29 protein-coding genes are annotated in these 40,464 nt (G+C 65.0%); 15 read left to right on the plus strand and 14 right to left on the minus strand.

Annotated elements, in window-relative coordinates; all coding sequences use genetic code 11:
* Window positions 1-157: 157 nt before the first annotated feature.
* Window positions 158-1,717 (minus strand): threonine ammonia-lyase, biosynthetic, encoded by a 1,560-nt coding sequence (gene ilvA / locus ACGLHT_RS25820; RefSeq protein ID WP_274119901.1) that lies wholly within the window; start codon window positions 1,715-1,717, stop codon window positions 158-160.
* A 181-nt stretch (window positions 1,718-1,898) separates the two neighbouring features.
* Window positions 1,899-2,330 (minus strand): PACE efflux transporter, encoded by a 432-nt coding sequence (locus ACGLHT_RS25825; protein WP_003259966.1) that lies wholly within the window; start codon window positions 2,328-2,330, stop codon window positions 1,899-1,901.
* Between the two features lie 193 nt (window positions 2,331-2,523).
* Between ACGLHT_RS25825 and nrfB the strand changes: the two genes are divergently transcribed.
* The 4 genes from nrfB (at window position 2,524) to ACGLHT_RS25845 (ending at window position 9,748) form a co-directional block, all read left to right on the plus strand.
* Window positions 2,524-4,698: a cyclic di-3',5'-guanylate-activated glycosyltransferase NrfB gene (gene nrfB, locus ACGLHT_RS25830; protein WP_274119902.1), complete on the plus strand. Its 2,175-nt coding sequence runs from the start codon at window positions 2,524-2,526 to the stop codon at window positions 4,696-4,698.
* A complete protein-coding gene (locus ACGLHT_RS25835) occupies window positions 4,695-7,700 on the plus strand; it encodes a phage receptor (RefSeq protein ID WP_274119903.1) in 3,006 nt (1,001 codons plus the stop codon). The genes nrfB and ACGLHT_RS25835 overlap by 4 nt, the downstream gene beginning before the upstream one ends.
* Window positions 7,700-8,539 carry a DUF4434 family protein gene (locus tag ACGLHT_RS25840; protein WP_137164123.1) on the plus strand — a complete coding sequence of 280 codons (840 nt, stop codon included), beginning with the start codon at window positions 7,700-7,702 and terminating at the stop codon, window positions 8,537-8,539. The genes ACGLHT_RS25835 and ACGLHT_RS25840 overlap by 1 nt, the downstream gene beginning before the upstream one ends.
* A gap of 117 nt (window positions 8,540-8,656) precedes the next feature.
* On the plus strand, window positions 8,657-9,748 hold the full coding sequence (locus ACGLHT_RS25845; protein ID WP_274119904.1) for a diguanylate cyclase: 1,092 nt from the start codon (window positions 8,657-8,659) through the stop codon (window positions 9,746-9,748).
* 116 nt (window positions 9,749-9,864) lie between these two features.
* On the opposite strand, the gene ACGLHT_RS25850 is transcribed toward ACGLHT_RS25845, so the two are convergent.
* Together ACGLHT_RS25850 and ACGLHT_RS25855 are read right to left on the minus strand one after the other, a co-directional pair.
* A complete protein-coding gene (locus ACGLHT_RS25850) occupies window positions 9,865-11,163 on the minus strand; it encodes an ATP-binding protein (protein ID WP_274119905.1) in 1,299 nt (432 codons plus the stop codon).
* Between the two features lie 6 nt (window positions 11,164-11,169).
* Window positions 11,170-11,871, minus strand: coding sequence for a response regulator transcription factor (locus tag ACGLHT_RS25855; RefSeq protein WP_003259958.1), 702 nt, complete (start codon window positions 11,869-11,871; stop codon window positions 11,170-11,172).
* Between the two features lie 273 nt (window positions 11,872-12,144).
* Between ACGLHT_RS25855 and ACGLHT_RS25860 the strand changes: the two genes are divergently transcribed.
* The 3 genes from ACGLHT_RS25860 (at window position 12,145) to mobA (ending at window position 17,097) form a co-directional block, all read left to right on the plus strand.
* A complete protein-coding gene (locus tag ACGLHT_RS25860; protein WP_024087211.1) occupies window positions 12,145-13,320 on the plus strand; it encodes an efflux RND transporter periplasmic adaptor subunit in 1,176 nt (391 codons plus the stop codon).
* Between the two features lie 11 nt (window positions 13,321-13,331).
* Window positions 13,332-16,460 carry an efflux RND transporter permease subunit gene (locus tag ACGLHT_RS25865; protein WP_274119906.1) on the plus strand — a complete coding sequence of 1,043 codons (3,129 nt, stop codon included), beginning with the start codon at window positions 13,332-13,334 and terminating at the stop codon, window positions 16,458-16,460.
* Window positions 16,461-16,521: 61 nt separating this feature from the next.
* Window positions 16,522-17,097, plus strand: a complete 576-nt coding sequence (mobA, locus tag ACGLHT_RS25870) for a molybdenum cofactor guanylyltransferase MobA (RefSeq protein WP_085665539.1) — start codon at window positions 16,522-16,524, stop codon at window positions 17,095-17,097.
* A gap of 229 nt (window positions 17,098-17,326) precedes the next feature.
* Here the strand turns inward: mobA and ACGLHT_RS25875 are convergent, their stop codons facing one another.
* From ACGLHT_RS25875 to peaA, 5 genes are all read right to left on the minus strand, one after another.
* Window positions 17,327-19,000: a fatty acid CoA ligase family protein gene (locus ACGLHT_RS25875; RefSeq protein WP_137164127.1), complete on the minus strand. Its 1,674-nt coding sequence runs from the start codon at window positions 18,998-19,000 to the stop codon at window positions 17,327-17,329.
* Between the two features lie 131 nt (window positions 19,001-19,131).
* Window positions 19,132-20,253 carry a quinohemoprotein amine dehydrogenase subunit beta gene (gene peaD / locus ACGLHT_RS25880; protein WP_274079207.1) on the minus strand — a complete coding sequence of 374 codons (1,122 nt, stop codon included), beginning with the start codon at window positions 20,251-20,253 and terminating at the stop codon, window positions 19,132-19,134.
* 32 nt (window positions 20,254-20,285) lie between these two features.
* Window positions 20,286-20,609: a quinohemoprotein amine dehydrogenase subunit gamma gene (qhpC, locus tag ACGLHT_RS25885; protein WP_004375838.1), complete on the minus strand. Its 324-nt coding sequence runs from the start codon at window positions 20,607-20,609 to the stop codon at window positions 20,286-20,288.
* A 1-nt stretch (window position 20,610) separates the two neighbouring features.
* Window positions 20,611-22,041 (minus strand): quinohemoprotein amine dehydrogenase maturation protein, encoded by a 1,431-nt coding sequence (gene peaB / locus ACGLHT_RS25890; protein WP_013972844.1) that lies wholly within the window; start codon window positions 22,039-22,041, stop codon window positions 20,611-20,613.
* A gap of 49 nt (window positions 22,042-22,090) precedes the next feature.
* Window positions 22,091-23,656: a quinohemoprotein amine dehydrogenase subunit alpha gene (gene peaA / locus ACGLHT_RS25895; RefSeq protein WP_047934355.1), complete on the minus strand. Its 1,566-nt coding sequence runs from the start codon at window positions 23,654-23,656 to the stop codon at window positions 22,091-22,093.
* A 492-nt stretch (window positions 23,657-24,148) separates the two neighbouring features.
* On the opposite strand from peaA, the gene ACGLHT_RS25900 reads away from it, so the two are divergent.
* Complete coding sequence (locus ACGLHT_RS25900; RefSeq protein ID WP_046614337.1) at window positions 24,149-25,642, plus strand: aldehyde dehydrogenase; 1,494 nt, start codon at window positions 24,149-24,151, stop codon at window positions 25,640-25,642.
* 151 nt (window positions 25,643-25,793) lie between these two features.
* On the plus strand, window positions 25,794-27,107 hold the full coding sequence (locus ACGLHT_RS25905; protein WP_274119907.1) for a hypothetical protein: 1,314 nt from the start codon (window positions 25,794-25,796) through the stop codon (window positions 27,105-27,107).
* 372 nt (window positions 27,108-27,479) lie between these two features.
* On the opposite strand, the gene ACGLHT_RS25910 is transcribed toward ACGLHT_RS25905, so the two are convergent.
* Genes ACGLHT_RS25910 through ACGLHT_RS25925 form a run of 4 tightly spaced genes read right to left on the minus strand, consistent with a single transcriptional unit; the run spans window position 27,480 to window position 33,077 of the window.
* The gene (locus ACGLHT_RS25910) at window positions 27,480-28,772 is read right to left on the minus strand and encodes an NAD(P)/FAD-dependent oxidoreductase (RefSeq protein WP_274119908.1); all 1,293 of its coding nucleotides are present in this window, start codon (window positions 28,770-28,772) and stop codon (window positions 27,480-27,482) included.
* Complete coding sequence (locus ACGLHT_RS25915) at window positions 28,765-29,442, minus strand: peptidase S8 and S53 subtilisin kexin sedolisin (RefSeq protein WP_137164132.1); 678 nt, start codon at window positions 29,440-29,442, stop codon at window positions 28,765-28,767. Before ACGLHT_RS25915 ends, ACGLHT_RS25910 begins: the two co-directional genes overlap by 8 nt.
* Window positions 29,432-31,165, minus strand: a complete 1,734-nt coding sequence (locus ACGLHT_RS25920) for an ABC transporter ATP-binding protein (RefSeq protein ID WP_274119909.1) — start codon at window positions 31,163-31,165, stop codon at window positions 29,432-29,434. Before ACGLHT_RS25920 ends, ACGLHT_RS25915 begins: the two co-directional genes overlap by 11 nt.
* A 1-nt stretch (window position 31,166) precedes the next feature.
* Window positions 31,167-33,077, minus strand: coding sequence for a sigma-54-dependent Fis family transcriptional regulator (locus ACGLHT_RS25925; protein ID WP_274119910.1), 1,911 nt, complete (start codon window positions 33,075-33,077; stop codon window positions 31,167-31,169).
* Between the two features lie 566 nt (window positions 33,078-33,643).
* Between ACGLHT_RS25925 and ACGLHT_RS25930 the strand changes: the two genes are divergently transcribed.
* Genes ACGLHT_RS25930 through ACGLHT_RS25955 form a run of 6 tightly spaced genes read left to right on the plus strand, consistent with a single transcriptional unit; the run spans window position 33,644 to window position 40,231 of the window.
* Window positions 33,644-35,746: a type VI secretion system Vgr family protein gene (locus tag ACGLHT_RS25930; RefSeq protein ID WP_274119911.1), complete on the plus strand. Its 2,103-nt coding sequence runs from the start codon at window positions 33,644-33,646 to the stop codon at window positions 35,744-35,746.
* Entirely contained in the window at window positions 35,743-36,318 is a 576-nt protein-coding gene (locus tag ACGLHT_RS25935; RefSeq protein WP_274119912.1) for a DUF4123 domain-containing protein, read from the plus strand. Before ACGLHT_RS25930 ends, ACGLHT_RS25935 begins: the two co-directional genes overlap by 4 nt.
* Entirely contained in the window at window positions 36,315-37,157 is an 843-nt protein-coding gene (locus tag ACGLHT_RS25940) for a hypothetical protein (protein WP_274119913.1), read from the plus strand. Before ACGLHT_RS25935 ends, ACGLHT_RS25940 begins: the two co-directional genes overlap by 4 nt.
* Window positions 37,150-39,024: a hypothetical protein gene (locus ACGLHT_RS25945; protein WP_274119914.1), complete on the plus strand. Its 1,875-nt coding sequence runs from the start codon at window positions 37,150-37,152 to the stop codon at window positions 39,022-39,024. Before ACGLHT_RS25940 ends, ACGLHT_RS25945 begins: the two co-directional genes overlap by 8 nt.
* A gap of 1 nt (window position 39,025) precedes the next feature.
* A complete protein-coding gene (locus tag ACGLHT_RS25950) occupies window positions 39,026-39,955 on the plus strand; it encodes a hypothetical protein (protein ID WP_249352842.1) in 930 nt (309 codons plus the stop codon).
* Between the two features lie 3 nt (window positions 39,956-39,958).
* Window positions 39,959-40,231 (plus strand): PAAR domain-containing protein, encoded by a 273-nt coding sequence (locus ACGLHT_RS25955; protein WP_137164138.1) that lies wholly within the window; start codon window positions 39,959-39,961, stop codon window positions 40,229-40,231.
* A gap of 21 nt (window positions 40,232-40,252) precedes the next feature.
* Here the strand turns inward: ACGLHT_RS25955 and ACGLHT_RS25960 are convergent.
* Window positions 40,253-40,464 (minus strand): hypothetical protein (locus ACGLHT_RS25960; RefSeq protein ID WP_394520638.1); only part of this gene is annotated, 212 nt, incomplete at its 5' end.

Here is a 40,464-nt window from a genome sequence, read left to right on the forward strand (position 1 = left end):
TTCAACTATTGCGCATCAATCCTGGGGCCGCGTTGCGGCCCTTTCGCGACACAAGGCCGCTCCCACAGGTACAGCGACAACCTCGAGATCAACGCTACACCCGTGGGAGCTGGCTTGCCGGCGAAGAAGCCCGTACAGGCTGCATGAGGTTTGCGTATCAACCCAGGAACAGCTTGTACGCCGGGTTGTCGGTCTCATCCCAGTATCGGTACCCCATCTCATCCAGCGCCAACGGCAACCCCGCCAACTCATCCCTCGGTACTTCCAGCGCCGCAAATACACGTGCCTCAGCCGCACCATGGTTGCGGTAATGGAACAGGCTGATGTTCCAGCGCTTGCCAAGCCGCTCCAGAAAGCCCAGCAAGGCCCCCGGGCGCTCGGGGAATTCGAAGCGCAGCACCCGCTCGTCAGCGCCGGGCGCGGCATGGCCGCCAACGGTATGGCGCACGTGCAGCTTGGCCAGTTCGTTGTCGGTCAGGTCCAGTACGCTGTAGCCCTGCTCGCGCAGGCTGGCCAGCAACTGATCGCGCGGGTCGTGCAGCGGGTGTGTCTGCACACCCACGAACAGCCGCGCCTCCTTGCCGGGGTAATAGCGGTAGTTGAACTCGGTGATCTGCCGCTTGCCCAGTGCCTGGCAAAAGGCGCGGAAGCTGCCCGGCTGTTCCGGAATGGTGACAGCGATGATCGCCTCGCGCTGCTCGCCCAGTTCGGCACGCTCGGCCACATGGCGCAGGCGGTCGAAATTGACGTTGGCCCCGGAATCGATGGCCACCAGGGTCTGCCCCTGCACGCCGTCGCGCGCCACGTACTTCTTGATCCCGGCCACGGCCAGGGCCCCGGACGGTTCGGTGATCGAGCGGGTATCGTCATAGATGTCCTTGATCGCCGCGCACAGCTCGTCGCTGCTCACGGTCACCACTTCGTCAACGAAGTGCCGGCACAGCTCGAAGCAATGGGCGCCGATCTGTGCCACCGCCACACCATCGGCGAAGGTGCCGACCTGCGGCAGGATCACCCGCTCACCAGCGGCCATGGCAGCCTGCAGGCAGTTGGAGTCCTCCGGCTCGACGCCGATCACCTTCACCTCGGGGCGCAGGTACTTCACATAGGCGGCAATGCCAGCGATCAGCCCACCGCCACCCACCGGCACGAAGATGGCGTCCAGCGCACCCGGGCGCTGGCGCAGGATTTCCATGGCCACGGTGCCCTGCCCGGCGATCACATCCGGGTCGTCGAACGGTGGCACGAAGGTGGCGCCTTCGCTGTCGGCCAGTTTCAGCGCATGGGCCAAGGCATGGGGGAAGCTCTCGCCGTGCAGTACTACATGACCACCGCGCGAGCGTACACCCTCCACCTTCAGCGACGGCGTGGTGGTAGGCATGACGATGGTGGCCTTCATGCCCAGGTGCGATGCCGCCAGGGCCACGCCCTGGGCATGGTTGCCCGCAGAGGCGGTGATCACCCCGCGCTCGCGCTGCACGGTACTCAGCCGTGACAGGCGGGTATACGCACCGCGGATCTTGAACGAAAAGGTAGGCTGCAGGTCTTCCCGCTTCAGCAATACCTGGTTGCCCAGGCTGGCAGATAACGCAGGCGCAGCTTGCAAAGGCGTTTCGATGGCCAGGTCGTACACCGGGGCGGCAAGAATGCGCCGCACCTGCTCCGACAGCAGTTGCTGGGGGGTGACGGTAGAACGAGGGCTGACGAAGCTGGTCATCGATGACTCCTTGGCTGTGTTCACGTTGCCCAGGAGTCAGAGAGAAGAAACCCGCCTCCAGGGCGGGTTCGGTGCACGTACGCGCTAGCCCGCCAAACTGATAATGGCGGTAATAATAATGGCGTTGACGTGCTGGAAAGTTTTCATGGGGTAGGAACTTAGCCGGTAGCGCAGCACAAAGTCAACACTTGGCCTGCTGCGCCGAAAGCGGCACATCGAATACCTTGTCGAAGCCCCACTGGAAGACAAACGCATAAACGAAGAAAAACACGAACAACGCCAGGTTGGTCAGCAACGCCGCCCACAGGCTGACATCCAGCCAGTACGCCACCAGCGGCAGCAGGATCAGCACCAGCCCGCCCTCGAAGCCCAGCGCATGCAGCAGGCGCCGCAGGAACGTGCGCTCACGCCGGTGCTGGCGCGCTTCCCAGCGTTCGAACACCCAGTTGTAGGCCATGTTCCAGCTCATCGCGATGCCCGACATCAGCACCGACAGCACGGTCGACTGCGCCATGCCGGCACCAAACGCCAGCTCCAGCGCGGGCGCCACGCAGGCGACGGCGATGGCCTCATAAAGGATGGCCTGGACGATCTTGCGTGCCTTGCCTTGCATGTTCAGCTCCCTGGGTAAACGACCTGTAAAACTACAAGAAGTGGCCCACAAGAAAAAGCCTGAAATTTGGACAACCCCGCGTTCGGCTGCTTGTATCTATCCAGTACAAACGGCAGCAAGTCGTACAACTTCGTCCAGGGAATCGAACGAGGATAAAGACGATGGCCCACCCCTTCCTGTCGGTGACCGGCAAATGAGCCTGGTATTCATCGACTTCCTCACCTACGTGCTGTTCGGCCTGAAGATCCTCGCGATCATCCTGGCCTCGCTGATGTTCCTGCTGGGTCTGGATGATCTGTTCATCGACCTGTGCTACTGGGGCCGCAAGCTGATCCGGCGCTTTCGCATCTACGACAAGTACGAGAAAGCCGACGAAAAACGCCTGTTCGAGGTACCGGAGAAACCGCTGGCCATCATGGTCCCGGCCTGGAACGAAGTGGGCGTGGTGGGCGAGATGGCGCGCCTGGCTGCCTCGACCATCGACTACGAGAACTACCAGATCTTCGTCGGCACCTACCCCAACGACCCGCAAACCCAGGCCGATGTCGACGCCGTGTGCCTGCACTACCCCAACGTGCACAAGGTGGTCTGCGCTCGCCCCGGCCCCACCAGCAAGGCCGACTGCCTGAACAACATCATCGACGCGCTGCTGCGCTTCCAGCAGGACGCCGGCATCGAGTTTGCCGGTTTCATCCTGCACGACGCCGAAGACGTGATCTCGCCCATGGAGCTGCGCCTGTTCAACTACCTGCTGCCGAACAAGGACATGATCCAGATCCCGGTGTACCCCTACGCACCGGAATGGAAAGGCTTCACCGCCGGCCACTATGTCGATGAGTTTGCCGAAAACCACGGCAAGGACGTGATCGTGCGCGAGGCCCTGACCGGCCAGGTGCCCAGCGCCGGGGTCGGCACCTGCTTCAGCCGCCGCGCCATCAGCGCGCTGCTCGAGGACGGTGACGGCATCGCTTTCGACGTGCAGAGCCTCACCGAAGACTACGACATCGGCTTCCGCCTGAAGCAGAAGGGCATGAAGTGCATTTTCGCCCGCTACTCCATCACCGACCCGGCGCTGACCCTGAAGCAGGAATGGCGCCCGGGCATGAGCCGCGAATTTTCCCAGGTGATCTGCGTGCGCGAGCACTTCCCGCGCGACTGGCAGCATGCCATCCGGCAAAAGTCGCGGTGGATCGTCGGCATCGTGTTCCAGGGCACCAGCAACCTCGGCTGGAGTCGCAAGGGCGCGCTCAACTACTTCCTCTGGCGCGACCGCCGCGGCCTGTTCGCCTACCTGCTGAGTTTCCTGGTCAACCTGTTGCTGCTGGTGTTGCTGGCCATGTGGCTGGTCACGGTGATTGCGCCAGAGTCGTGGCGCTTCATGTCGATCCTCAGCGACAGCTGGCTGCTGACCACCTTGCTGTGGCTGAACGGGCTGATGCTGTTCAACCGCCTGTTCCAGCGCGCCTGGTTCGTCACCAGCTTCTATGGCATTGGCGAAGGGCTGCTGTCGGCACCGCGGATGATGTGGAGCAACTTTGTCAACTTCTTCGCCAACCTGCGCGCCCTGCGCCAGGTGATGGAAATGGGTGACTCGCGGCGCGTGGCCTGGGACAAGACCACTCACGAATTCCCCGCCATCGCCGCCCCCGCCCGCACGCCGCTGGGCCAGCGCCTGGTAGCCAAGGGCCTGATCAGCGACGAACAGCTGCAACAGGCGATCACCAGCCCGGTACGCCGGCGCCTGGGCCGCGAACTGCTGCTGCGCGGCTGGCTGAACAGCGAACAGCTGGTCGCCACCCTGGCCGAGCAGATGGACCTGCCCTGGGCACCGCTCAACCCGTTCAAGCTCGACCCGCAGCTGATCGCCAAACTGCCGCGCAAGCTGGCGACGCACTATGGCGTGCTGCCGGTGGCCGAAGACGGCGACACGCTGGTGCTGGCCAGCGAAAGCCCGGTCAGCCAGGTGTCGCTGGGGGTAATCAGCCGCCACCTGAAGCGCCCGGTCAGCGCCCGCCTGGCGCCCCAGGGCCGGGTGACCCTGGGCCTGCGCTACCACTACCCAAGCCCCTGGCAGAAGCCGGAAACCCGCGACATGCTGGCCATCCTCGAGCGCCACCAGGACGACGAAGTGCTGCTGGAACAGGTCAGCCACCACCAGGTGATGCTCGGCGCCCTGCTGCAGGTGCGCGGCATGGTCCCGGTCACTTTGTTCAACCAGGCGCTGATCGACTTCGACCCGGAACACCAGAGCCTCGGCGAGCACCTGATTGCCCGCGGCATCATCACCGAGCAGGTGCTGCAGCAGGCCCTGATCGAACAGGCCAGCGAACAGCAGGCCGCCTTTGACCTGACCCGGGAGGTGGCATGAAGCCGCGCTTTTCCCTCACTTTCACTGGCTTGTTGCTGTGCTCCGCCGCCCTGCCCTGCGCCGCTTCGGCGCCGATGACCGACTTTCAGCGGTTCACCAGCTACCCGTTCATGGAGCGCAGCTACCGCGAAGCGAAGAAGGACAACTGGGCCGAGGTCGAACGCCTGACCCGCCACGTGCTGGGCCGGGTGCCGAACAACGACGAAGCCCGCGCGCTGCTGGTGGAGGCCCTGGCTCACCAGCGCCGCTACAAGGAGGCCGAGGCCCTTGCCGAACAGTTGGGCGACAGCCCCGAATACGCCAACGCCCTGCTTGAACTGCGCCTGGCCTGGATCGAACAAGACCCGCCGCCGGCCAGCCAGGTGGAACAGTGGCTGGCCAGCAGCGACGGCACCCACCGGGTACGCCTGTGGCAGGCCTATAGCCTGAGCCTGGCCAAATACGGTGGTGCCGCCAAGGCGCTGGACTGGCTCAACCATCTGCCGCCTCAGGGGGACGGCCAAGTGCTGCGTCTGGCCCGGGCCAACTTCGCCGAGCAACTGCGCAACTGGAAGGAAACCATCGAACAGCTGCAGCCGCTGGCCGACCAAGGCCAGTTGCCTGCGCAAGACTGGCAGCGCCTGGCCAATGCCTATATCCAGCAGGTAGATGAAAAAGGGCTGAACGCGCTGCTGCCCAGCGCCCCTTCCCCCGAAGCAGCCAACCAGGCCCGCCTGGCCATGGCCAACCGCGCCATCGCCGTCGGCCAGAACCAGCAGGCCCGGCATTGGCTGCAGGCACTGCCCGCCGCGCAGCTGAACCAGCCCGAGCAGCGCCAGCAACTGTGGGAGCTGGCCCGCGAAGGCGATGACGCGCCGCTGGTACAGCGCCTGAGCAACGAACTGCAACGCCCCTGCCTGGAAACCGTCGACTGGCTGTCGCGCCGCGACCCGGAGCTGGCGCGCGAGCAGTTCAAGGGCTGCACCGCCAGCACCGACCCAAGGGCCTACGCCGTGCTCAAGCAACGCCTGTACGGCGACCCGCCCCAGCCGCCGCAACCACGCACCGCCGCCGAATGGGAGCAGCGCTATCGGCAGAGCGGCGATATGGCCGCACTGGAGCAAGCCACCTTCCTGCTGATACAACAGGGCCATGGCGAACACGCCCGGCAACTGCTGGAGCAGGCCTACGACCGCCACCAGGGCCGCCTTGCACCGTCGCTGCTGCAGCGCCTGGGCAACCTGTATGCGCGCAACGACGGGCCGCTGGACAGCCGCCGCATGCTCGGCCTGATCCCTCGGGTCGACGCCAGTACCCGGGCCCAGCTGCTCGGCCGCCTGGCCGAGGCTGGCCAGTGCGATGCCGTGCGCCAGGCCGTACCGGCCACCCCGAGCGAGCCCGGCCAGTACCGCGCCTTGGGCCGCTGCGCCATGCCCGACCAGCCCGGCGAAGCGGTGGTCTACTACCAGGCCGCCGAGCGCCTGGGCGACAGCGAGAGCCGCTTGCCCCTGGCCTATGCCCTGGAAGCCGCTGGCGACTCCGAAGCGGCCCTGCCCATCTGGCGCACCCAGCCGGACAGCGCCTGGACCGACAACGCCCGCCTCACCGCCGCCCGTGGCGCGCTGAACGCCGGCGACGCACAAGCGGCCCGGCGCTATTGGGACGCCGCCGCGCACGATAGCGCCGACGACTGGGCCCTGGGTGCCGCCATCGCCCAGCGCCAAGGCGATTACCAGGCCGCGCTGGGCTTCCAGCGCCAGGCCCTGGCACACAACCCGCGGGCCGACCACTACTACGCTGCCTCCAGCACCGCGCAACTGGCTGGCGACAGTGCCCAGAGCAGCGCCTGGCTGGCCGAAGCCGTGCGCCTGGCCCCCGACCAGCCACGCTACCGCGCCGACTACGGCATGCGCCTGGCCAGCTCGACGGACAAGGCCCAGCGCCGCCAGTCGATCCCCTACCTGGAGCGCGCCACCCACGACTTCCCCGAGGACTACCGCCTTGGCGAGACGCTGGCCTTGCGCTACGACGAAGCCGAAGACAGCGCTTCGGCGCGCCGCGAACTGCGCCGCATCCTCGATGTGGAGCAGGACCTGGTCGACGGCGACGACGAATACGGCAGCCTGGAAGCCCGCAAGTACCGCCAGCGCCGCGCCCACGAAAGCCTGTCGCGGCGCGACACCATCACCCTGGCCAGCACCTGGTCGCCGGCCGGCACCTCGACCAACGACAAGTTCCTCGACAATGGCCAGCGCAGCGGCACTTCGCGCCGCGCGCAATCGCAGAACGTGCAGCTGGCCATGTGGGACCACGCACTGGGCGAAGAGCCCAGCCGCAACGGCAGCACTCTGTCGGTGTATGGCCGGGTACTGTTCGGTGGGCAAAGCCGCACCGACTACGCGCAAAGCATGGGCACCGGTGTCGGCCTGCGCTACAAGCCATTCGGCCAGGCCAACCTCAACCTGTATGCCGAGCTGTACCACCAGCGTCAGATCGACGAAGAGCACTATCGCGGGCTGAGCCTGGGCCAGCTGCTGAGCCCGGCCAAGGTCGGCGGCAACTGGGGCGACCTGCGTCACCACGCCGAATCGAGCAACGACCTGCTGTTGCGTGCCACCGCCTCGTTCCTCGACCAGGGCGACTGGCGCAACGACTGGCGGGTCGATGAAGACGACTGGAACGAGCGCTTCCTCTACCTCGACGCCGCCTGGTGGACCCGTGCCGGCGACCACGCCTGGCTGTCGCGCTACCAGCAGGGCCACGCCTGGAAGCTGCCGGGCAGCTCGCCGCAAACCATCATGCCCTATGGCTTTGTCGAGTTTTCCAGCCAGGACCCGAGCAACGACTGGCGCCAGGACGCCCGGGCCGGGGTTGGTGTGCGCTGGCAATGGTGGTTCGATGACGACCGCTACAACGCCTACCGCGGTTCGCTGAAAGTGCGTGCCGAATACCAGCAATCGCTGGGCGGCAATCTATACGAGCGCGCCAACGGCGTGCTGGTCGGTGCGGAGATGACCTTCTGATGCGTACGTTCCTGGCCCTCTGCCTGCTTGCCCTGTGCCTGCCAGCCAGCGCCGACCAGCGCCTGTTCTACCAACCCCTCAACCGCGACGCCAATGTCACCCCCGCCCAGTGGCAGCAACTGTGGCACGCCACCGTGGCCCAGGGCGGCAAGACCCTGATCGTGCAGTGGAGCGCCTATGGCGACAGCGATTTCGGCGGTGCCCGGGGCTGGCTGGCCGACAGCCTGCGCAGCGCGCGAGCCCAGGGCCTGCAACTGGTGCTGGGGCTGTACATGGACCCGGCCTACTACCAGCGCATCGACGAGCTGGACGGTGAAGGCCTGAACAGTTACTGGAAGGCGCAGCTGGGGCGCTCGCTCAGCCAGTACCAGCAACTGCGCCAGGCGTGGCAGTTGCCGGTGGACGGCTGGTACCTGCCCATGGAGCTGGACGACCATCATTTTCGCGAGGCCGAGCGCCGGGATGCCCTCTACAAACAGTTGCAGGCCTTCAACCGGCAGTTGGACAAGCCTTTGCATATCAGCGCTTTCAGCGCTGGCAAACTCTCACCGCGGGTCAATGCCGCATGGCTGGATCAACTGGCCGGGTTGGGCTTGACTGTGTGGTGGCAGGATGGCGCCGGGACCGGGCGCTTGCCCGCGTTGGTGCGCCAGGGCTACGAGCAGGCCTTGCCGTGCGGGGTAGGCGTGGTGCGCGAGGCGTTCCGCCAGGTGAGCGCGCCAGGCCAGGCGTTTCGGGCTGAGCCTGCCCAGCCGAAGCTGGGCGCCGGGTGCCATGCCGAGGCGGTGTTCGACCTGCGTTACCGGCCATGGGCCCGGGGTGTTCTGCCCACCAATTGAGTCTCCAGGACCGGCCTCTTCGCGGGCAAGCCCGCTCCCACAGGTTCCTATCCCTGTGGGAGCGGGCGTGCCCGCGAAAGGGCCGGGCCAGGCATAGCAGTACTCACAGGAGCCCGAATGTTCAAGACCATCGAAGCCCACGTTCGCAAACAGGTCGCCCCAGCCGCCCTGCGCGCCGAATTCCGCCAGCACGAATTCGAGGCCATGCGCCCATTCTGCCTGTTGGTATTCTGCGTCAGCATCCTGATCTGGCTGGTCTTCGACCTGATCGTCAGCTTCCTCGGCGGCCAGGGTTTCACCTGGCTGTCCTATCTGTTCATCACCCTGCTCGGCGCCCTCACCGTGGTACTGCGGTTCGCCCGTCGCAGCCATCATTTCGATGTGCTCAACCTGCTGTTCATCGCCTCCATCACCCTGGGCATGCGCCTGGTGATCGAAGGCATACCGGTGGCCCTGCGCCCGGTGTGGCTGGTGCTCGGGGTCTCCACCGTGCTGTATGCCGTGTCGGTGCTACCGGTGCGGCGCTGGTCGTTCTTCTGCGCCATGGCCATCACCTGGGTGGTGCTCAACCCGTTCTACCACACCCGTATCGGGCCGGACGAACTCGAAGGCGCCATGCTGATCAGCTACGCGGTGTTCCTCAGCGGCCTGGTCATCTACAGCTACCTGCAGATGCGCAAGGCCAAGCTGCACAACTTCTACCTGTCCAAGGTGCTGCTGGACCAGGCCTATGTCGATGCCCTGACCGAAATCCCCAACCGCCGTTCGTTCATGGCCCAGGCCGACCGCCAGCTGCGCCTGGCCACGGCCGAGCAGTACCTGGCGATGATCGACATCGACAACTTCAAACGGGTGAATGACCGTTTCGGCCATGACGTGGGCGATGAAGTGCTCAAGCGCGTGGCCCTGCATATCAAGGCGAGCATGGCCGGTTACGAGTTTGCCCGATTGGGCGGCGAGGAATTCGCGATCTTTTTCCAGGGGCTGGATCAGCAAGGCGCCGAGCAACGGGTGGCGGCGCTGTGCCAACGGGTGCGCGAAGACGTTGGCGAGCACCCGGTGACTGTCAGCATCGGCCTGGCCCGGGTGGACCAGGGCGACAGCCTGACCACGGCGCTGGTGCGCGCCGACCAGGCGCTGTACGAGGCCAAGCACAGTGGCAAGGACCGGTTTGTGCTGTGGTCTGCCCGGCTGGCAGAAAGTGATTAGCAGGCCCGGCCTCTTCGCGGGCTCGCCCGCTCCCACAGGGACCGCACCGGCTTCGAACCCTGTGAATGCCCTGTGGGAGCGGGCAAGCCCGCGAAAGGGCCGGTACAGGCAGCCCTTCACCCGGCAGGCAAGCGAATCCGGAACTGCGCGCCACCCAACGCCGACTGCGCCACGGTCAAGGTGCCACCTTGCCCCTCGATCGCCCGCCGGCTGATCGCCAACCCCAGGCCAAACCCGCCGGTATTGCGGTCACGGCTACGGTCCAGGCGGTAGAACGGCTGGAAAATCCGCTCGCGCTCCTCCACCGGAATACCAATCCCGTCATCCTCCACCGTCACCAGGCAGGCGCCATCGTCTTCCAGGCGCAAGCGCAGCAACAGGCTCTCGTCGCAGTAACGCATGGCGTTGCGCACCAGGTTCTGCACCGCCCGTGCCGTCAGCCGTGGGTCCAGCACAAAACGCGGCAGATCCCCCTCGGCCCGCACCTCCCACAGGATACCCCGGCCATCGAGCTCCTCGGCAAAGCCGCCGAGCACGCTGTCGACCAGCTCCAGCAACGACACCTCGACCCGCTCGCGGGCCTGGTCGGCGTTGTACAGCCGGCTGTAGGACAACAGCTCCAGCACCAGCTCATCCAGCTCACGCACATGCCCCACCAGCTCCAGCAGGCGCTTGCGGCTGGCCGGCGGCACTTCGTCGAACAGCAGCACCAGGCCGAAATCCAGCCGGGTCAGCGGCGTGCGCAACTCGTGCGACACCGCATTGAGCAGCTCGCGCTGCTGGTTGACGTGGCGCTCCAGGTCACTGGCCATGGTGTCGAACACCCCGGCCAGCTCACCGATGTTGGAGTGCGGCGAGATGTGCGTACGCTCGGCCATCTGCCCCTGGCCCAGGCGCCGGGCGGTTTCCTTGAGGCGCTCCAGGTCGCGCCAGTGCGGCCATACCCACAGCAGCAGGCAACCGAGCATGGCTGCACCGATCAGTACGGTCACGCCCCACGACAGCACGTTGATATCCAGCGGGTCTGGCGGTGAGTGCAGGCGCACCAGCCATTCCTTGTCCAGCGGCGCCAGCACCGTCTCGTAGTAGCCCCATTCGGCGATGCGCACGGCGTACAGGCCGTGCTCCAGGCGCGCCTGCTCGTCCTCGCTCAGGTCAGCCTGGTCCATGCGCAGCAGCTGCAGTTCCAACGGCGCGAAATCACTGGCCAGCTCTTGCTCCACCGCCGGCCACTGCTCGCGCGGGGCCTGGCGGAACTGGCGCACGATCAGCGACTGCACGCCCTTGGCCTGGTCCAGGTTGTAGGCCATGAAGCGGTCCTGGAACAGGCCGACGATGGTGTCGGGGATGAACAACAGCGCACCGGCATAGGCAACGATGATCACCAGGTACAGCCGCACCAGAATCTTCAGCATGGGCGGTCAGCACTCCCACTCGACACGGCTGAACAGGTAGCCCTTGCCCCACACGGTCTTGATCTTGCGCGCTTCGCCGGCGTTGTCGTCGAACTTGCGCCGCAGCTTGGAGATGGCCACATCCACCGAGCGGTCGGTGCCGTTGAACTCGATACCCCGCAGTTGCTGCAGGATGCGGTCGCGGTTCAGCACTTCGCCGGCATTGCGCGCCAGTACCACCAGCAGGTTGTACTCGCCACTGGACAGCTCCACCTCTTCGCCGCGCCAGCTCACGGTGCGCTCGGCCAGGTCGATGCGCAGGCCACCGATCAGGATCAGGTCGTTGTCCAGGCGCGGCTCGTTGACGCTGCTGCGGCGCAGCAAAGTGCGCACGCGGGCCAGCAGCACTCGCGGCTCGCAGGGTTTGGTCACGTAGTCGTCGGCGCCCATTTCCAGGCCCAGGACCTGGTCGTGGCTGTCGTCGCGGGCGGTCAGCATCAGGATCGGCAGGCCCTGCGACTCCTGGCGCAGCAGGCGGCACAGCTGCAGGCCATCGATGCCCGGCAGCATCAGGTCGAGGATGACCAGGTCGGGCTTTTGCCGGCGGTACTCGTCCAGCACATGATCGCCGCGGGCGATCACCTGGACATGGAAGTCGTTGCGTTGCAGGTAGCTGGCGATCAGCTCGGACAGGGCGCTGTCGTCTTCGACCAGGAAAATATTCGGCATAGGCGCTTGGGAATCTGGCTTGGGGTAAGACCTCACCGGCCTCTTCGCGGGCTTGCCCGCTCCCACAGGGACCCAACAGCACTTGAAAGCTGTGCAGTCCCTGTGGGAGCGGGCAAGCCCGCGAAGAGGCCGACACAGGAATACTCAGGATATAGAACACTACAGGCAGACAGGATTGTTCTTCACACTTTTTCACACTCGTCCTACAGGTATTAACAGCCACCCAAGGAACGCCTGCCGTAGCATACCGGTGGTCATCATCGGAAGATCCGTATGTCTACTACCCTCCCCCCACGCTTGCGCCCGTTGGCGCTTCTGGCGTTCCTGAGCCTGTCCCTGGCCGGCTGCGACGACAGCGCCGAACAGGAAGAACAGGCCCCCACCCCGCAAGTGCGGGTGGAAACCCTGCAACTGCAGCCACTGGCCATCAGCAGTGAGCTCAGCGGCCGTATCCTCGCACCGCGCACCGCAGAAGTGCGTGCGCGCGTCGCGGGCGTGGTGCTCAAGCGGGTTTATCGCGAAGGCAGCGACGTCAAGCAGGGCGATGTGCTGTTCCTGATCGACCCGGCACCGTTCAAGGCCGACCACGACAGCGCCCGCGCCACCCTGGCCAAGGCCGAGGCCACCCTGTACCAGGCGCGCCTGCAGGAGCAGCGCTACCGCGAGCTGGTCGACGACAAGGCGGTCAGCCGCCAGGAATACGACAACGCCAAGGCCAGCTACCTGCAGGCCGATGCCGCAGTGGCCGAGGCCAGGGCCGCCCTGGAACGCGCCCGCCTCAACCTCGGCTACGCCACCGTGACCGCGCCGATTTCCGGCCGTATCGGCCGCGCCCAGGTCACCGAAGGTGCGCTGGTCGGGCAGAACGAGACCACGCCACTGGCGACCATCCAGCAGCTGGACCCGATCCACGCCGATGTCACCCAGTCGACCCGCGAGCTCAACGCCCTGCGCCGTGCCCTGCGTGCCGGCGAGCTGCAGCAGGTCGGTGACGGCCAGGCCCGGGCCACGCTGATCCAGGACGATGGCAGCACCTACCCGCTGCCGGGCAAACTGCTGTTCTCCGACATCAGCGTCGACCCCAGCACCAACCAGATCACCCTGCGCAGCGAGTTCCCCAACCCGGACCTCGACCTGCTGCCCGGCAGCTACGTGCGCGTGCGCCTGGAGCAGGCCGTGCAGCCCAAGGGCCTGAGCGTGCCGCAGCGCGCCATCCTGCGTGACAGCGCTGGCGTGCCCAAGGTGCTGGTGGTCGACCCGCAGGCCCGGGTCAGCGACCGCCAGGTAGTACTGGGCAGCGCCCAGGGCGACCGCTGGATCGTCAGCGAAGGCCTGGCCCCCGGCGAGCGGGTGGTGGTCGAGGGCCTGCAACACGTCAAGGCCGGTGACCAGGTGCAGGTCGACAACGCATCAGGGGCATCGCCCATCGCACAGCACACTGGCCAGTGAGGGCCTGATTCATGCCGCAATTCTTCATCGACCGCCCGGTATTCGCCTGGGTGGTCGCCCTGTTCATCCTGCTGGCCGGTGCCCTGGCCATCCCGCAGCTGCCGGTGGCCCAGTACCCCAACGTGGCCCCGCCGCAGGTGGAAATCTACGCCGTGTACCCGGGCGCCTCGGCGGCGACCATGGACGAGAGCGTGGTCAGCCTGATCGAGCAGGAGCTCAATGGCGCCGACAACCTGCTGTACTTCGAGTCGCAGAGCAGCCTGGGCAGCGCCACCATCACCGCCACCTTCGCCCCGGGCACCAACCCGGACCTGGCCCAGGTCGACGTGCAGAACCGCCTGAAGGTGGTCGAGTCGCGCCTGCCGCGCCCGGTAACCCAGCAAGGCCTGCAGGTGGAAAAGGTCTCCACCGGCTTCCTGCTGCTGGCCACCCTCACCTCCGAAGACGGCAAGCTCGACGAAACCGCTCTGTCGGATATCCTCGCGCGCAACGTGATGGACGAGATCCGTCGCCTGAAGGGCGTCGGCAAGGCCCAGCTGTATGGTTCGGAACGTGCCATGCGCATCTGGATCGACCCGCGCAAGCTGATCGGCTTCAACCTCACGCCCAACGACGTGGCCGAGGCCATTTCCGCGCAGAACGCCCAGGTGGCCCCCGGCAGCATTGGTGACCTGCCCACCCGTGGCACCCAGGAAATCACCGCCAACGTGGTGGTCAAGGGCCAGCTGAGCACCCCGGAGGAGTTCGCCGGGATTGTCCTGCGTGCCAACCCGGACGGTTCCACGGTGACCATCGGCGATGTCGCCCGGGTCGAGATCGGTGCCCAGGAATACCAGTACGGCACGCGCCTGAACGGCAAGCCGGCCACCGCCTTCAGCGTGCAGCTGTCGCCGGGCGCCAACGCCATGGAAACCGCCACCCTGGTGCGGGCGAAGATGCAGGACCTGGCGCGCTACTTCCCCGAAGGCGTCAAGTACGACATCCCCTACGACACCTCGCCATTCGTCAAGGTGTCGATCGAGCAGGTCATCAACACCCTGTTCGAGGCCATGCTGCTGGTGTTCGCGGTGATGTTCCTGTTCCTGCAAAACCTGCGCTACACCCTGATCCCGACCCTGGTGGTGCCGGTGGCCCTGATGGGCACCTTCGCCGTGATGCTGGCCATGGGCTTCTCGGTCAATGTGCTGACCCTGTTCGGCATGGTGCTGGCCATCGGCATCCTGGTCGACGATGCCATCGTGGTGGTGGAGAACGTCGAGCGGATCATGGCCGAGGAAGGCCTGCCGCCCAAGGAAGCTACGCGCAAGGCCATGGGCCAGATCAGCGGTGCGATCGTCGGCATTACCCTGGTGCTGGTGGCGGTGTTCCTGCCCATGGCCTTCATGCAAGGCTCGGTGGGGGTGATCTACCAGCAGTTCTCGCTGTCGATGGCAGTGTCGATCCTGTTCTCGGCGTTCCTGGCCCTCAGCCTGACCCCGGCGCTGTGTGCCACCCTGCTCAAGCCGGTGGCCAAGGGCGAGCACCACGAACGCAAGGGCTTCTTCGGCTGGTTCAACCGCCGCTTCGAGGGCATGAGCAACGGCTACCAGCGCTGGGTGATGCAGGCGCTCAAGCGCAGCGGCCGCTACCTGCTGGTATACGCGCTGCTGCTGGCGGTGCTGGGCTATGGCTTCAGCCAGCTGCCCACGGCGTTCCTGCCCACCGAAGACCAGGGCTACACCATCACCGATATCCAGCTGCCGCCTGGCGCCAGCCGCATGCGCACCGAACAGGTGGCGGCACAGATCGAGGCGCACAACGCCGAAGAGCCCGGCGTGGGTAACACCACCTTGATCCTGGGTTTCAGCTTCTCGGGCAGCGGGCAGAACGCGGCACTGGCCTTCACCACGCTCAAGGACTGGTCCGAACGCGGCGCCGACGACAGCGCCCAGTCGATTGCCGACCGCGCGACCATGGCCTTCACCCAGCTCAAGGACGCCGTGGCCTACGCCGTGCTGCCGCCGCCGATCGACGGCCTTGGCGAGTCGACCGGCTTCGAGTTCCGCCTGCAGGACCGCGGCGGCATGGGCCACGCCGAGCTGATGGCCGCCCGCGACGAGCTGCTGGCCAATGCCGGCAAGAGCAAGGTGCTGACCAACGTGCGCGAAGCCTCGCTGGCGGAAAGCCCGCAGGTACAACTGGAAATCGACCGCCGCCAGGCCAACGCCCTGGGCGTATCGTTTGCCGATATCGGCTCGGTGCTGGACGTGGCCGTGGGTTCCAGCTACGTCAACGACTTCCCCAACCAGGGCCGCATGCAGCGGGTGGTGGTGCAGGCCGAAGGCGACCAGCGCAGCCAGGTCGAAGACCTGCTGAAGATCCACGTGCGCAACGACAGCGGCAAGATGGTGCCACTGGGTGCCTTCGTCCAGGCCAGGTGGGTCAGCGGCCCGGTGCAGCTGACCCGCTACAACGGCTACCCGGCGGTGTCGATTTCCGGCGAACCGGCGGCCGGCTACAGTTCGGGCGAAGCCATGGCAGAGATCGAGCGCCTGGTCGCCCAGCTGCCGGCCGGCGCCGGCCTGGAATGGACGGGCCTGTCGCTGCAGGAGCGGCTGTCCGGCAGCCAGGCACCGATGCTGATGGCGCTGTCGTTGCTGGTGGTGTTCCTGTGCCTGGCTGCGCTGTACGAAAGCTGGTCGATCCCCACCGCAGTACTGCTGGTAGTACCGCTGGGCGTGCTCGGTGCGGTGCTGGCGGTGACCCTGCGCGGCATGCCCAACGACGTGTTCTTCAAGGTCGGCCTGATCACCCTGATCGGCCTGTCGGCGAAGAACGCCATCCTGATCATCGAGTTCGCCAAGAGCCTGGTCGACCAGGGCGTCGATGCCGCCGACGCCGCCGTGCAGGCCGCGCGCCTGCGCCTGCGGCCGATCGTGATGACCTCGCTGGCGTTCATCCTGGGCGTGGTGCCACTGGCCATTGCCAGCGGCGCCAGTTCGGCCAGCCAGCAGGCGATCGGCACCGGGGTGATCGGCGGCATGCTCAGCGCCACCTTGGCAGTGGTGTTCGTGCCGGTGTTCTTCGTGGTGGTGATGCGCCTTGCCGGGCGACGCCAGGCGGGTAATGCCGACACGCAGGCCGTGACCAGCGAAAGCTGACTGGACAAGCCCCGCGTGAAATGGGAGGGTTCCCGGCAATGACTGCCCGGAACCCTTTTTCATGCCTGATGCCCTGCCCCCCTGCTCCATCCTCATTCTCGCCGGTGGCCGCGGCCAGCGCATGGGCGGCCGCGACAAGGGCCTGGTCGACTGGCAGGGCGAACCGCTGGTGGCGCATGTGCAGCGCGTGGTACGGCCGCTCAGCGATGACTTGGTGATTTCCTGCAACCGTAACCAGCAGGCCTACCGGGCGTATGCCGACCAGTTGGTGGGCGATGCCGAGGCGGACTACCCCGGGCCGTTGGCGGGGGTGATTGCCGGGCTCAAGGTGGCGCGGCATGAATGGGTGGTGCTGCTGGCCTGTGATGCACCGCTGGTTGACCGAGGGTTGATCGAGGACCTGCTGCGGCTGGCAGTGACCAGTGACAGTGCGGCCATGGTGCGCCAGGGTGGGTACTGGCAGCCGATGTTCAGCGTGCTGCCACGCCGGGTGTTGCCGGTGCTGGAGCAGGCCTGGGCGGCGGGCGAGCGGAGTTTGCAGAAGGCCTTGCTGCGTGAAGCGGTGCAAGGGCTGGAATGTGCCGACGATGATCGCAGGTTGAGCAACTTCAACAGCCCGGAGCTGTTGCAAGGCTGAGGTCATCTGCTGCCTGTACTGGCCTCTTCGCGGGCACGCCCGCTCCCACAGGTTCTCCACTGCCCTTGAGGCCTGCGCGGTCCTTGTAGGAGCGGCCTTGTGTCGCGAAAGGGCCGCAAAGCGGCCCCGGGATTTCAGCAGCGATGCATGAATTGCCGGGGCTGCTGTGCAGCCCTTTCGCGACACAAGGCCGCTCCTACAGAGGCCCCATTTCCCTTCAGCTGGTGATTTACCCGGCAGACAATTCCTCGACACTGATCTCGCGCATGCGGAACTTCTGCACCTTGCCGGTCACCGTCATCGGGAACTCATCGACAAAGCGGAAGTACCGCGGCACCTTGAAGTGCGCGATCCGCGCCTTCGCCCAATCGCGCAGTTCCTCCGCACTGGCCGTATGCCCCGGGTGCAGCCGCACCCAGGCCACGATCTCTTCACCGTACTTGCTGCACGGCACGCCAATCACCTGCACATCGGCCACCGCCGGGTGGGTGAAGAAGAACTCCTCCAGCTCGCGCGGGTAGATGTTCTCGCCGCCGCGAATGATCATGTCCTTGCTGCGCCCGACAATACGCACATACCCCTGCTCGTCCATCACCGCCAGGTCGCCGGTGTGCATCCAGCCGTCCTCATCGATGCTTTCGGCCGTGGCCTTGGGGTTGTTCCAGTAGCCCAGCATCACGCTGTAACCCCGCGTGCACAGCTCGCCAATCTCGCCACGCGGCACGCTGTTGCCATCGGCATCGATCACCTTGTTCTCCAGCCGCGGCTGGGTGCGCCCGACGCTGGTCACGCGGCGCTCGAGGTCGTCGCTGGCGCCGGTCTGCAGCGACACCGGGCTGGTTTCGGTCATGCCGTAGGCAATCTGCACCTCGGCCATGTGCATCTCGCCGATAACCCGGCGCATCACTTCGATCGGGCAGGTGGCACCGGCCATGATCCCGGTGCGCAGGCCCGACAGGTCGAACTCGCCGCGCTGGGGGTGGTCCAGTTCGGCGATGAACATGGTCGGCACACCATACAACGCCGTGGCCTTTTCTTCCGCCACCGCACGCAGGGTGGCCAGCGGGTCGAAGGCGTCGTTGGGGTAGATCAGGGTGCTGCCGTGGGTCATGCAACCGAGGTTGGCCATGACCATGCCAAAGCAGTGGTACAGCGGCACCGGCACCACCAGCCGGTCATGCTCGGTCAGGCCCAGGCTTTCACCGACCATGTAACCGTTGTTGAGGATGTTGCTGTGGCTGAGGGTGGCGCCTTTCGGGAAACCGGTGGTGCCCGAGGTGTACTGGATATTGATCGGGTCGTCGCAGCGCAGCTGTGCCTGGCGCTCGGCCAGGGCTTCGCGGCTTACGGCCGCGGCACGGGCCTGCAGGTCGTGCCAGGCCAGGAAGCCCGGCGGTGGCGCGACGGCCAGGCTGACCACACCGCGCAGCTCGGGGAAGCGTTCGCAGATCAGGGCGCCCGGCTGGCCGCCGGCCAGGCCCGGGACCAGCCCCAGCAGCATGGCGTGGTAGTCGGAGGTCTTGAACGCGTCGGCGCAGATCACCCAGCGGCAGCCGGACTGGCCGAGGGCGTAGTCCAGTTCGCTGGAGCGGTAGGCCGGGTTGATGTTGACCAGGATCGCGCCCACCTTGGCGCTGGCGAACTGGGTGATGCACCACTCTGCGCAGTTGGGTGCCCAGATACCGAGGCGGTCACCGGGCTGCACGCCCAGGGCCATCAGCGCACGGGCATGCTGGTCGACGGCTTCGGCCAGTTGCTGCCAGGTGTAGCGCAGGGCCTGGTGGCAAACGACCAAAGCGTCACGTTCGGGGAAGCGGGCGACGGTGGTGTCGAAGGCGTCGCCGATGCACTGGGTAAGCAGGGGTTTGTCCTGGTTGCCCTGGGAGTAGCTTGGCTGGGGCATGGGCGGTCTCTTGTTGTTCTTGTGTTGATTGAGCGGGCCTCTTCGCAGCACAAGGCTGCTCCTACATTGGAGCGCAGTAGCCTGTAGGAGCAGCCTTGTGCTGCGAAAAGGCCAGTGAAGCCACCCTGGAGCTAACGGATGAACACCTGCGGCGTAGTGGTGGACATGTCCCCACCCGGCAACTTGATGTTCTTCACTTTCTCCAGCGTATCCGGGTTGAACACCGCCAGGTCATTGAAGGTGCCGCCCAGGTACAACTTGTCGCCCTTCGTGTCGAAGGCCACGCAGTAGTAAGTGTGGTCCAGATTCGCCGCCTTGATCAGCTTGCGCTGTTCGAGGTCGTACTTGGCCAGGCGGTTGAGCACGCCGTAGATCTGGTTCGGGTCTTTCGGCGAACGCAGCCCGGTGAAGTACAGCTCGGTCAGGTCGGCAAATTCCTGGGTGTGGGTCTTGCCGGTCTTCAGGTCGACGCTCAGGTAGCCATACAGCAGATCGGCGGTGGCCGGGTCCTGCTTGTCATCCTTGAACCTGGCAATGGTGTACAGCATCGAGAACTCGTGGCGCGGGCTCTGGTGCGGCCAGAAGTACAGCACGTCCGGGGCGCTGTAGCCTTTGCGGTTCCAGTTGCGCAGCGGCAAGGCCACCGTGTACTTGCCGGTCTTCACGTCCATCTTGTAGATGTCCGGCCCGGCGACGTACAGGCTGCCATCGTCCGCCGCACGCATCAGGTACACCTGGCGCGGCATCGGGAAGGTGCGCACCGGCTTGGCCTCCAGGCCATCGGCGGTGCTGAACACTTCCAGCCGCGGTGGCTTGACCACGTAGTGGTCGTTCAGGCGCTGGGTCGGGTTGACCGTGGCGTACACTTCCTTGCCGTCCGGGCTGATGGCGAACGAGTACATCGACCTGCCCACCTCACCCGGCACACTGGACAGGTTGGCGTGGAAGGTGTTCTTGCAGGTGTCCAGGTCGATGCCGTAGATGTCGCCGTAGTGGTTGTTGAGCACGTAGGCGGTGCGGTTGTCCGGCGCCATCATCGCGGTGCCGGGGCCGAACTTGTCGGGCATCACGCAGCTCTTGTATACCGTGTCATTGGCCACATCGACCACGTGCAGGTTGTTCGGGTAGTTGGTCACGATCATGTATTCGTGACCAGCCTTCAGCGCCGGCCCGGTGTCGGCGGCCTGTACCAGCCCGGCACAGGCCGTGGCGGCGATGGTGAGCGCGAGTGACGCGCAGCGTCCAGCTTTCATGCGGTTTCCCCTTGTCATTCTTGTTGGGCCGGTCACTTGTCTTTCGGGAACACGGTGCCGAGGTTGCGCCAGTCTTCCGCCGAGTTGCTCGCCTGGGCGTTCCAGTCCTGGTAGGTGCTCATCATGTCCGGCACCTGGGCCGGCCACCAGCAAGGGTCGGAGCAGCCATACAGGTCGGCCTCCATCGGCTGGCACAGCGAGCTCACGCCACCAAAGGCGTCCACTTCCCAGCCCGGGTCGGTGGTGGCGGTGCAGCCCGCCACCGCGCTCATGGCCATGACTTCTTCGACGCGGTCTTCGGCGGCGGCCTGCTCGAGGATGCGCGCCTTGTTGTTCAGGGGCTTCAAGTGCTTCATGTCAGTGCGCCTTCCGCGGGGTGATGTAGCGATCGATGAAGGCCGGGTTGGCGGCCATGATGCGGCTGTAGACTTCGATGCCGAAGTCGACCCAGTCGCGCATCAGTTCGCAATAGTGGTAGGTCGGGTGCTGCGGGTCGCCATAGCGGGCATAGCTTTCGTGGTAGCAGCCGCCGGAGCACAGGTTGCGGATGCGGCAGCTGTCGCAGCCGGTATTGCTGCGGTCCAGGCGCTGCGACAGGAAGTCGTTGAGCTGCGCCTGCTTCACGCCCTGGTGCACATTGCCGAAGGTCGGCAGGCTGGAGCCGGTGAAGCGGTGGCACAGGTTCAGCTCGCCCTCATGGTCCACGGCCAGCATCTTCAGCCCGGCGCCGCATGGCAGGGCCTTCTTGTGGCCTTCGTGGATGTCGGTGATCAGCTGGTGCAGGTTGGAAAAGCCGATGTTGCGGTGCTCCAGCGCAGCCTCCAGGTAACGCCGGCCCAGCGCCTTCATGTTGGCGAACACCTGCACCAGTTCTTCGCCGGTGAGGTTGAAGTTGGCCATGTCGCCGGAGGTGACCGGGGCAAAGCCGACTTCAGCGAAGCCCAGTTCGTTGAACAGGTGGTTCCAGATGGTCTCGACGTCGGTGATGCCACGGGTCAGCGTGACCCGCGCGCCCACCGGGCGGCTGTGGTAGCGCGACAGCAGCATGTCGACCTTGCGCCGCACCACGTCATAGGTGCCCTGCCCGCCCACGGTGATGCGGTTTCGGTCGTGCACGGTCTTGGGGCCGTCGATGCTGATCGACAGGCCGAAGCGGTGGGCATTGAGCCAGTCGATGATCTCTTCGGTGAGCAAGGTGGCATTGGTGGTCATGATGAACTCCACCTGCTTGCCGGCCTCGGCGAAGCGCCGCTCGCAGTAGGCGACCATGTGCTCGATCAGTGGCCGGTTGGACAGCGGCTCGCCACCGAAGAACACCACGCTGTAGCGCTGCTCGTCGGGCGACTCCTTGAGCAGCATCTCCACCGAAGCCTCGGCGGTGGCGGTACTCATCTTCTTGCCCGCGGACGGTTTGTCCAGGTCTTCCTTGTAGCAGTAGGTGCAGCTGAGGTTGCAGCCGGTGTTGACGTTGAGCACCACGGTGTTCAGCGCCGTGCGCTCGACCTGCTTGAGGGCGATTTCCGGGGTCAGCGGCGAGCCGTCGCTGACCAGTTCCAGCGCGATCAGCTCGCGCAGGGTGTCCTGGATATCGCTGCCGGCAAACTGCTGGCCAAGGCGCTGCATCAGCTCCTCGGCCGAGCAGCCTTGCTGGCGCAGGGTGTCGATGATGCCGCCGGTCACCGCGTCGGCGGTAAACAGCGAACTGCTGGGGATATGGAACAGCATGCGGTCGGCGTCGACCTGCACTTCATGCAGGTTGCGTTCGACCAGGTTCAGTAGCGCGCCCATGGCGACCTCCCGATAAACGATCCGTTGGAAAACCGTAAGCCCCCTGCCGTTACGGCAGCGGCGGGTTGTTCCAGCGCTGTACGGTGACGATCATGTGCCCTTCGCCAGTCTGGCCACCGTCGGCCAGGGTGGCGATGACCTTCAGGTTGCCGGCGTTGTTGGTCATCATCTTGCGCTCCGGGTTGGGGCCGGCACCGCCTGGCACGAACACGCCATCGGCCTGCATCTTCCCGGCGAACTTGACGTCTTCGTCCTCGACCGCACGCTCGTTGAACGGCTCGACCTTCCAGCTGGCCGGCAGGTAGCCGATGCGCAGCGGCTGGCCATTGGCGTCCTTGCCCCAGGCTTCGGCCTCGAAGCGGCCCTGCACCTTGGGCACCGACGCGCCGTTCTCGCCGATGCGGGCGATGGAGAACGCCGGCACCACTTTCACTTCCTCGACCTTGTCGTACACCGCCAGGTTGACGCCCTTGAGCGCCCCTACGGCGACTTCGCGCTGGCCAGGTTTGGCATCGGCCGCGGCGCGGGCCTTCACCCGTACCAGGGTTGGGGTCTGCTCCAACACCTCGGTCACTTCCACGCCAGCGCCCAGGTCCGGTTTGCCGGCCAGGCCGCTGCCGACCAAGGTGATCTCGCTTTCGCCACCGGCCTTGATGAATGCCGGTTGTACCGCCAGCAGGCGCGCCTTGCCCTCCTTCACCGCAGTGAAGTCCAGGCCACGCTCATCGTGCTCGGCCTCGAACATGCGGCCCTTCATTTCGCCATCCAGCGCGGCGAACACCTGACGCAGGTTGGCGTCGCCGACCTTGACGTTGCCACGCCATTCATAGCCGTTGTAGAGGATCGCCGAACCGCTGCCATTGAACGGCGTGCCGTCGGCATAAGCGCCCTTGACCTCGACCTTGAAGGTGTCGCCCTGGTCAGGCGTGACACTCATCACCCCGCGTACATCGCCCTTGGCCAGCATGTGGCCGCTGAATGCCCACTGGCCCGGCAGCGCATCGGCCTTGGGCCTGGCTTTCTGCCATTCGGCCCACGCCGCGCTTTCCAGCGGGTAGCGCTTGGCCAGGTCCGGCACCACTTGTTGCAGGGCGATCGGCAGCCAGTCGCGGTCACGCGCCTGGGCCTGGTATTCGAGGGACGGCCACTGGCCGAGATGGAAGTTGACCAGGTGCTCCCACTCCTTGGCCGGGCGCCGCTGCAAGGCGACACGGGCACCGGAGTGGCAACGGCCACAGGTTTCGCTGAGCTGGGTGTCGAACTGCTCGACGGTATTCAGTCGGCGCTCCATGGCATAACGCACGCCATCGGTTTCGCTGGGCGCCAGGCCCTGCTTGTCGGCCAGGTACTTGACCAGGGTGCGGCGGTCGTCGTCGCTGATCTGCAGGCCGTGCATCACCTGCATGCGGGCGATGCTCATCAGCCAGCCTTCCGGCGTCTTGCGCTGGTGGCTGATACGGCTGTAGGTGTCGTTGCCTTCGGGGATATGGCACCCCATGCACTTGTTCTGCAACAGGCTCGGGCCCTGCTCGGCCGCCATGGCCTGGGTGCTCAGCAGCGCGGCGGCGACCAGCGCCAGTTTGCCCGCATGCCGCCGGAGTCGAGTCGTCTTCAAGGTCAGACCTCCACGGTTGTTGTTCTTATCGTTTTCGCACGCTTTGGTACAGCAGGTGTGCATGTGACGGTTGTGATACAGGAACTGTGCCAGGTGCTGTAAAAGTGTTTTAAATCAAGCCATTGAGGTCAATTACCGGATAATGGCAATGCAAGGACAGCTTCTTTGAGCGTCCCATTCCGCGACTGAGTGTTTCACCTTGAGACACTGGGCCTGCTGCGCAGGCCTTTCGCGACACAAGGCCGCTCCTACAAGGGATCGCGTACGGCCTGTAGGAGCGGCCTTGTGTCGCGAAAGGGCCGCACAGCGGCCCCCGCTTTTACTGTTTCACCACCGTCTCACACCGTCTCAATGTGCAACAGCGCAACTCTGCAATCCCAACCTTGCACCAGGACAAAACCCAACCCGCTCAAGGGTTTGCAGCCATCTACCGACCTTGGCACGCCCATTGCGCCTATGCCTGTCACATCCAATGACAAGAGGCACCGTCCCATGCTTTCCGAACTGCCCATCCTGCCCGCCACCCGCGCCTTTCTCGAACGCAAGCTGAAGATGCGCATCGGCGCCGACTGGCAGGACGCCGCCAGCGGTCGCACCCTGTCGTTCCGCAACCCGGCCACTGGCGAGGTACTGGGTGAAGTGCCCGCCGCCGAGGCCGAAGATGTCGACCGCGCCGTGCGCGCCGCGCGCCAGGCCTTCGATGATTCGCCGTGGAGCCGCCTGCGCCCGCGCGAACGGCAGAACCTGCTGTGGCGCCTGGCCGACCTGATGGAGCGCGACGCCCGCCAGCTGGCCGAACTGGAATGCCTGAACAACGGCAAGAGCGCCGCCGTTGCCCAGGTGATGGACGTGCAACTGGCCATCGACTTCCTGCGCTACATGGCCGGCTGGGCCACCAAGATCGAGGGTAGCACCGTCGAAGCCTCGATGCCGTTGATGCCCAACGACCAGTTCCATGGTTTCGTGCGGCGCGAAGCAGTGGGCGTGGTCGGCGCCATCGTCGCCTGGAACTTCCCGCTGCTGCTGGCCTGCTGGAAGCTCGGCCCGGCCCTGGCTACCGGTTGCACCGTAGTGCTCAAGCCCGCCGACGAAACACCGCTGAGCGTGCTCAAGCTGGCTGAGCTGGTGGACGAAGCCGGCTACCCGGCTGGCGTGTTCAACGTGGTCACCGGCACCGGCCTGAACGCCGGCGCCGCACTCAGCCGCCACCCCGGCGTGGACAAGCTGACCTTCACCGGCTCCACCGAGGTCGGCAAGCTGATCGGCAAGGCGGCCATGGACAACATGACCCGCGTCACCCTGGAACTCGGCGGCAAGTCGCCGACCATCGTCATGCCCGACGCCAACCTGCAGGAAGCCGCGGCCGGCGCGGCCACGGCGATCTTCTTCAACCAGGGCCAGGTGTGCTGCGCCGGGTCCCGCCTGTACGTGCACCGCAAGCACTTCGACAACGTGGTGGCCGACATCGCCGGCATCGCCAACGGCATGAAGCTGGGCAGCGGCCTGGACCCGGCAGTGCAGATGGGCCCGCTGATCTCGGCCAAGCAGCAGGACCGCGTCACCGGCTACATCGAGCTTGGCCGCGAGCTGGGCGCGACCATCGCCTGCGGTGGCGAAGGCTTCGGGCCGGGCTATTTCGTCAAGCCGACAGTGATCGTCGATGTCGACCAGCGCCACCGCCTGGTGCAGGAAGAGATCTTCGGGCCGGTGCTGGTGGCGATGCCGTTCGACGATATCGACGAAGTGATCGGCATGGCCAACGACAACCCCTATGGCCTGGGTGCGAGCATCTGGTCCAACGACCTGGCCGCCGTGCACCGGATGATCCCACGCATCAAGTCGGGGTCGGTGTGGGTCAACTGCCACAGCGCCCTCGACCCTGCCTTGCCCTTTGGCGGCTACAAGATGTCCGGCGTCGGCCGTGAGATGGGGGCGGCTGCCATCGAGCACTACACCGAGCTGAAATCGGTGTTGATCAAGCTCTGATCATTTTCCTGTACCGGCCTCTTCGCGGGCTCGCCCGCTCCCACAGGTATTGCACTCCTTTCACGACCTGAGGAAATCCTGTGGGAGCGGGCAAGCCCGCGAAGAGGTCGGTACAGGCAACCCCAAAAACAACAAAAACATGGAGCACACCATGAGGCACAAACTCGCCTGCACATTGGCCCTGCTGTTCGCCGCCCCGGTCACCCAGGCCTACGAGCTGTACAACCACGACGGCACCACCCTCAACGCCGACCTCGAAGCCCTGTTCGGCGCCTTCCACAGCGACGAAAGTTTCAACCTGGCCGGCAACCGCAAGCCCGGCAGCACCGCCTGGCAGGAAGGCTACGTCAAATATGGCCTCAGCGGCAGCCAGGCCCTGGCCGACAGCGGCGCGCTCTACGGCGCCTTCAACCTGCTCAGCTCCGCCACCTGGGGCGACGGCGATGCCGCCGGCCTGACCGTGGGTGACGAGCGCCGCACCGCCATCGAAGACCTATACCTGGGCTGGCGCTCGGCCAACCTGTTCCCGGCCCTGGGCGAAGACGGCGTGGACATTTCCGGCGGCCGCCAGGTGGTGACCCTGGGCGACGGCTTCCTGATCCAGGGCGACCCGGTGAACCTGGGCAAGGTCGACCTGGGCGCCAACTTCGACCGCGGCGGCGCCTACTACCTGGCCGCACGCAAGGCCTTCGACCGCACCGCCGTGCTGCGCCTGGGCGGCAAGCAAGGCTGGCGCAGCGACCTGATGTGGCTGAAGTCCGACAACCACTACCAAGCCGACACCTCGCTGGCGGTGGCCAACCTGGAGCACGTCGCCGACGCCGGCACCGTGGGCCTGAGCTGGATCCGCGGCCTCGACGTGGACCAGCGCTACGCGCAGATCATGGGCCTGGAACACCGCGACGGCATGGACACCGCCAGCCTGCGCGGGCGTGGCAACCTGGGGGTGAAAGACCTGGAGCTGGCCGCCGAGTACGTGACCCAGGACAAAACCGGCGGGCGGGAGAACGCCTGGTACCTGGAAGGCAACTGGACCTTTTCCGAACTGCCCTGGTCCCCCACTGCCACCTACCGCTACAGCCGCTTTTCCGAAGACTTCGACCCGCTGTTCTATGGCCTGAGCCGTGGCTATGGCACCTGGTTCCAGGGTGAGGTGGCAGCCAACTATGCCGGGCCGTTCAACAGCAACAGCCAGGTGCACCACGTGGCGCTGAAGGGCAAACCACGGGACAACCTGACCGTCGGCGCGCTGTACTTCGACTTCGATACGCTCGACACCGACCAGGGCAACCTGGGCGGGCGGGAGCTGGACCTGTATGTGGAATGGATGGTCAACGACCACCTGCTGATCAGCCCGCTGGTAGGGTTCTACAAGCCGGAACGCAGCGCGGCCAATGGCGGAACGCAGCTGGGCGGGCGGGATACCGGGACCTACATGCAGTTGATCGTCGGGACTTTCTTCTGATTCGAGATCCCGGGGCTGCTGCGCAGCCCATCGCGACACAAGGCCGCTCCCACAGGTACAGCGCTGCCCTCAAGGTTTGTACCGGACCTGTAGGAGCGGCCTTGTGTCGCGAAAGGGCCGCAAAGCGGCCCCGGCAATCTCAAGCCAAACCTTGCTCCAACAACCACCGCCGCACCATCATCTGCTGCTCCCCCGCAGGAATACCGGGACTGATCGTCGGGACTTTCTTCTGATTCGAAATCCTGGGGCTGCTGCGCAGCCCATCGCGACACAAGGCCGCTCCTACAGGTACCGCGCTGCCCTCAAGGTCTGTGCCGGACCTGTAGGAGCGGCCTTGTGTCGCGAAAGGGCCGCAAAGCGGCCCCGGCAATCTCAAGCCAAGCCCTGCTCCAACAACCACCGCCGCACCATCCTCTGCTGCTCCCCTGGCAGGCCTGACAACACTGCCTCGAGAGGTCGGCCGCTACGCAGCCCCCGCACCACCGGCGCCAGCTCCACCCCCTGCAAATGCCACACCCCCAACGGCTGATCCGCCGTCACCACCACCTCGGCCTCATCCACCAGCCCGTCACGCAACACTGGCCGCCGCTCGACCCTCAGCGCGCTCCAGTCCGCCGCCACGTGCAATGCCTGCGTGTCCGGCCAATCCTGCCGCCGCGCCCAGAACGGCTGCCCCACCCGCCCCTGCTCTTGCCCATAGAAATCCCGCCCGATCCGGGCAAAACGCAAAAACAGCTGTTCGATCCGCTGCTGATGAAACTGCCGCGCCAACCCGGCCCGCTCGGGCCTGCGCAGCAAGGTATTGATCACCACCGGCGCCTGCAGCGCCGAAGACAGCGACTGGAAGATCCCGTTGCCCGACAGTGGGTCAACGGCCATCGCGGCATCGCCCACGCGTATCCAGTCCTGCCCGACGCACTCACCGGCCAGAATCGCGGTGCTGCTGCGCGCATGCACCTCTGCCGGCGCCAATGCCCTGGCATCGAACAGCTCGGCCACCAGCGCGCTGTCGGCTCGCCGCGCCGCGCAATAATCCGCCAACCCGGCCTTGCCCGGCAGCCCGGCGGCGTCCAGGGTGACTTGCCAGTAGCAGCGGCCGTCTTCCAGGCGCGCCATCCACGCCCAGCCATCCGCCAGGCTCTCCACCGCCGACGCGGGCGCCCCGGGGGCGGCCTGCCAGACATTCAGCAAGCTGACCGTCTCCGGCCCGCGCAAGCGGTCGGCAGCCAGCGGGGCCTGGCGGCCTCGGGCTTCGACCAGGAAATCGGCCTGCAGTACCTGCCCGTCGTCCAGGCGAATACCATGACCGACTTCGCGAACCACCTCACGCACCCGCCCCTCGACCACGCTCACACCCGCACGCTGAAGGTCGTCGCGCAGCGCCCGGTCAAACCTTTGCCGATCCAGCAGAAACTCCTGGTTCAGGTGCAGCTGCTGGCCGTTCCAGTGCACTTGCCGAGTCGCCGGCATCGCCGCCTGGCGCAACGCCCCGCCAAGGCCGGCGTGGCGCAGACCGTCCAGCACCCGCTGCGAAACCCCTTCGACCGCCGCGAACCGGCGCCACTCGGACACCACCGTCACCGCATAGCCCAGCCGCCGCAGGCCAATGGCCGTGGCCGCACCCGCAGGGCCTGCCCCCAGCACCACAATGCGCGGTTCAACCATGGCCGGCACCTCGTCGCTCGGGGCCGGTAAACGCCGCGTGGTGGCGCAACCAATCATGAACCTGCTGGTGGCCCATGCCCGGCTCATTACGCAGCAACGCAGCGATCCTGCCACTCAGGGCCGCACAGCCCAGGCTCGCGCCCGCCCTGCCGCCCGCGCCCACATAACCGCCAAAGTCCGCCTGCCGGGTACCCAGCCAGGACCACTCGCCCGGCGCACAGCGGGCATCGCCGGTAACCCGGATCACCCCGGGGTAGCTGGCCGGGTACACGGGCCCGCCCTGGGCCGGACTGGAGGCGCACAACAGCACACCCGCAGCCAAAGCCTCGGCGCAGGCCTGGTGCAGCACAGGCCGGTCCTGCTGCAGGCCAAGGCTGAGGTTGACCAGCGTAACCCCCGCCTCCACCAGCCACAGCAGCGCGGCCGCCACCTGCAAGGCACTGGTGCTGGCCTGGGCGCCGAAAACCTGCGCCAGCAGCACGGGCACCGGCCCGGCCTCCCGCTGCAAGCCGGCGAGCACCGCGCTACCGTGCCCAAGCTGGTCGGGCAGCATGTCACCTTCGCGCAACTGGCCGTCCTCCAGCCAGAAGCGGCGCGCGCCCAGCAAGGCGCTGGCCTGCTCCGGCGTGCAACCACTGTCGATCACGCCAACACGCACGTCAGTGCCCATGCTTGATCACCTCCTCGGGCAGCACCTGCAACTGGCCAGCGTGCAGCTGCAGATGCAGGTCGGCATCGGCCAGGGTCGAAGCACGGTGGCTGATCAGGATGCGCGTGCGGCCGGCGAACAGCTGGTCGATGGCCGCGATCACTTCGCGCTCGGTGGCTTCGTCCACCGCCGAGGTGGCCTCGTCCAGCACCAGGATCGCCGGCGCCTGCAGCACCGCGCGGGCAATGGCAATGCGTTGTTTCTGCCCGCCCGACAACTGCTGGCCACGCTCACCCAGCAGGCCGTCCAGGCCCAGCGGCAGGCTGTCGACCAGGCTGTCCAGCCGCGCCAGGCGCACCACCCGCTCCAGCTCCTCACGGCTGGCCTCGGGCACGCCGTAGGCCAGGTTCTGTGCCAGGGTGCCGCGGAACAGCACGAGATCCTGGCTGACCACCGCAATGCGCCGGCGCAGCGCAGCCAGGTCCAGTTCGCGCAGGTCGGTGCCGTCCAGCAGGATGCGCCCGGCGTCCGGGTCGTAGAAGCGCTGCAGCAGGTCGATCAGGGTCGACTTGCCCACCCCCGAGGCACCACTGATGGCTACCTTCAGGCCGCCCGGCACGCACACCTGCACGTTGTTCAGCACCGCGCCCTGGCGCCCTTCATGGGCAAAACTCACCCCCTCGAGGCGCAATTCGCCCGGGCCGTCGGGCACCGGCTGCGGGTTGGCTGCCGGGCGCACGGCCACGGCCTCCTGCTTCAGTTCCATCACCCGCCCCAGGCTCACCGCCATGCGCTGCACCGCCACGTACAGGCCCAGCAGGCTCTGCACCGGCCCTACCGCCATGCCCATGTAGGTGGAAAAGGCGATCAGCGCACCTAGTTGCCAAGTGCCCTGGATTACCCACCAACCGCCGACCAGGAACGCGCAGGCGCGGCACCAGGAGGTCAGCGTGCCAGGGATGGCCTGGGTGAAGAATTCGGTCACCTGCACCTTGAGCAGCTGGCGCATGTAGCCCTGGCCCAGCTGGTCCAGGCGCCCCGCCTCGCGGCCTTGTTGGCCGGCGGCCTGGATGAACTTCATTGCCGGCAGGGTTTCGACCAGGAACGACGACACATCTGCCGAGCGCTCACGCAGGTTGCGTACTTCGCGCTCCACCTTGCGCCGCATCCAGCGCAGCCACAGCACTTCGATCGGCACCAGCAGCGCCAGCAGCAGCGACAGTTGCCACGACAGCATCAGCATCAACACCACCGCGCCCACCAGGCCGATCACCGCCGACACCGCCGAAAACAGCGAATCCACGGCAAAGCGCTGGATTTCCGCCACATCGCCATCCAGCCGCGAAAGGATGTCGCCGATGCGCCGCCGCCCGTAGAACGTCGGTGACAGCTGCTGCAGGTGGCGGTAAAGGTCGTCACGCAGGGCAAACAGGATGCGCCCCGACAAGCGCGTGTGCAGGTAGCGGTTGACCCCGGCCAGCACGGTACCCAGCAGGCCCGCGCCGATCATGATCGCGGCCATGTGCCAGAGGGTCTGGTAATCCTTGGCCAGCAGCCCCTCGTCGATCAGCGTCTTGACCAGCCAGGGTTGCGCCAGCGCCAGCAACGAGGCGCCCAGCGACAAACCGAGCAACAGGCCGATGGCGCGTCGATGGGGGCGCACGAAACCATACAGCCAGGCCAACGCCTGGCGCATGAGCACAGGGTCGCTGGATTCCACCAGCCGGGCGAACAGGCCGCCCACGTCAGCCGCGCAACTGTTTGAGCTTGCGGTACAGCGTCGCCCGGCTGATACCCAGCGCCTCGGCCGCCGCGGACACGTTGCCCTGATGGCGCGCCAAGGCGCCACGGATCAGCTCCAGCTCGTTGTCCTTGAGGCTTCCGGAAGGCGCAGTGCCGCTGGCCAGTTCGTCCAGCAGGCAGTCGGTGAGGTGATCGAGGGTCAGCACCTGCTCGCCGTCCTCGCGCATGGCCAGCGCGGTGCGCACGACCATTTCCAGCTGGCGGATGTTGCCCGGCCAGTCGAAGCCTTCGAGCAACGCGGTCAGGGCCGGGTCCAAGGTCACGCCCCGGGCATCTGACTTGTCCAGCAGCCCCTGGATGATCGCCGCCAGGTCATCACGCTCGCGCAGTGCCGGCAGGCGCAGCGACACGCCGTTGACTCGATAGTAAAGGTCTTCGCGGAAGTGCTGCTCCTGCACCAGGCGCTTGAGGTCGCGGTGCGTGGCACAGATCAATGCCACGTCGATGTCCTGCTCGTCGCCCGCCCCCAGTGGTGCCACGCGCCGTTCCTGCAGTACCCGCAACAAGCGCGCCTGCAGCGCTAGCGGCATGTCGCCGATTTCGTCGAGGAACAGCGTGCCGCCATGGGCCTGCATCAGCCGGCCGACCATGCCGCCCCGGCGCGAACCGGTGAACGCGCCTTCACGGTAGCCGAACAGTTCGGACTCGATCAGCCCTTCGGGGATGGCCGCGCAGTTGACGGCCACGAACGGTTTGTCGGCGCGCGGGCTGGCCTGGTGCAGGGCCCGGGCGACAACCTCCTTGCCGGTACCGGTCTCGCCCAGCAGCAGCACCGGCAGGCCATTGCCCAGCCCCTGGCGGGCCATGCGCAGGTTGCGCGCCAGGCGCGGGTCGCCACCGGCCAGCGCGTCGAGCGCCGGCGACTGCTTGCCCGACGCCGGCTTGCTCACCGGCGTACTGCCGTTGACCCGGCCGTGGCGCGGCAACTGCAGGGCGCGGAAGTAGAACTCGCCCTTGGCCGTTTGCACACTGCTCACCCCGCCCTGCCACAGGCGGGCGATAAAGGCCGGTGACCGTTCACCCAGCAGGTCGCTGCTGCGCCGGCCCAACAGCTCGTGGCGCGGCACCTGCAGCAGCTGGCAGGCACTGTCGTTGGCAGCCAGCACTTCACCGTCCAGGCTCAGCGCCAGCAGGCCATGCCAGGCGCTGTTGAGGTATTGCGGGCGGCTGTGGAAGGCCAGCACCAATTGCTCCGGATGGCACAGGCCGAACATGCGGCTTTCGATGTTGCCGGCGGCCAGCATCAGCGTTGTCAGGCTGTCCTGCGGTTGCGCCATCACCCCTTCGCGGGTGATGTCGAGCACACCGATCACCTCGCCGCGCGGGTCGCGCAGGGGTACCGAGGTGCAGGAGAACGGGCTGAGGCGGTCGAGGTAATGTTCACCGCAGTTGATCAGCGTCGGCCGTCCTTCCACCACTGCCGTGCCGATGGCGTTGGTGCCACGCAATGACTCGCTCCAGCAACTGCCCGGGTGCAGGTCGCGCAGGCCCTCGCGTTGCAGCACGTGCTTCTGCCCTTCGATGGCCAGCACATTGGCCTGGGCGTCGCCGAGGATGACGATGCCGGCCTTGCCCTGGCGCGCGACCAGGTAGTCCAGTTCCGGGGTAACGGCGTCGACCAGCAGGCGGTTGCGCTCCAGCAGCATGCGCAGGTCGTGGCCATGCTCCAGGCCCAGGCCGACCTGCTCGCCCTGCAGGCAGTCCAGGCCATGGCCCAGGCTGCGGCGCCAGGAGGCATCGATCTCGTCGCGCAGCATACCCAGTGGCAGCTCGCCTTCGCTGGCCAGCCTGAGGCGGGCCTGGCGGGATTCGTGCAGCGGGTCGTGGGCGTTTGTTATTAGTTGTCGCGCCATTTTCTACTCCGGCTGTGCCCCGCTAGGTGGCGGGGAACGGGCTTGGGAATTTTCCGCAGTGTGCGGGAGAAATCCCTGGCCGTCATCAGGCTGAGGTAGAAGGTGGCATATGGTGACGTTTACGTAAAGGGACACGCAGGAGTGCCGCCTTGCTCAAGATCTGGAAGCTTGCACAAGCTTTGTGGGAGCGGGCATGCCCGCGAACACCGGCAAAGCCGGTGCCATCCACCGCGTCGCCTGCTTCGCGGGCGCGCCCGCTCCCACAGGTACTGCGCTGTCTTAGCCACCATAAAACGAAATAACTGGGCATAAGGCCGCTCCTGCAGAAACAGCGCACAACTTGTTCTCAACTACATGGCCAACCCAACAACCAAGAAAAAACACTAAATTACAAGTTTCAGAAAGTTCCTACTTATAACCAAAAACAACAACACCCTGTTTATTTAAATCCCGCCGCAGCCCGCCTACCCTGCAAGTCCGCCCTCGCCATCAACCTTACCCCAGGCCCAATCTGCACCAAGACTACGGCTGATACCGGAGCAATTCTTAACAAGGGAAAACACGCCATGTACCGACAATCTGATCTGCGCTTCAGCTTTCAACCCTTGGCTGGCGACATTCAATTCGAGGTGATTTCATTCGAACTCGACGAAGCCATCAGCGCACCATTCCAGTTGAAGCTGGAGCTGATCAGTCACGAAGATGAAGTCGACTTCGGTCAGTTGCTCGACAAGCCGGTACTGTTCACGATCTGGCAGCACGAACGCCCACTGCGCTACGTGCACGGCGTGACAAGCAGCTTCAGCCAAGGTGAAACGGGCTTTTATCGCACCCGTTACCATGCCTTGGTCGAGCCCCTCCTGGCCCGTGGCGGGTTGCGTTCGAACTGGCGAATCTTCCAGCAGAAAACCGTGCCGCAGATTCTCGAAATCATGCTCAAGCGCCAGTGCATCATTCATTTCGAGTTGCACACTTTTGGCGACCATCAGGCGCGCGAGTTCTGCGTACAGGCCGGTGAAACAGACCTCGACTTCATCGCCCGCCTGGCGGGTGAAGAGGGTTTCATCTATCGCTTCGAGCACACGCCAAAACAACACCTGCTGGTCATCACCGACCGACTGCTGGCGCTGGGGCAGATCAGCCGAGGCGCGATCAAGACCGAAGACGACGATGAAGGGCTTCCTGAAGAGGACGACGTCGGCCCCGACCAGGTGCTGTACCGCACCAACAGCGGTGGTGATCAGGCCAGGCCTTGCCTGCGCCGCCTGCGCTACAGCGAGCAGGTACGCACCGCACGACAGGTACAGCGGGACTACACCTTCACCAACCCGCAGTACCGGCAGGAACACCGCGCAGATGACAGTGGCATCGCCCATCAGTCCCAGGATTATGAGCGCTTCGACTACCCCGGCCGTTACAAGCGCGATGTGGTCGGCGTCCCCTTCACCGCCACGCGACTCACGGCCCTGCGCCATGACGCCCGTATTGCCGAGGTAAAGGGCGACGATGTGCGGCTGCAACCAGGCCTGAGCTTCACCCTCATCGAACACCCCCGCAAAGACCTCAACACACACTGGCGCGTGATGCGCGTGCATCACGAGGGGAGCCAATTCACCAGCCTGCAAGAAGAAGCTGCCGGAGCCGAACAGGGAACACGCTACTCGCAGGAAGCCGTGCTGGTGCCCGGCCGGATCGAATGGCGACCTGCGCCGCTGGGCAAACCGCGCATCGATGGCCCGCACATGGCCACCGTCGTCGGTCCACCCGGCGAGGAGATCTATTGTGACGAATGGGGACGGGTCAAGGTCAGCTTCCCCTGGGATCGCGAGAGCAGAAACAACGAGTTCAGCTCCTGCTGGGTGCGCGTATCACAAGGTTGGGCAGGCGGCAGCTGGGGCTCGATGGCTATCCCACGCATCGGCCAGGACGTGATCATCCAGTACGTCAACGCCGACCCCGACCAGCCAATGATCACCGGGCGCACCTACTGCGGGGATCAACTGCCGCCCTACGAGCTGCCGGAACACAAGACGCGCATGACCATCAAGAGTCAGACCCACAAGGGTAATGGCTTCAACGAACTGCGTTTCGAAGATGAACTGGGTCGGCAGGAAGTGTACGTGCATGCCGAAAGGAACATGAATATCAAGGTCAAACATGACCAGACCCTGAACGTCGGCAATGATCGCGCCACTGCGACAGGCCGGGACCAAAACACCAGCATTGCGCGTGACGAGACTATCGATACGGGACGTGATCGCCGCGATCATGTTCACCAGGACCGATTCACCAGCATCGACCGCAACGATATCCACTCCATTGGCAACACAAGCCGCATCACCATTGCCGCCGACCACAGCCTGAGTATCGGCGGCAATCAGTCGCTCGTCATCGAAGGTACGCGTGCCATTGAAGCCCGTACTGCACAACGCCTGCTGACCCGGTATTACATGCTTCAGGGCACGGAACGCATCCACATCCGTGGCCCGAGCGGCAAGATCATCCTCGATACCGACGGCATCACTATCGAGGCTCCCAACATCCACTTCAAAGGCAATGTCACCTACCAGACACCTGTGCAGGCCCAGGTCGAAGCCATCGAGGCCGCCATTCGAGAAGGCTCACCGCTGATTGAAGAATGCCCCTTTTCCGGGAAGGACGACGCATGAGCCTGCACCAGCAATTAAGCGAAGGCAGCCTGTACACGGGTGTCGTCAGTGCAAGCCTGTTCGTGCTTGCCGAAGCGTCGGCCAATCCGGGCCTGCTGGGCAGGCTCGAGTTCCATTCCACCCGACACCAATGCCTATGGCACCTGGACCATCACACCGGGCTGGAGAAGCATGCGCCATTACTGTTCCAGCTGACAGCAGGCAGCGAACTGGATGCCTGGCTTGGCCGCCTGGACGGGGCCTTCGCCTGTACTGTCGCCGAGACCACTCTGCCCCTCGAAGCCCTCGCACGGCACCTGCGCCGCTTTGGCAAAGTCCAGGAAGGACGACGTCGTTACTTCATGAGGCTTGGTGATCCTCGGTCGTTAAGCTTCTACGTCGGCTCACTGACGCAGCAGCCAGACACCCTGGCCCGGCTGTTCGATCACGGACGCATACGCAGACTCTACTTCCACGATTCACGAACCGGGCTTGCACTTGGCGCACAGCCGCTGTTCGAGCAAACAGAAAGCAGCATCGAACGGGAAGGCTGCCTGGCCTGGCTGCCATTGCACCACGAGGTCCCTGCATGAGCCTGCCGAGTCTGAATCTGGGTGCGCTGCAAGCTGCCTCGCTACGGTCCACCAACCGTCGACTGTCCCGCTTCCTGCTGGGGACGTTGGACAGTTCGATTGCGCGTTTTCATACCCGTCCCGAGGATGTTCCCCTGCTGGTAGCCAATGCGGGGGCTCTGGTCAGCAACAGGGGCTACACCTGCGGCAAGGAATACAGCTTGCTGGTGCTGAGCCACTTCTTGCTGGGTCTGGGCTGGTGGAACGACCCCGCAAGCGAATCGGTGTGGTCAATCCACCACGTTCCCGGCCTTACCCAGGATGAGCGACTCGACATGCTGACCGTGCGGGCAGTAGCCCACCGTATACAGTGGGAGGGTCAACTTACCCTTATGCATGACGTCACACGGCAGATTTTGCGCTTGCCCGATGACGATTGCGACCACGACCGGCAGTGGCGATCACTGGAGCAACTGATGAACCTGCGCGGCATACCAGCTGACGCGCAGCAGTCTTGCTACTGCTGCTATGAGTCGGATGCCAGCCGCCGCTATGCGCTACCCGCCATCAACCACAAAGAGCTGAACGGGAACGAGATCCTCGCCTACCGCTATTACGGAAAACGGCTACCTCAGCCGTCCGATGACCTGTACAAGCTGCCCCCGTTGCCCCGCAGCCAAGTGCTGGTGCATGTGCTCCTGGCGATCGCGTTCGGTCGACACTTTTACCTCAACCCATTGTTCACCCCTTGGGTGAAGTTGCTTGAAGCCACCGACTCTCCCCGAGAGCGCTGCAGGGTGTTGGCAGATCAACTGGCAGCCCACCAACAAGCACTCAAGGAGCCGAGTCCGCATGGTTGAAGCATCTGCTTTACAAATGCTGGGGCAAGCCGCACTCAACGGAGCGCTGCCTGTTCCACCCGACATTTGCGTACCCTGCTCCCTTCCCGGCGCGCTGTTCTCTCTCGACGGTGGTGATGGCTGCGACCAGTTGCTGGGCATACCTTCCCGCAGCGGCGTTGGCCCCACGTGGTTTCGCAACAACCCGTGGATCCGCGACTTGGCGCGCAACCACCGCGACACCTTCCTCCAGCAGGTGCTGGAGCATGCCGGCGACACGCTGGGCAATGCCTGGCTGGCGGAATTCTATGCCTTTGCCGCCAGCGAAAAGCTGCAGTTGGTGTGCATCGACGACCAGATCCGCCTCGACGAACTGCCCCCACCCGTACTCGACCACATGGGCGAGCGCAGCCAGCACGGTTATGCCTTTGCCCTGCACAGCAATTTCTTGTTCACCGACCACAAGATCTATTTCGCCACCTTCACCCATGTGCAGTGGGCCGAGGCGCAACGGGAAGAATACGTTGACGAGCACGGCACCCAGCGTATCAGCCCGCCCTATACCTGGCACACGCCCAGTGGCCTGTACCCGATCGAACAGGCCTGTGAACAGCTGGCTCGGCACTACGCCGAAGCCAAGGCCCGGGCTCGCTTCTGGCAAGGCGTCATTGGCGCGGGCGAATTCGCCCTCGGCGTGCTGGCATTCATACCGGTGGTGCGCGGCATCAAGGGCACCGTAACGCTCGGCCGCTATGCCTTCGTCGCCCTGGAGGCCGCGCTGGCCGCCGATGCCATGGTCGACGGCAGCAGCCGCATGATCACTGGCGAAGGCCTGAGTATCGGCGAGCAGTTCTTCACCGACCTGGCGCGCCTGGCCAACCCCGACACTGCCGAGGCACGTGGCAAGCAGGTATTCATGGCCATCAACCTGGCCCTGCTGCTGCCGGCCGCCATCGGCGGCGCCCGTTGGCTGATGCACAAGTTGCAGCCCGGCAGCATGACCACCGTACGCCTCGACAACGCCGCGCTGGCGCAAGAGGAAGTCCGCCGCCTCGGCAACCGCAGCGCCGGCGAAGTCACCGTACTGGAAACCCGCATCCAGCGACGCACCCGCGAGGGTGAGCTGCCGGTCACCGCCCGTGAACTGCACTCGGTGGAGCGCAATGCCAGCCTGGTCGCCCTCGATGTGGCCGGCGGCAAGGCCGACTACGCCTACATGGCCACCACCCTGCGCGACCGGCTGGTGGCCATGATTCAGCACAGCATCGGGCCGGTGCGCATGGGCGGCAGCCTGACCCGGGTCGTCGCCGATGCCGGCGAAGAAGCTCTGGCGGCGGCCCTGGTCAGCCACTGGAAGGTCAAGCCGGAGAACATCCTCGGCCTGAGCACCCACCCTTCCCGGCCCAGCCAGTTCGGTTTGAAGAACAAGAGCGACCAGGGGATCGACATGCTGGTGTACGTACCACCACCGCCCTCGATGACGGTGCGTAATCCGACGACGCTGGAAATGCGGCATCACATTGATGGGCTGAAGGGGACGGCACCCGTGGAAGAGTTGAAGTTCGAGGCTGGGACGTTGTTGGTGATTGAGGTGAAAACGACGCTTGGCAAAACCAGGACGCCATCTTTTCTAGAAACGCAACGCGTTGGAGGGTCAAGAAATTTACGACGAGTCCAGGAGCTTATAGCTAAGGACAAAGGCGCTTGGCAACTCGATAAGCTTCAAAAGCATGACCCCGGCTTCACATCAAAAGCCGGGGCGACCATGACGGCGACAGCCTCGGGAAAAGTTGAATTCCTGCACGCTCAAGTTTTCTTCGACTCCAGTGGCAAACTCAACCCACTAACCCACGCCCTCAGCGGTATACAAATTAATAACTGGAAATAACATGAAGAAAAATCGACTTCAACAAAGCCTCCGAGACCTGGACGGTTGGGCATCTGCTAACGGCAATTATCCAGCCAATTGGTTTGACGATTATTTGAACAACGGCTCCCAATCTACCCTGGCTTTTAACGCCCTATTCAGAATTGGGCTTCTCGAAATCAAAAAAGAGCTTCTACAAGCACGACTCAAAATAGCACCACCAGCACCCAAGAATTTAACGACCGGTATAGTTAGAATGATGGCCAGCGATGCAATCCTTATCGAATCACTTAAGGGCACCGGGCGAGTTGCTAATGATACGCTGGACGGCATAACACACCTCATGTTCTGCGCCATGGCTACAGGACAATTTCGACTGATAGCGCCTTTCCACCAAACCATTCTTCTAGCGTTGGAAGGCGGCTACGGCGTCGAGGATGGAAACAACCTGCCGACAGGCACCACCCTTCGCTACGCCGCCTTCGGTCTGACCATCATCGGCGACTGGCTTGGCAAACCGCTTGACCTCGACAAGCACGCCCTGCCTCGCGACCCAGCCTGGGGTCAATTGGTCGCCCATTGGCGCGAACCTGATCCCGATAAACTGGCGCCGATCCTGGTGGCCGCCTGCGATACCCATGTCCAACGCATTGCCTTGACATCCCGCGAACTTGACTCCGGCAATTTCGAATTCGGCTCCCCCTTCGAGGCCGTCTACCCCGCCGAGATCCTGGCCATTCTCAACCTGCGCCGTTCGCTGGGCCTGCCGAACCCTTCCATCGACCACCCATTGATGAAAACACCCTATGCCAGGCTGACCTGCCCGCCTGGCATGCGCTTCGAGCCGGATGAACTGCTGATGCGCTTCCTGGCTGCCGCCTGCAAACACGATCCTGATGCCGTACCGGCCGGCCTTTACGAAGCAATCCTGCAAAACAGCGCAAAGGATTGAGCGATGTCCCGACAAGGTGCGATTCGAAAAGGCGATCCCCACAGCGGGGGTGGTCGGATGGGGGAAGGAAGCGGAGTTCTTGTCAACGGGCGGCAACAATGCATTCTCGGAGATCGTGCGCCATGCGCGCTTCATGGAGGGACATTTGCGTTGGTCTCTGGCGGTGACGGTAGTGTCTTGTTCAACGGTATTTCGTTGGTGTTCGAGCCTGCAGAGCTTGCTTGTGGGTGCCAGGTTTCATCTACCTGTTCGGGACCTTATGCCAGAGAGGGCTGAACGACCTGAAGATCGTTGATTTCATGCATCGACGTCTTCGCGGGCTTGCACGATTTGAACAGCGCACGCGTTGTCTTGTTTCGCGGGCGCGCCCGCTTTCACAGGTACTGCGCTGGCTTCGAATTGGCGCTGTATATGTGGGAAATTGCAGAGAAAAAATATCGCTCGTCTGACGCGTCCTTTGTAGGAGCAGCCTTGTGCTGCGAAGAGGCCGGTACAAGCAACAGACAGGC

It is taken from the genome of Pseudomonas sp. PsB, assembly GCF_043658375.1.
GTDB classification, from domain to species: Bacteria; Pseudomonadota; Gammaproteobacteria; order Pseudomonadales; family Pseudomonadaceae; genus Aquipseudomonas; species Aquipseudomonas putida_Z.

Excerpts from the sequence above, each read along its gene's own strand:
- ilvA (WP_274119901.1), bottom strand. The coding sequence starts at position 1,717 with ATGACCAGCTTCGTCAGCCCTCGTTCTACCGTCACCCCCCAGCAACTG.
- ACGLHT_RS25825 (WP_003259966.1), bottom strand. The coding sequence starts at position 2,330 with ATGCAAGGCAAGGCACGCAAGATCGTCCAGGCCATCCTTTATGAGGCC.
- nrfB (WP_274119902.1), top strand. The coding sequence starts at position 2,524 with ATGAGCCTGGTATTCATCGACTTCCTCACCTACGTGCTGTTCGGCCTG.
- ACGLHT_RS25835 (WP_274119903.1), top strand. The coding sequence starts at position 4,695 with ATGAAGCCGCGCTTTTCCCTCACTTTCACTGGCTTGTTGCTGTGCTCC.
- ACGLHT_RS25840 (WP_137164123.1), top strand. The coding sequence starts at position 7,700 with ATGCGTACGTTCCTGGCCCTCTGCCTGCTTGCCCTGTGCCTGCCAGCC.
- ACGLHT_RS25845 (WP_274119904.1), top strand. The coding sequence starts at position 8,657 with ATGTTCAAGACCATCGAAGCCCACGTTCGCAAACAGGTCGCCCCAGCC.
- ACGLHT_RS25850 (WP_274119905.1), bottom strand. The coding sequence starts at position 11,163 with ATGCTGAAGATTCTGGTGCGGCTGTACCTGGTGATCATCGTTGCCTAT.
- ACGLHT_RS25855 (WP_003259958.1), bottom strand. The coding sequence starts at position 11,871 with ATGCCGAATATTTTCCTGGTCGAAGACGACAGCGCCCTGTCCGAGCTG.
- ACGLHT_RS25860 (WP_024087211.1), top strand. The coding sequence starts at position 12,145 with ATGTCTACTACCCTCCCCCCACGCTTGCGCCCGTTGGCGCTTCTGGCG.
- ACGLHT_RS25865 (WP_274119906.1), top strand. The coding sequence starts at position 13,332 with ATGCCGCAATTCTTCATCGACCGCCCGGTATTCGCCTGGGTGGTCGCC.
- mobA (WP_085665539.1), top strand. The coding sequence starts at position 16,522 with ATGCCTGATGCCCTGCCCCCCTGCTCCATCCTCATTCTCGCCGGTGGC.
- ACGLHT_RS25875 (WP_137164127.1), bottom strand. The coding sequence starts at position 19,000 with ATGCCCCAGCCAAGCTACTCCCAGGGCAACCAGGACAAACCCCTGCTT.
- peaD (WP_274079207.1), bottom strand. The coding sequence starts at position 20,253 with ATGAAAGCTGGACGCTGCGCGTCACTCGCGCTCACCATCGCCGCCACG.
- qhpC (WP_004375838.1), bottom strand. The coding sequence starts at position 20,609 with ATGAAGCACTTGAAGCCCCTGAACAACAAGGCGCGCATCCTCGAGCAG.
- peaB (WP_013972844.1), bottom strand. The coding sequence starts at position 22,041 with ATGGGCGCGCTACTGAACCTGGTCGAACGCAACCTGCATGAAGTGCAG.
- ACGLHT_RS25900 (WP_046614337.1), top strand. The coding sequence starts at position 24,149 with ATGCTTTCCGAACTGCCCATCCTGCCCGCCACCCGCGCCTTTCTCGAA.
- ACGLHT_RS25905 (WP_274119907.1), top strand. The coding sequence starts at position 25,794 with ATGAGGCACAAACTCGCCTGCACATTGGCCCTGCTGTTCGCCGCCCCG.
- ACGLHT_RS25910 (WP_274119908.1), bottom strand. The coding sequence starts at position 28,772 with ATGGTTGAACCGCGCATTGTGGTGCTGGGGGCAGGCCCTGCGGGTGCG.
- ACGLHT_RS25915 (WP_137164132.1), bottom strand. The coding sequence starts at position 29,442 with ATGGGCACTGACGTGCGTGTTGGCGTGATCGACAGTGGTTGCACGCCG.
- ACGLHT_RS25925 (WP_274119910.1), bottom strand. The coding sequence starts at position 33,077 with ATGGCGCGACAACTAATAACAAACGCCCACGACCCGCTGCACGAATCC.
- ACGLHT_RS25930 (WP_274119911.1), top strand. The coding sequence starts at position 33,644 with ATGTACCGACAATCTGATCTGCGCTTCAGCTTTCAACCCTTGGCTGGC.
- ACGLHT_RS25935 (WP_274119912.1), top strand. The coding sequence starts at position 35,743 with ATGAGCCTGCACCAGCAATTAAGCGAAGGCAGCCTGTACACGGGTGTC.
- ACGLHT_RS25940 (WP_274119913.1), top strand. The coding sequence starts at position 36,315 with ATGAGCCTGCCGAGTCTGAATCTGGGTGCGCTGCAAGCTGCCTCGCTA.
- ACGLHT_RS25945 (WP_274119914.1), top strand. The coding sequence starts at position 37,150 with ATGGTTGAAGCATCTGCTTTACAAATGCTGGGGCAAGCCGCACTCAAC.
- ACGLHT_RS25950 (WP_249352842.1), top strand. The coding sequence starts at position 39,026 with ATGAAGAAAAATCGACTTCAACAAAGCCTCCGAGACCTGGACGGTTGG.
- ACGLHT_RS25955 (WP_137164138.1), top strand. The coding sequence starts at position 39,959 with ATGTCCCGACAAGGTGCGATTCGAAAAGGCGATCCCCACAGCGGGGGT.